Here is a 57671-nt window from a genome sequence, read left to right as displayed (position 1 = left end):
ACACTCAGCGGCACAAGCGATGCGGTTGAAGGCACGGTTATTAACTTCACGGTTATGGACGATCAAGGCAATAGACAAACCTTTACCACCACTGTGGATGCTGATGGCAACTTCTCAGTGGAAGTACCGACTGCCTTGGCAGAAGGACCATATAGCATCGAAGCAAGTATTAGCGATGTGGCAGGTAACAGCACCGATATTACCGGCAACGGCACCATTGATACCACAGCACCAAGTGTGAGTGTAGATGCGCCAGTATTAACAAACGACAGCACGCCCACAGTGACAGGCACCAGTGATGCACCTAACAGCACCATCACGGTGACGTTTACAGATGCAGCAAATGCTACTCAAAGCATTGATGTACAAACCGATGCCAATGGTAACTGGAGTGCGACACCAACAGGTACATTAGCTGAAGGTAATTACAGCGTCAGCGCCAGCATTACCGATGCGGCAGGCAACACTGGTACCGGCACTGACACTGGCGAAGTGGATATAACCGCTCCGGATCTTGAAATTATTCCATCGTTTTTATTAGGTAATTTAGTTTCTCTTTCGGGGGATTCTGATTTACCGGGAGGCTCTGTAATCACTATTACAGAGTACCTAGTTGGGGGATTAGTTGGTGCAACTTATACAGCGACAACAAATCCTGATGGTACGTGGGGGCTCGCAAACATAACAGTACCTTTACTAAACCTTGCCTATGTGACTGCCAGTGCAACGGATGCAGCTGGTAATGTAAGAACAATCAATACACTTGATTTTGATAACGTAGCACCAGAATTAACCGTTAGTGTCGATGCTTTATCTAATGATAGTACGCCAGTAATTAGCGGAACCACCGATATGGGGCAAGGCACTGTAATTAATATAACCGTGACTGATAGTGAAGGAGAAAGCCAAGCGTTTACTGCGACAGTTCAAGCCGGTGGCGACTGGTCTGTTGCTGTACCTGCAGAGCTAGCGCAAGGTCAATATACCGTTGTTGCAGAGGTTAGAGACAGTGTTGGTAACTTAACAACGCAGCAGGCTCAAGGTGAAATAGACAGTGTTGATCCTACATTAATTGTGAACGAAGTTAACGCGACAATAGATACAACACCTACAATTTCAGGCACAAGTAATGAGATAGGTGCAGATGTAAGCATTATTATTGGTGGTCAAACACTAACAGCAACTGTGGGTACTGATGGCAATTGGCAAGTAGATGTCCCCGTAGCACTTGTTGATGGTGATTATACGGCGCAAGTAAGCATTACCGATGACGCTAATAATACCAGCAGCACGACTATTGATTTAACAATTGATACCCAAGTACCTGTTATTGTACTTAATGACACAACTGTATTTAACACTAATACACCAATTATAAGTGGTACTTCAACTGAACCACAGAGTACGGTGGTCGATATAGTTATTACAGATAGCAACGGTGATATACATACTTTAACCGCAATAGTTGATGCTAGCGGCGATTGGCAAGTTACGGCGCCAAGCTTGCCTGATGGTAATTATGATGTAGAGGTAAGTATTACCGATGATGCTGGCAATCAAGGGGTGGATACAGGCTCTAGCTTTATTGATACTCAAGCACCAAGTATTACTATAAACGCATTAGGTACAATTAATGACAGCACGCCAACTATTTCAGGCACATCCAATGAACCTGAAAACACGAGTATTACAGTAACTGTGACCGATGGAGATAGTACCGAGACTTATACAACTGTTGTTGGTGCAGGTGGTGCTTGGACTGTAGATATTACAGATGCACTGACTGATGGTGAAGTTACAGTTTCTGCAAGTGTTACTGATGCCGCAGGGAATGAATCAGTTGCAAATAGTACCGCAATGTTAAATACCAATGCGCCTACAATTAATATTAATACAATTGTTGATACAAACGATCAAACACCAGCAATATCAGGCACAAGTAGTGCGGCAGATAATACAGAAATCACGGTTGTCATAACTGACGTTAATAACGTTTCACATACTGTAACTACAACTGTGGTAGGCGGGGTGTGGAGTGTTGATGCGACAGATATTCTACCTGAAGGTGAATTTACTGTTTCGGCAAGTGTAACTGAAGGAGGCTTAACGAGTAATACAACAGGTAGCGGTGTTATCGATTTAACTCCACCAGCCCTTAATATTACACCGCTTACAATTTCAAATGATACAACGCCAACAATTTCAGGCACAACTACAGCTCCACAAGGCGCCATAGTCGCTATTTTAATTACAGATAGCTTAGGTGTAGAGCAAACGGTTAATGCTACAGTTGGTGCAAATGGCACATGGTCAGTCGCTGCAAGTACAGAGTTGAGCGAGGGCACTTACACGGTTTTAGCTTCAACAACAGATACTGCAGGTAATCCTGTAAACACAAGTATTACAGGGGAAGTTGATATAACAGCACCTGTTGTGACTATTAACGATATTGTTGGAAGTACCGATCTAACTCCAAGTATTTCAGGGAGCGTGACAGGTGCCATGGTAGGTGATGCAGTTGCTGTGATATTTACCGATGCACTCGGGAATAAGCATACTGTAAATACAACAGTTCAAACGGGTGGTGTATGGTCTGTAGAGGCAACTAGCTCTCTATCACAAGGAGATTATTCAGTTGAAGTATTTGTTACTGACAGCGCGGGTAATACCGGGGACACAACAAATACAGCAACCATTGATACAATTGCTCCCGAAATTAGTATTGATCAAAGTTCATTAATACTAACTCAAGATAGCACTCCATTGATTACAGGTACGTCTAACGAGGCAAATACAAACGTTATTGTTACCTTTACTGATTCTGCTGGAGTTTCTCATCAAATTACCGTGCAAACGGATGCTAATGGAGACTGGCAAGCCGCTGCAGACAACGAATTAGCAGAAGGTGTTTACAGTGTTTCGGCAACGATTACTGATAGCGCAGGAAATACCTCTGTTGATAGTAAAACGGGTGGCGAAGTAGATACAGTAGGGCCAGAGCTTACTATTGTGCCTTCGTTCCTATTAGGTCAGTTGGTTTCTTTATCTGGCACATCTGATTTAGGAGAAGGTAAAACAGTCACTGTTAATTTAGAATTAGCAGGTGATTTGGCTAACTTAACATACGATGTAACAACTGATGCCAATGGCGATTGGGTGTTATTAGGCCTGGCAGTTAATATTATTGGCCTATCGGTTGTTGAAGCCTCTGCAACTGATGAAGCGGGTAACACCACCACTATAACTACGGCTGATGTAGATGCTTCAACGCCATTACTTAATGCGGTAGTTGACTTTACTACTGGCCAGGGAGATTTGCCGATAATTAGCGGTACGACCGACCAAGCCCCAGGCACCGAAGTGCTAGTGAGAGTGGTAGATAGCGAAAATGTAGTACAAGAGCTTACGGCTATAGTGCAGGCCGATAATACGTGGGCTGTGCAGGTTCCTCAATCATTGGCTGAAGGTACATTCAGCGTAACAGTTGACGTGTTAAGTGAAGTCGGTATTACTACCACGCAACTACTTACCGCAGTGGTGGATACAATATCGCCAACACTTGGCTTAGAGGTTATTGGCACAACATCAGACTCCACGCCAATTATCCAAGGTACCAGTGATTTAATTAATGGTGTTGTTGAAATACAACTTGATGGTGGTTCAGTTTTAACCACTACGGTTAATGCAGCTGGGTTATTTTCACTCGAGGTAGATGCACTAACTGAAGGGCAGCACGTTGCTAATGTGAGTATTACAGACGAAGCAGGTAATGTAGTAACTGATACGCTTGAATTCGTCGTTGATACGCTAGTACCAGTAGTTGGAATTTTACCACTGAGCATTAGCGATACCGATTTATTAACTATTTCAGGCACATCGGAAGAGCCTGAAGGTACAGACATTGACGTAACTGTTATTGGTAGCAATGGTGATGAAACAGTATTTGATGCTGTAGTTGGTAGTAATGGTACTTGGTCTCTAGTAACCACCAGCTTATCTGATGGTGTTTATGATGCGTATGCGAGTATTACTGATGCCGCAGGTAATACTGGGCAGTCAGCCATTGAACAAGTAACTATAGACACCATTCCACCAGCGTTAGAAATAGATGCGTTCGGAGTACTTAATACTCTAACACCAACAATTACAGGCTCTAGCGATGAGGAAGTAGGGAGTTTAATTACTGTAAATATCACTGACTCAACAGCCGCAGTACAAACAGTTACTACTACTGTTTTAGGAGATGGCACTTGGTCTGTCATTGCTTCTTTATTACCTGAAGGAGAAATTACAGTTGAGGCCATAAGTACCGATAGCGCTGGTAATACAACCACTGTAAATCAAATAGGTACTGTCAGTACAACCTTGCCAAGTTTGTTGATAAACCCAATAATTGATACAAGCGATACAACGCCTACGATTACAGGTACCACGGATGTATTAGCAGGTGATGTACAGGTAGTTATTACCGATAGTAGCGGTACAGCAACGACATATAACACCACAGCCATTGCCGGTGAATGGACTCTAATACCTACAACACCATTAGCTGAAGGCTCCTTTACTGTAAGTGCTACAGTTGAAGACTTAGGGCTTTCAAGCTCTACAAGTCTTGATGGAATAATTGATTTAACACCACCAACAGTTGAAGTTGATCAATTAACTGTAACCAATAACCCGCTACCGACTATAACAGGTATAAGTGATGCACCAGCAGGTACAAATGTGAGTGTTGTTATTACTGATGATAATAACGATTCACAAACTATTACCGCTCAAGTTGCAGGCAATGGCACATGGTCTGTAACAGCTACCAGCGCGCTTAGTGAAGGTGGTTTTAGTGCTACTGCGACAGTGAGTGATGCTGCGGGTAACTCATCAAGCGATACAATGGTGTCAAGCACAGACTACACTGCACCAATTATAGTGATAGACCCAATTACAGTAGGGCAAGATACAACGCCTACTGTTACGGGGTCAGTAACCGGAAGTTTTGCAGGTGAATTAGTAATCGTTACATTTACCGATTCTGCAGGCGCCACTCACAATGTTCAAACAAACGTTGGTGATGATGGAACCTGGAGTATTGAGGCTGAAGAGATGCTTAGTGAAGGTAATTACACTGTAGATGTAAGTATTGTTGATAGCGCAGGCAATATTGGTACGCTATCCACAAGTAGCGCAATTGACTCAGGTATTACAATTGATTCAGGATTGGTACTAACTACAGATCAAAACCCAGTTATAACAGGTACAGCCGCTCCTGGTGAGTTTGTAACGGTGACCTTTAGTGGCGCTACAGAGGCAACTGAAACAGTATTTGCTGATGCATCTGGTGAGTGGAGCGTAACAGCTAATACTACCTTAGCTGATGGGGCTTATACTGTAACAGCTGTAGCGACCGATAGTTCTGGAAACGCAACATCAAGCGGTAGTTTATCTGGATTGGTTGTTGATACTACACCACCTACAGTAAATGATTTTGAAGTTGATTATTTACTAGCTTCTATCACAGGTATAAAGCTAGCTGTTATAGGTTTTCACGGCACTACAGATGCTGAGCCTGGTACCACAGTTACTTTAGATAACTCGCTACTATTAGGTATAAGCGTTGGAAATGAAACAACGACAGTTCAAAGCGATGGAAGTTGGGCTTTTACAAGTGTGGATATAGATCTTTTAGCTTTACTAGGTAACGGTTTAAGAGATGTCAGAATTACATTTGAAGACGAAGCTGGTAATACCACAACCATTGATGGTGAAGGTACTGAAGTTGCTAGTATATCAGCAGCAGATTCAGCCTCCGGCGACACAATCCCTGAATCATTTAGTGAGGAGTCAGCATTAGGCGATACAACCCCTAATGAAGTTTCAAGCAACAACGTATTAAGCACTGAAACGATTGATTTAGGTAACTTGAGTGGTCTATCAACACCTGAGCAAACGGTGCAAGTGAGTTCGGCGGAGCCACTTAACATTAATGATGTAATCATTGATGAAGATGCAGAGCAGCTTATAGCGCTAAATACACTGGTTGAGGATGAAGGCTCTGCAATTGCTTATACTCCAGCTCAAAGTGGGGGAAGCATTGATGCAGCAGCACCTGCGGTTGATGTACAAAATCAATCGGAAGAGATGATTAAACAATTAATTGAAAGTAGTAATAATCAAACGGATATTTAATATCAATAAAGCCCTCTTAATTATTTTTTAAGGGGGCTTACATTATTAAGCAAATTGATATTATTTATAACGAAATTTAAGAACAAAGGACATTAAAAAAGCCTTATTGATTTATCAATAAGGCTTTTTTAATGTAAAATTTTGGGCTTACGCTTTTAAATTACGAACCAGTTTACTCTCGGTATTTACAGATTTACCGGCTTGGTCGTAGGTCATTGACGTTGGTGCGCCAATTAATATCTCTTTTAATTGTTTAACACTAAGTTGCGCTTGACGGGCAGCATGAGCATTAACATTATTTTGTTTTTGGCATTGTGCAAGTTGAGTTTTAACTTGGCTTATTAGCTCAGATATTTCAGGGCTTTGTGTATCGTTACTGGCAATTAGCTTACTTAGCTCTTTATCTAGAGTGCTTAGCTTAGTTAAAAAAGACATTTTTTGTTGGGCAATTTCTTTTAAACCAGCACCACGTCGTGAGGCAATAGCAGTAAGCTCATCGTTTAATAGCGTGTGTAAAGAGTCTAAACAACTTACTTGTTGGTTTAGCTTTACGCTAATTAAACTATTATGATCAGCCATACACGTTAAACTCAAAATCAGCTAAGTTTTTAGCAAGCTTTTCACTGTCCACTTGGTATTTACCTTCAGTTATTGCTTTTTTTAGCTCAGCAACTTTATCGCTGTCAAAGCCAGGCGATTGCTGTGCTTTATCTTGAAGCGTTTTTAATTGCTGCGCTTGCGGCGTTAAACTTACAGAATCACTTGCTGCTTTAGGCGAAGGGGCCTGAGCAGCTTGTGTATTTGCGTTATCTTTTTTTAAATCAACTTGTTGTTGCTTTGCATTTGTTAACGCATTAGCTTGTTGATTACTGCCATTAACTTGATTAACCATAATAATAAACCCGTATATTACCCAACTTATGCCATGTTATCGGCATATACGTAGGATACTTTAGTATAAATCTAAATTAAATATTCACCTGAACAGACTCTACACCATCTACTCGCGCATTTAAAACTTTACCTGATTTTTTGTTTTTTATTTGTATCTGTTCGCCCAAAGTACCGTCTTCTAAAGCAATACCTGTGGTTTTAATTCTAAGGCCCCTCAGGTTTGCGTAAATATTAACAGAGTCACCTTTACACACCATGCAAATTTGGTTTAGTAATACTGGCATACCACTTCTAATATTTCTTTTACTTCTACTACCTATTAGCATTGTGGGATCATCTAAGTACTGTATTCGTACAAAGTGAGTTGGTTTCATTTCAATACTTAAATGCGATTTAGTTATTACTTCACCGCGGGTTAAATTAGCAGTGGCAACAACAACAGGGGCCATTTCAACAACTCTTACATGAACGTATTGAGCCCACGTTTGCGCATCATTGCACTTGGCTTGTAAGGTTACTTGGCGGTTAAATGGTGGCTCATCGGATGTTGATAATTCAAGCTCTGTATTACAGACACGATCAGGAATGCGACTGTCTAAAGGCAGAGCACTTAATTCAGTATTAGTATTTTGTAATGTACCAATTTGCTCAGCTATGTAAGCAACGGCCATGTCTTGTAATAAATCTTTACTAAACACTTTAGCTTGCAAAGGGAATACAAAGCACAAGCTAGTAACAAAATAAAAAACACTGTATCTTCTGATTTTTTTTAACAAACTCATAATGTTTCGACTATGCTTATGGTTTCAAACAGGGTATAAATATTTTGCGTCAAAAAGTAGACGCACCCGCGATGTTATGTAGCTTTATAAATAGAAAGCAATTATCGTTCCGTATTATTTGTTTTCTTTAGGAGATTTGAATGGCAGGCATTTTAGACTCAGTAAACCAACGCACACAGTTGGTTGGGCAGAACCGCCTAGAATTACTTTTATTTAAGCTCAGAGGGCGTCAGCGTTTTGGTATTAATGTATTCAAAGTGAGAGAAGTGCTGCAATGCCCTCCACTAACAAGCATGCCAAAATCTAATCCGTATATTCGTGGTGTTGCACATATTCGTGGTCAAACCATTTCGGTTATTGATTTATCAATGGCTGTAGGTGGGCGCCCAATCGACAACATTAAAGACAGCTTTATAATCATTGCTGAATACAACCGCTCTGTGCAAGGGTTTTTAGTGGGCGGAGTTGAACGTATTGTAAATATGAATTGGGAAAAAATAATGCCACCGCCATCAGGCGCCGGACGTTATTCATATTTAACAGCAGTGACCGAAATCGAAAATGAATTAGTCGAGATTCTCGATGTAGAAAAAATTCTCAACGAAATTTGTCCAGTAAACACAGAAGTAAGTGCTGAAGTTGCACAAAGTGGCGATATTCAAAGAGATTTAGGCGAACGTATCGTATTTATTGCAGATGACTCTGCTGTTGCGCGTAATCAAGTTAAACGGGCCTTAGAGCCGCTAGGTGTTCAAACAGAGCTTGCTAAAAATGGTAAGGAAGCTTTAATTAGGCTTAAAGAAATAGCAGAGCTTGATTGTAAAAATGATATTACAGAGCGAGTAGCATTACTTATCTCAGACGTTGAAATGCCAGAAATGGACGGCTATACCTTAACAGCTGAAATAAAAGCAGATCCCAAACTTGCACCTTTGCATGTTATTTTGCATACCTCTTTGAGTGGTGTTTTCAACCAAGCGATGATTGAAAAAGTAGGGGCAGATGACTTTATTGCTAAATTTAACCCAGATGAATTAGCAACAGCGGTTAAAAAGTGGGTTCATTGTGATTAACAAAAATAGGTGCTACTAACTTGAATAATAAAGATTTGCAGCAAAGTGAATACGACCAGTTTCGTTCGTTTTTAGAGCAGCAATGCGGCATTGTTTTAGGTGAAAATAAACAGTATTTAGTTAAAAGCCGACTTGCTCCGTTAATGACTCGATTTAATGTGGGATCTTTATCGGAATTGGTTAGTAAAACTCTAGGGCCTCACGAGCGGCAATTAAGAGCCGCTGTTGTTGATGCAATGACCACCAACGAAACTTTGTGGTTTAGAGATCAATACCCATTTGAGTTGCTCCAAAACAAGCTTTTCCCTGAATTTAAAGATTTAAGAAGACCTTTAAAAATTTGGTCTGCTGCCAGTTCGTCAGGCCAAGAACCTTATTCAATAGCTATGTCGGTTGCTGAATTTAGTGCTAAGCAACCAGGTGTGCTTCGTATGGGGGCACAAATTATTGGTACCGACATATCTAATACCATGCTTGATATGTGTAAAAATGCAGAGTATGACGCGTTGGCACTTGCCAGAGGGTTATCTGCAGAGCGTCGTAAAAAGTTTTTTAAAGACAGCGGCAACGGTATGGCACAAGTAAACGATACAATAAAAAAACAAGTTAGTTTTAGGCATTTAAATCTGCTTGATTCTTACGCGTTAATGGGCAAGTTTGATATTATTTTTTGCCGAAATGTACTAATTTATTTTGCGCCTGAAATAAAAGCTAAAATTATTAACCAGTTTGCACAAGCGTTAAATCCAAACGGTTACCTATTTTTAGGCGCGTCAGAGTCCCTAACTGGCCTAAGTACTGAATTTGATATGGTTAGGTGCAACCCTGGTATTATTTACCAAAAGAAGTGATTAAGCTAACTCCCTTCCCTAAAACGGCGCACCTAGCGTCGTTTTTCTATTTAGATACATAGTCTTATAAAAATATAGCATGCTCTAATATTAATGGCTTATTTTTTGCTTTATTAATGGGTAAGTCAATTTTTTGGAGAAGGTTATGGCTATCAGTTTTGATAAAGCATTAGGTGTGCATCCGCAAGCCATGTTGATCCGTTCACAGCGAGCAGAATTAATTGCAACTAATATAGCTAACGCTGATACGCCTGGCTATAAAGCAAAAGATATTGATTTTGCCTCTGCTTTAAAAGCGGCAAGGTCAACCCAGCAAAGCGGCAATACTATGGTAAGAACTAATGATAAACACATTGGTGGAGGTACTCATAGTATGGGCAGTTCAGAATCATTTCGTTTGCCAAATCAATCAGATACTGGTGATGGTAACTCGGTTGATATACAAGTGGAACGAAACTTGTATACACAGAATGCTATGGAGTATCAGGCCAGCTTGCAGTTCTTAAGCGGCAAATTTAAAGGCCTGAATAAAGCTCTCGGTAGTCAAGGATAAAAATTATGAGTTTATATAATGTTTTCGATATTGCAGGTTCGGGTATGAGCGCACAAAACGTTCGCTTAAATACGACAGCTAGTAATATTTCTAATGCTAATACCATTAGTTCATCTCAAGACAAAACGTACCGAGCGCGCCAACCTGTATTTGCGGCTGAGCTAACAAAGGCTTCAGCATCAGTAAGTAACCAGCAGGGCTCCGCAGTTGGTGTTAAAGTTTTGGGCATTGTTGAAAGCGATGCGCCATTGCAAATTGAATATAACCCAAACCATCCAAGTGCGGATGAAAATGGCTATATCTATAAACCCAACGTTAATGTTGTAGAGGAGATGGCAAATATGATTTCTGCCTCTCGTTCTTACCAAACAAACGTGCAAGTTGCTGATGCAGCTAAGCAAATGCTAAGTAAAACACTGTTGCTAGGGCAGCGGTAACCGAGGGTAGGTTATGAGTAACGATATTAGTACATCTTCATCCTATTTAGACTCTTTGCGTTGGCAAGAATCGCAAGTAGCGACCAGCGACAATGAGAGTGATGCGTTAACGCAAGAAGACTTTTTTTCTTTGTTAACTCAGCAATTATCGTATCAGGATCCCAGTAACCCTGCGGATAACGATCAAATGATTGCTCAAATGACTAGCTTTACGATGGCGCAAGGTATCAGTGATTTGAATTCAAATTTTGATACGTTGGCTACTTCGATGACATCAAACTCAGCCCTGCAAGCTTCAACGCTTGTTGGCAAGCAGGCTTTACTAGAGTCAAATACTGTTGATTTAAATGAATCAGGTGATGCTAAAGGGTCTATCGTTGCTGAAAGTGCAGTTGAAAGCTTAACACTTAGTGTAACTGACGCTTCAGGACAGCTAGTGAGAACAATTGATATGGGTTCTCAGCCTGCGGGCGCTGTTCGCTTCGCTTGGGATGGTAATAATGAAAGCGGTGAGCGTTTACCTGAAGGGGAATACACATTATCGGCACAAGGTAGTACCAATGGCCAGTTTTCTAGCTTGCCTATTGCAACTTTCAAAAATATTGAAAGTGTAAACATTAACGGCTCAAGCGGCATCATTGTGAACACCAAAGAAGGTGCGGTTAGGTTAACCGACATTGCAGAAATCGCGTAACAAATTTAATATTTCTTGCCTGCCAGCAGGCCACAGATTAACAGGTTAGAGGTGAATTATGAGCTTCAATATTGCATTAACCGGCCTAGCTGCCGCACAAAAAGATTTAGACGTAACTGCAAATAATATTGCAAACGTAAATACAACAGGTTTTAAAGAGTCACGCGCTGAGTTTGCCGATGTTTACGCTTCATCAGTATTTAGCTCTGGTAAGACTAAAAATGGTGATGGTGTTCAAACCGCTATGGTTGCACAGCAGTTTCATCAAGGCTCACTGCAATTTACAAATAACTCACTTGATTTGGCTATCACTGGTGAAGGTTATTTCGCGATGAGTGAAGACTTAGGTTCTCAAGATTTTTCTTACACTCGTGCAGGTGCATTCAAATTAAATGAAGATAATTTTGTAGTAGATGCCAAAGGTAATTTTTTACAAGGTTTCCCTGTTGATGAAGCTACAGGTGCCACTACATCAGTAAGTTTGAGTACTTCATCACCATTACAGATACCGGATTCGTCTGGTTCTCCTCGCGCAACAAGTAAAGTGTACTCATCATTTAACTTAGATTCACGAGAAACTCAACCTACAGTAACTCCTTTTGATTCAAGTACGAGTGCTTCTTATAATAGTTCTACATCAACTACAGTTTATGACTCATTAGGTGAGCCACATGTTTTACAGCTTTTCTTTGTAAAGCAAGACCCAACGACAACACCAAATCAATGGCAAGTTTATGGAACTTTAGACGGGAAAAATTTTGGGACAGATGGAGTTGAAACAGTCGCAGGTTCACATACTCCTATAGATACTTTTGAATTTACATCAGCAGGTTTGCCTAATGTAACATCACCGGCTACAACTTTTGATGATATAGACTTATCTTCTGATGCGACTACAGGTTTGACTTCTCTTTTGACTAATGGTGCAAGTTTTCCTGATGATGTGTCAGTCAGTTGGCGTGATGAAGCGGGAACCAGTAATAAAGTTCCCACTCAGTATGCAGGTAACTTTGAAGTAAAAGCGCTTGAGCAAGACGGTGCTACTGTTGGCCGTTTAGCCGGTATTGATATTGGTACTGATGGTAAAGTAGTTGCATCTTACAGTAATGGTGACTCAACTTTTCTAGGTCAAGTCGCTATGGTTCGTTTTTCTAACTCACAAGGCTTACAGCAAGTCGGTGATACCGCTTGGAAAAAAAGTTTAACATCTGGTGATCCAATTGCAGGCGAACCAGGATCAGGTACTTTAGGATCGATCAATTCATCAGCGCTTGAGCAATCAAATACAAACCTTACTAATGAACTAGTAGACTTAATTACTGCACAGCGTAATTACCAAGCAAACTCACGTGCGCTTGAAGTTAACTCAACTATTCAGCAAAGTATTTTGCAGATTCGATAAGCTAAACCCCATTAAATATATTAGGCTGCACTTTTGCAGCCTTTTTTGTAAGTCCTCTTTGTAAGCCCTTCTAAAAACCTCTCAATGTTGCGTCAAATTTAATCTGGCACCTATTTTGCATTTATAAGTTCAGAGATTTTTTATGTGAGTCGATACTATGGACAAAATGGTCTACATTGCGGCCTCTGGCGCTAAGCAAAGCCTACAAGGGCTTGCGCTTAAAGCCAATAATTTGGCGAATGCAAATACAACAGGATTTAAAGCTGACTTTGCCCAGGCGCGTTCTATGCAAGCGTTTGGCGAAGGTTTGCCTACACGTGTATTTTCAATGCAAGAGCGTCCGGGTTCAAACATGGTATCGGGTGGCATTGTGCAAACCGGGCGAGACTTAGATATCGCAATGAGCGATAACGCATGGCTTGCTGTGCAAGATGCCTCCGGTAATGAAGCTTACACAAAAGTGGGTACGTTAAACGTTACTGCTCAAGGCATGCTTGTAACCAGTCATGGTCGTCAAGTTATTGGCGAAGGGGGACCTGTAATTTTACCCGTCCCAGTCGAAAAAATAGGGTTTAGCCAAGATGGCGCTATTCAAGTTCGACCACAAGGCGCTCCCGCTAACTTTTTAGAAGAAATCGACACGCTTAGAGTGGTAGAAGCAAATAGCTCACAGCTCGAAAAAGGTAACGACGGTTTATTTAGACCAAAAGCAAATGTAACAGTAGATACCTCTGCCAATGTAAAAGTTTTAAGTGGTTCGCTTGAAATGTCGAATGTGAATCCGGTTCACGAAATGGTCGACATGATAAGCCACCAGCGCCAATTTGAATTACAAGTGAAATTAATGAAAACAGCTGAAGAAATTGACGAGCGTCAAGATCAGTTATTACGCATAGTTTAACTTTAAAGTGAGGACACGATTATGAATCCAGCATTGTGGATCAGTAAAACTGGGCTAGACGCTCAACAAACCGATATATCGGTTATCTCAAATAATTTAGCGAATGCGAGTACCGTAGGTTACAAAAAAAGCCGCGCTATATTTGAAGATTTACTTTATCAAAATATTAATCAACCGGGTGGTCGTTCATCGCAAGATACCGAAATGCCGTCGGGCTTAATGTTAGGTGCGGGTGCTAAAGTTGTAGCTAACCAAAAAGAGTTTACGCAAGGCAACATGTTGACCACCGAAAACTCACTAGATTGGATGATTTCTGGCGAAGGTTTTTTTGAAGTACTGCAACCAGATGGCAATATTGCTTACTCACGCAATGGTCAGTTTACTACTGATGGCGATGGACGAATTGTAACATCGGGCGCAGGTTACGTTATTCAGCCAGAAATGAATGTACCTGATGACGCGCAATCAATTACGGTTTCGCAAGACGGCGAAGTATCTGTGCGTGTTGCAGGCCAAGCCGATAACGTTGTAATTGGTCAGCTGACTATTAGTGACTTTATTAATCCATCGGGTCTTGAGCCAATTGGTCAAAACCTTTATACCGAAACGGCTGTAAGTGGTGCGCCTGTACAAGGTAATCCTGGTGTTGAAGGGTTAGGTAGTATTATTCAAGGCTCACTCGAAACTTCAAACGTAAATGTGACTGAAGAGCTGGTAAATCTAATAGAAACTCAGCGTATTTACGAAATGAACTCAAAAGTAATTTCGGCCGTTGACGAAATGATGAGTTATATCAATCAACAGCTTTAATAGAGTAGGGGGGAATTATGCGTAATATTATTTTATTTGCAGCGGGCACATTATTTTTAAGTGGCTGTATGTCTACGCAAAATAGTGAGGTAGTGCAGGACGACCCTTACTACGCACCTATGTACCCCGAGCCTATTCTCGAGCCGCTGGTAGCCACAGGTTCATTGTTTAATACTCATACATCAAACGACTTATATTCTGATAAAAAAGCGCTACGTACTGGCGATATAATTACGGTTAAATTGCAAGAGTCTACTCAAGCAACAAAAGCCGCTAAAACAGAAACAGACAAAGAAACCGACGCAAGCTTAGACCCAGTGATTGGCTTAGGTGGTCTACCTGTAAATATAGGTGGCGATAGTATTCAGTTTGGTATTGGTAGTGATTCGTCGTTTACGGGCGATTCAAAATCTAACCAGTCAAACAGCTTAGTGGGCGATATTTCGGTTAATGTTATGCGCGTTTTACCTAATGGTAACTTAGTTATACGCGGCGAAAAATGGCTAACGCTTAATACTGGCGAAGAGTTTATTCGTTTAGAAGGGCTAGTACGCCCTCAAGACGTAAGCGCCGATAATACGGTTGAATCAAATCGTATCGCTAATGCACGTATTCAATACTCAGGTAAAGGGCAAACGCAAGAGGCGCAAAGTCCTGGTTGGCTTACACGTTTCTTTAGCAGTTCGCTGTTTCCATTTTAGAGGGTAACAACATGAATAGCCTTAAAGCTTTATGTTTAGTTGTGTTATTAGGTTGGCAGTTTACTGCCAGTGCTGAGCGCATAAAAGATGTGTCTATGGTTGAAGGCGTACGCTCTAACCAATTAGTCGGTTATGGCTTAGTGGTTGGTTTACCGGGCACCGGCGAGCAAAACTCATACACACAACAAAGTTTTAGAGGCATGTTGAACAGCTTTGGTATTACGCTACCTTCAACTCAAAGTCCTAAAATTAAAAATGTTGCCGCTGTTGCTGTACATGCAGAATTACCTGCATTTAGAAAGCCCGGGCAAACAATCGATATTACGGTTTCTTCTATTGGTAGTGCAGGCAGCTTACGTGGCGGTACTTTACTACAAACTTTTTTAAAGGGTGTAGACGGTAACGTGTATGCAATTGCACAAGGTAGTTTAATTGTTGGTGGCTTAGGTGCACAAGGTCTTGATGGTAGTAAGGTTGTAATTAACACCCCTACAGTTGGTCGCATACCAAATGGTGCAACAGTTGAACGCACAGTAGAAAGCCCATTTATGCAAGGCGATTACATTACCTTCAATTTAAACCGCCCAGACTTTACAACGGCAAAACGCCTAGAAAAAACAATTAATGACTTAGTTGGCCCAAATAGCGCACAAGCAATAGATTCTGTTTCTATTCGTGTTATAGCACCACGCGATGCATCCCAGCGTGTATCGTATTTATCAACACTCGAAAACTTAGAATTTAAGCCAGCTGACATGGCCGCTAAAATTATAGTTAACTCGCGCACCGGTACAATTGTCATTGGCAAAAACGTTAAGCTTCAGCCTGCGGCTATAACTCACGGTGGCTTAACAGTAACAATTGCAGAACAACAAAATGTGTCACAACCAAACCCGCTAGCAAACGGTGATACAGTTGTTACACAGCAAAGTATTATTGATGTAAACCAAGACGACTCGCGCGCCTTTGTATTTAATCCAGGTGTAAGCCTTGACGATTTAGTTCGCGCAATTAACGAAGTAGGCGCAGCGCCTGGTGACTTAATGGCTATTTTAGAAGCACTAAAAGAAGCCGGCGCAATTAACGGACAGTTAGTTGTTATATAAATAACCCAAGCCAATAAATAACGTATTACTTAAGCCCTAGATATAGGGCTTTTTATTTACAGCAACTTAAGTTTATTATTTTTATCTTCCTCGTTTTATCGGTAGTGGCTCAATTTTTGCATTTTTAACTGCATTATTCATTTTGTGTCAAAAAGCCGATGGAAACTAATCACCTCGATAAACAAAACTTTTTTGATTTAGGCAACTTAGATTCACTTCGTAAAGAAGCCTTAACGAGTGGCGATGCATCAACTGATGCTTCCAAAGCTGCGCTCAAAAAAGCGGCCGCACAATTTGAAGCTATTTTTACGCAAATGTTGCTCAAAGGAATGCGCAAAGCTAACGAAGCATTTGAAGACAAAGACAGTCCATTTAATTCAAGTGGCGTAAAGTTTTTTGAAGAAATGCACGATCAGCAACTTTCAACAGAGCTTTCATCAAATGGCTCGTTAGGCCTTGCCGATTTAATTGTTCAGCAGTTATCGCCTGAGTCTAAAAACTTTATGCCAGGCTCGGTGCTTAGAACAACCAACGATATTTTTAGCGATACGCAAGTCGGATCCGCTCTTCCTCATGAGCAAAAAAATAAGCAATCCGATCTTATCGTTAATAACACTCAAGCCGATATTGCTGAGCCTAAAGTCGATACTGCAGAGTCTAAAGCTGATAGCCCAACATTTAAAAATGCAGAAGAGTTTGTAAGTTCAGTATGGGAACACGCTAAAACTGCAGCGCAAAAAATTGGTTTAAATCCTGCGGTAATGGTTGCACAAGCGGCACTTGAAACCGGTTGGGGTAAACACATTATTAATAAAAGTGACGGTGGCAGCTCAAATAACTTATTTAATATTAAGTCAGATAAAAGCTGGGAAGGCGATAAAGCAAGTAAAGTAACGCTTGAGTTTGAACAAGGCACACCCGTTAAAAAACAAGCCAGCTTTAGAGCCTACGATTCAATTAAAGATAGCGTGAACGACTTCGTTGATTTTTTAACGCAAAACCCACGCTACAAAGAAGCATTACAAAATACAGCAAAACCAAATGACTTTTTAGATTCATTACAAAAAGCAGGTTATGCAACCGATCCAAATTATGCCAGCAAAATAAAAAAAGTGCTCAATAGCAGTCAGCTAAAAGACATTGCGGCAAACGTGATCCGCCAAGGAGTAGAGTAACATGTCGTTTAATTTATTAAACATTGCCAGTTCTGGGGTTAGAGCAAGCTCGGAGCTATTGCAAACGACAAGTAAAAATATTGCCAATGTAAATACCGTAGGCTACGTACGTGAGCGTACTGAATTTACCACTATGGTTGATAACCAAGTGGGGCGAGGCGAAACATACCGATTACTAAACGAGTTTGCTCAGTCACAGCTAAATCGTGACACCTCTAATAAATCGTTTTTCGATCAGTTTATTACTGAGGCAAATAGAGTTGATACTATTTTTTCTGAAGAGTCGAACAACCTTTCGACCGGAATTAACTCTTTATTTAATAACGTACAAGAAGCACTAAATCAGCCGTCATCTACCGTTGCCCGCTCATTAGTAATGACAGATGCGCAAAGCTTAATTGATCAAATGGATAGACTTTCGGGCATCGTGCTTGATCAAAAAAGTGTAGTGAACGAGCAGCTCGAAATATTTTCAGATGAAGCAAACTCACTAATTCAAAGTATTAGTACGCTAAATCAAAATATTGCAGCAGTTAATGGTACTAATAATGCCGCAGATGCAAGCTCTACCTATAACGAACGCGATAAAGCAATACGCGACTTATCAGAGCTAATAGACATAGAAACGCTTGATGGTCCAAATGGCGAAAAACTCGTTTTTATGGGCACAGGCGAAGCAGTGGTTATGCAAAATGGTGCATTTAACCTATTTTCGATGACAGGGGATCCTGATCCTAATTTTAAAGAATTCACGCTTGACGTTAATGGTGGCAAAGCAGTGCCGCTTGAAGTTGATGTAAGTAAGCTTAAAGGAAAAATTGGCGGCTTACTTGCTTTTAGAGATGACATATTAGTTCCTGCGCAAAACCAAATTGGTCAAATGGGCTTAGCGATAGCTGATGCATTTAACGAACAAAACAAATTGGGTATGGATGCAACAGGTCAGCTAGGGGGTAATATTTTTAATATTCCTACCGTTGGCGCTTATGCGTATCAAGCTAACACAGGTACTGCCGGTATGACTGCAACGGTAGAGCCAAGTAAGGGCAGTGAACTTCCTGCCAGTGACTTTATTATTACTTATACAGCTAATGCTAATGAAGTAAGTATTCAGCCTATAGATAACAAAGGCGATCCGTTAGGGCAGCCTTCACTTGCTGATATATCGACAGGTGTTATTGATTCATCGACTATAACCTCAGGCGAATCATTTGGTCTTCAAGTAAATGTATCTGGGGCAGGTGTTGAGGGTGATCAGTTTCAAATAAAGCTTAATTCAGATGCCGCTTCAAGTATTACACTTGCAACAGGGCGCGCAGAAGATTTAGCACTAGCATCGCCTATTCGTACTGCTAACGATTTAAATAATATAGGTACCGCTACTATTTCAGCGGGAGAAGTAACAAGTGTTACCTCCGGTGGATTTACTTCAACACCAAGCTTAACAAACGGTGAAATAACGCTTGTTAAAACAGGTAATGCTAACGAATATCAAATTACAGATAATAGCGGAACGAGTACTTTTACTATTACGCCTCCTGCAAAAGGAATGTTATCGCAAGCGGGTGCCCCATTTGATACCTACGGATTCGATTTTGATATAGAAGGTACACCAGCAACAGGCGACACCTTTACACTTGAGTTTAACGAAGGCGGCTTTGATGATAACCGTAATGGTTTAAAATTAGCTGATTTACAAAATGGTGAGTTAGTCCGTTTAAATGTAGAAACAACAGCAACGGCCGACAACCATAAAACGTTCAACCAAGCTTATTCAGGATTAGTGAGTGATATAGGTGTTATAACTGGCCAAGCAATCACAAGTGGTAGTGCGTTTAATGCATTAGCAGAGCAGTCTGAGGCATGGTACGAGTCGCTATCTGGTGTGAACCTTGATGAAGAGGCTGCAAATTTACTGCGTTTTCAGCAATCATATTCAGCATCAGCACAAGTTTTAGCAGCAGCTCAAGAAATTTTTGACACCTTATTAAATGCGGCGAGGTAATTATGCGTTTATCAAATAATTTAATGTACCAAAACAACATAAATAAAATACTCGACAACCAACAAGGTGTTGCAAATGCTCAAGAGCGAGTAACAACAGGTGAAAAGTATTTAACCACCTCAGAAGCACCAGCTGCTATTTCGCAAGCTATGCTGTATTCAAATAAAATACAAACTAATGAGCAATACACTAAAAATATCGACCAGCTTAGTAATAGATTAAATAGTGAAGAAACTATATTAGAAAGTATTAACTATGCTATACAAAAAGCACAAACATTAACAATTCAAGCAGGTAACGGAGCATTAAGTAAGTCTGATTTAAGTTCTATAGCTTCAGAATTAGAAGGGATACAAAGTAGTATACTTGACCTAATGAATACCCGTTTAGAAGATGGGAAATTTATATTTTCAGGTTACCAAGACAATACGCAACCATATCAGTTTGACTCAGTTGCAGAAGAATACACTTATAATGGCGACCAAGGTCAGCACCAAATAACTATAGCTGAAGGTGTATCAATTAAATCAAGCGATAACGGCTTTGATACGTTTGAAAAGATTGATGCGCGGTTAAACGTAAAATCTAACACGGCAAGTGTTTCAGGCTCTATTACAGCGGCAAGTGTATATGTTGACGGCCAAGCTGAGTTTGACAAGTTTCATCAAGAAAATTACAACGCAGACCCAGCAGCTTCGGCAACAGCAAATACATATAGTGTATTAGTAAGCCCAGGTGCTACAGCAACAGATCCACAAACCTACGAAATATACCGAGACGGCGCAGCACTAACCCCCGCAGTAACTGGCGAAGTTAACGATGATACAATTGAATACGCAGGTATGACGATTGAATTAGAAGGCAGTGCGCCTGGACAGCTAGATATTAGCCTTGAAAAACCAGGCAAAGAAAACGTACTTAATACATTGCAAGCACTTATTGCAGGCCTTAACGATGGCACACTTGAAGGTGATGACTTTCAACAAGTACTTGCTGATGGAGTTGTACAACTGCAGAATGCAGGTGAACAAGTTGTATTTACCCAAGCAAATTTAGGCGGGCGGCTAAATGTAGTCGATAGAATTACAGCTTCAAACTTGTCGATTGACATACAAAATAAAAGTAATCGCTCTAACTTAGTAGAAGTTGATATGGTTGAAGCAATTAGCGAATTGACCAAGCAAGAAACTGCATTGCAAGCATCGCAGGCAACTTTTGGGCGTTTATCCAACCTTTCATTGTTTGATTATTTGTAAATTCCGTTATTAGAGTTATTAGCTTACTAAAAGGTAATAACTTGCCTCCTCGCATATAAAAACAAGTGAAAGTGAGCGGCAAAAATATGTCACTTACTAATAACTCTCTTATGAAAGTATGTTAATTCAAACCCATTCTACTGCCTTTCCGAATAAATCAATTAAAAACAATTGCTTAAGTTTTTTTGTTAGTTGGCATGACTCATGCATTTAAACTAACAAAGATAAACTACAAATAGTGGTTCCTGCTTAAAGCATATAGAACCGCACCTTAACACTAGGAGATGGTAAAATGGCCTTAACAGTAAACTCAAATATTGCTTCGATAAACTCTCAAAGAAATTTAGCAAACTCGACGAATGACCTTAGTACTTCGTTTGAAAGATTATCATCAGGTTTGCGTGTAAACAGCGCAAAAGATGATGCCGCTGGTTTGCAAATTGGTTCTCGTTTAACTACTCAGGTAAATGGTTTAAATCAGGCTGCTAGAAATGCAAACGATGGTATATCAATATCACAGACTGCTGAAGGAGCTCTTGATGAAACAACAAGTATGTTGCAACGTATGCGTGTTTTATCAATTCAATCAGCTAACGGTTCTAATAGCGATGATGATAGAGCTGCGCTGCAAAAAGAGTTCGCCCAATTACAAGAAGAAATGGACAGAATAGCTGAAACAACGACATTTGGTGGAGTAAACGTTCTAAATGGTACTTATTCTGCTGAGTTTCAGGTTGGTGCAGATGCAAACCAAACCATTTCAGTTTCAATTGCTACAAGTATGGGGGCTACAGGGTTGGGAGTTATAACAGATACTATTTCGACAGCGGCCGGAGCGCAAACAGCGATTGATAGTATAGATGACGCATTAAAAATCGTTAATGATGTTAGGGCTGATTTAGGTGCCAAACAAAATCGTTTTAGTTCTACAATTCGAAATTTAAGTAATGTTGCAGAAAATGTATCGGCTTCTAGATCGCGCATTATGGATGCCGATTTTGCTGCGGAAAGTGCTAGCTTGGCTCGAAATCAAGTATTGCAACAAGCATCAAGTACTATACTTGCTCAGGCAAATCAGCAGCCTCAGATTGCATTATCATTATTACAGTAACCATTACCTTCAAATTAAAGCTAGGTTTTACCTAGCTTTGAGGCTTTAGAAAATAAAAATAAAAAATAAAGCTAAAAAACATTAAAGTAAATAAATCTAGCGCCGATAACTTAATTGAATCAGGAATCACAGAGCAAAATACGTTTAACGTTAAGCTTGATTCCCATCTAGTTAAATTATTAGGAGGCTATCATGGCTTTAAGCGTAAATACAAATGTAATGTCATTAAACTCACAGCGTAACTTATCAAATTCTACAAACGATTTATCTACGTCATTCCAGCGTTTATCTTCTGGTTTACGCGTAAACAGCTCTGCTGACGATGCAGCTGGTTTACAAATAGGTTCTCGCTTAGAGTCTCAAATGAATGGGTTAGACCAAGCGGCGCGTAATGCAAATGATGGTATTTCAATAGCTCAAACTGCTGAGGGAGCGTTAGATGAAACAACAAACATGTTACAACGCATGCGGGTATTGTCTATCCAAGCAGCAAATGGTTCGAACAGCGATGACGACCGCGCAGCTCTAAATAATGAGTTTGAACAACTTAATCTAGAAATAACACGTATTGCTGAGACAACCACGTTTGGTGGTGTAAATATACTTGACGGTGGTTACTCAGCTGATTTCCAAGTAGGCGCAGATGAAAATCAAACTATATCAGTCTCAATAGCAACTAGTATGGGTGCTACTGGGTTATCTACTGCAGCTCTAAGTATCGGTACTGTAACTGGCGCTCAAGAAGCAATTGCAAATTTAGATGATTCTTTGAAAGCTGTAAATGATGTGCGAGCTGAACTAGGTGCTAAGCAAAATCGCTTCAGTTCAACGGTACGTAACTTAACAAACGTATCTGAAAATGTTGCAGCTTCACGATCTCGTATTATGGATGCTGATTTTGCAGCAGAAAGCGCTAGTCTTGCTCGAAACCAAGTTTTACAGCAGGCATCAAGCTCTATGTTAGCGCAAGCTAACCAACAACCACAGATTGCTTTGTCTCTTTTATAAAAAAAGCTTATTTAAGAAAAGCTTTGTATACTGGAGATATCTGGTAGACAAAGCTTTTTTTTTGGGAGAAATTAAATGGAGTCAAATAGCGCTGATTTAAACAAACAGAACTTAAATATCAATTTAACTTCTGTTTTAAGTGAAGGGCGGCAACTCACTTTAAATGCCAGTGATGAAAAATTAGAACAAGAGGTTCAAGTTAGTCCTAGTGAACTTGTTTCGGTACAAAATTTGCATGAGTCAGTTTTAAAAATTGAATCACTCTCTCAACTGCAAACGAAACAGTTTGAGTTTAACATTCATGAAGAATCTAAAAAATCATTTGTTGTAGTGACAGATTCCGAAACAAATGAAATTATACGTCAAATACCAAGTGAAGAAGTGCTGGAGCTAGCAAGTAAAATTGATAAATTACAGGAAGAAATTTTTGGAACTTCGCTAGGTTTACTTTTTGACCAAGAAATTTAGGGGCTAAATTATGGCTAGTATTACATCTGCAGGGGTAGGTTCAGGTTTAGATCTTGAGTCTATAATTGAAGTAACTATTCAAGCTGAAAGCGCAGTTAAGACAAATCAACTCAATGCTCGTGAAATAAATTACACAACAGAGCTATCAGGTGTTGGAACTTTTAAAGCGGCCCTCGATACATTTAATGATGCACTTGCTAAACTTGGTGATGATGAAACGTACAATTCTAGGCTTGTATCATTCGGTAATGGTTTAGAGGAGTCAGAGCAAGCATTTGAAGTAGAAGTAGGCAGCTCTATGCAATCTGGAGACTTTTCTGTCGAAGTGTTGCAATTAGCAAAGGGCTCTAAATTACAATCTGTAGCATTAGGTGCTTCCAATAGCACTATTGGCACTGGCAATTTAACGTTTAATGCAGGTGGATCTGAATTTACAGTAAATATAGAAAGCGCAGATACCCTCGAAGATATAAGAAATAAAATAAATAAAGAAAGTGAAAACTTTGGTGTTAGTGCGAATATAGTAAATAGTGACTCTGGCGCAGTTTTAACATTTAGCTCTTCCATTTCAGGTGACGGTAATACACTTACAGTTACATCAGATGATGATTCACTTGCTGCCATAGCAACGAGTTCTCCTAGTGGCAGCTCCGGCATGATTATTCAACAACAATCACAGGATGCAAAGGCATTAATTAACGACCAGACTGTAAGTAGCTCCACTAATGAATTAAGTGATAAAATACAAGGTACTACAATAACTCTTAAATCAGTAACTACTCAACCCCAAGAGTTTAGTGTTTCTGTCGATGAAGATGTAGTAAAAGAGGGTTTGCAAGAGTTTGTTGATGCTTATAATGTTCTTAAAGGACAGTTAGATACAGTGTCAAATGCTTCATCTGGGTCTTTGGCATCAGACAGCACCGTTAGAACTGTGGAACAACAATTGCAAAGAATGTTTACTAATGATCTAGGTGGTACTACAGAGATACAGTCATTGTTAGAAATAGGTATTAACTTTAACCGTGAAGGTGAGATGGAAATATCATCATTAGGTATTGGCACATTACAAAGTGGTGAAGAGTTACTAAATAGTACGATCTCTGATAGGTATAGCTCATTACAAAGTTTTTTTAGCAGTGATGATGGTCTAGTAAATAAGGTCGATAGCTTAATTGAACTTTACACCGGTAGTGGTGGATCTTTATTAAAAAGAGAAGAAAGTCTTAATGTGTCTTTAGAAAAAGTTGAAACAGACAGAGAGACTTTGAGTGAAAGACTTATAAACCTTGAAGCATCACTACGAAGCCAGTATGCGTCTTTAGATAGCATAATTGCACAATACCAAACTTCTAGCTCTTATATATCAAGTATATTAACAAGTGTATCAAGTGATAATTAATAGGAATAATATGAACTTACGTGTAAACACCTATAAAAAAGCTCAAAAAGAACTTTCTCTTTCAGAAGCCAATCCTCATCAAGTTATTCAAATTTTGATGAGAGAGTTTTTAACTCAAGTATATCAGGCTAAAGTTTTTATTCAGCGTTCAGATATTGAGTCTAGAAATAATAGTATTAAAAAAGCAATTGGTATTATAGGTGGATTAAAAGGAGGATTAAATTTAAAGCAAGGTGGTGATATAGCTGATAACTTAAATGCTCTTTATGATTATTTAGTTATTAGATTATCAGAAGCGAATACACAAAATTCGATAGATATTTTAGATGAAATAAAGGAGCTGTTTTCGCCCATAAAAGAAGCTTGGGATGGTATTACAGAGGAAGACAAACAAAAAGGTTTTGCACTTTTAGAGCAAAGTGGTTTGTAAGTGGATAAGTCTCTCAATTATAAGGCGATGCAGCTTAGTGAGTGCCTAAAAAACTTACTTAAAGAAGAGTGCTCTATGATAAAGGCTGAAGACTATAGCGGTTTAGCAGAGGTTATCAAACAGAAAAACAACTTGTTAGCCGAATTACTTGAGCTATCCAGTAGTCTCGAACCAGAAAGTAAGGCGTTTGTCAGTAAGTTTATGGTGCAGTTCCAAGCAGAAACTCAAAAGCATTATGACTTGTTAGGTGATGAAAAAGTAAGGCTGCATATGTTACTTATCTCAATGCAAAAAAAGAAAAAACAGCTAAAAGCTTACTCAATAGTTAAGGAAGCGAGTAATTATGAATGACCTAACATTGGCTATAAATGAAAAGTTAGATGAACTTGAGCGCTATCAATCATTTTTACAGACACAGATTGAAAATAGAAAAAAATACGAGGCTAAATTAAAAGATTTTATAAGGCCTGATTTTGATTTAGAAAAAATGTTTCAATCTAATATGTTAGCTTTTGAGGCTATTTATCCTGATATTTACAATACTTTTTTAAATTATCAGCTCTCCCGCTTTGAGTTGCATATGGAAGACGGAAAAGTTAATGTTTATGACACTAAAGAAAAAATAAACCTATATAAACATGATATTTATCAAGATTCATATGTACAGTATTTAAGCTTTCAAGATAACCCAGTTGTGCTAACTAACAAGTTTTCTGTCCGCGAAAAAATCAGTGATGGATTTATTCATAGTCATTTTTTAAATGAGCTTGCTATTAATTTAAAACAGCAGAACGAGCAAAAGAAAAGTAATCGACTACCTAAGGTTTTGCCAACTTTAATGCTAATGGGAATAGGTTGCGGTTATCATATTCACTCTATCTTAAGTGACCATATAGTGAAAAAGCTCTATATTTATGAGCCTCATATTGATCTTCTTTATTTAAGCTTATTTTTAACTGATTGGTCGCACATTTTTGAGCAGCTTAACGTAAATAATACTGAATTGCATTTTAGCGTTGGTGAGTTTGATACTGAACTGGGTATTAGTAAAGAAGTGGAATCGGTGTTTCAGCGATTTGGTCGCTTTTTCTCAGGATATAGCTTTTTATATAAACATTATCATGATGACTATCTCGACCGTGTTACTAAGCAACTTTCACAGCAATTTGTTGGTAATATTTTAGGGTTTGGTTTTTATGATGATGCTATCCTCAGTATTGAAAACTTCTCAAAAAACTTTGACGTGCCTTTTCTTAGGCCTGATAGCTTAGAGAAGTTAAAAGATATACCTGTCTTCTTAATTGCTAATGGTCCATCATTAGATAAAGACATACAATGGCTGATTGAGCATCAAGATAACGCAATTATTATAAGTTGTGGCACGGCACTCAGTGCTTTGCATCAATATGGATTAAAGCCAGACTTCCATTGTGAGATGGAGCGCTGCCAAGTAACACATGATGTATTAGCTTCTTTTTACGATAAAGAGTTTTTTAGTGATATTACCCTTTTAGCTTTAAATACTGTTTTACCTTCTGTGTTTGCTATGTTTGAAAATAAAGTCCAAGGCGTAAAATGGGGGGAAGCAAGTAGCAAGCTTTTTGTTCAAGGTCTAGGGCTTCAAGTGAAACCTGCATTATTGGTGAATTGTAATCCAACAGTGAGTAATTGTGCGCTGGCTTTTTGTGAAAAAATAGGTTTTACCGATATTACCTTATTTGGTGTTGATATGGGTTATAAATCTGAGCAACATCACTCCAAAAACAGTGTGTATTATAAGGGCGACCAAGACTCTGGCTTATATAAACACAAAGCAAAATATAAACTAAAAGGTAATTTTGATCCTGATGCTTTTGTAGAAACAGATGAGATATTTAAGTACTCTCACTCTGTACTTGAAAGAACATTAGCGAAAAATTCGCATTTAAAGGTAAAAAATTGCAGTGATGGAGCCTATGTTGAAGGTGCAAAGCCAACTCAGACCGACTCATTAGTTAGTACTCCAATAGAAAATAAAGCAGCACTGGTTTCACATATAGCTGACGCGATTAAAAGCTCAGAAACTTATACTAATGATGCTTTTGCTGCGATCCACAATGATGTACCGTTGTTTTTAGATTTATGTAATTTATTTATTGAGCAACTGTCAAGCCAACCGGCTTCTATTAATGCAGTGTTAGAGGTACTAGATGAGCAACTTAGTCGGCTGTCAAGTTTTCATAACACGATGATTAGTTACTTTGATGAGATATTACGCGGCACTATTTTACATACCCATTCTATGTTGGTTAATTCGTTGTTTAGCCATGAAGAAGAAAGGCAGGCGCTAGAAAACTATCGGCATAGTGCACAGATAGTTTGCAATTACTTGGAGGCGATAAAAGAAGACTATATAGTGAAGTTTGGTTAATCTAGAGTGTAGAGGAGGAACTTCTCTATTTACTTAACGTTATGCGTTATTTTTATTGTAGTCAGTTATTTTCAAAATGTCTGATTAAAGTTTTAGGCTTAAAACCATAATCAGACTACAAAATTCATACATCTAAATAGTGCAATGTAATTTGCGAGTTAACATCGTGCCTCTACTAGTAAATACGCTCTACTAATCCATTTGAGGTAAGCACTTCAACAATAGGAATTAAACTTAACGCGCTTTCATTAATTTTCTCTGCGATATCAATTAAATCTTTTGTTCCGTCAGCGTAAGCAAGGAAGTTAGTCATTCTTCTAACATCACTATAATCTTGTTGCATATCACTTGTGCTTGGGTATAGCCCGCGTTTACCTAATTGTGGCTCACAAGGTGTAGTTACTTTATAGACCCAATTGAACTCAATCACTTTTATTGCAGTAAGTAATGCATCATATGCACCCTTTAACCCTAACGGAGTAATCAATGAAAGGTCATCTAGAGATGTATGGTACTCAGGAAATGTGCCATATTTTGAACGCATAATAGAGCATACAGGTAAATCTACCCCTGGTGAACAGAATTGCCTTTCGTCACTGCCCCTATCAAGGAAGCTGTATTTAGTGTATTTGTCTGTATGGTGCTTTAAAGTATGCATGGCAACTTTATCTGCTAGACTGTCTTCTTGGCGAGAGCTTAAATATGAATAGTCACGCTCATCACCAACACATGTAACAATAAAACCTGCGTGCAGGTGCTGTTTTAACCGAGCTAAGTGCTTATTAATATAAACAATAGAGCCGATAGTTTCAGGTAAAAACAAAATTCGATAAGTATATTCACGGTTATCCATATTTTTAATAGCTTCAGCTAAAGCTGTTGACACAACAGGTCCTGATAACTCGTTGTTAGCCATTGAAGGGTGGCATACATATGTCGATAATAAAACTTCCTTTTCACTTTTACCTGGAATAATGATTTCACCGTAATTTAAAAACCCGTCAAATAGAGACGATTTTATTACAACCTTATAATCACCTTTTGGTAATGTTTGACGTTGTTTATGCGATAAACAAAAGCCCCAATTTTCTTTATAATATGATGTTACATAGGGTATGGCATCAGGTAAAGAAGGAATACTATAAAGGTGTTTTTGTAGTTCATCTAATGGCATTACGGAATCTACTGGAACAGAATAACCCATCAGATGCAAATTACATGTCTGAAAATCACATATTCTGTTACCAGAAGGGTCGAGAATATATGCTTCTTCTATGTGCCATTCTTTTGGCACCGTCCAATCAAATGCTTGAGTACCTGAAGGTACTTGATGGACAGTTAGCTCTGGTATAATTGTTTTTATATAACTTAACGTTTCTCTTACCCCATTACCTGTGAGGCTTCTATTGATAGGGAACAGTGCTCTAGCACGTTCATACATTAACTCGCCAATATTCAACATAATTTGCTTTCTTTCTCAATTATTCTTGTTGATGAGCTCAAAGGACATAGGTGTGCCTGCTTTTATGTTTTCTACAGATTGGCATCCTATTATTTGATTGAGATATTTAGGCTGTAGCCCATAACCAGGCCTGATACTTTTTACGTTTTCAGGGGTGAATTTTTCACCTTCTGCTATGTCTTTTACCGCATAAAGTGAGCGCCTAAAAACCATATTTCCTTCTTCACTTTTTTTCCGTTGATAATTTACTTTTCCTACTGCTTGCCAGGCTATTTTACTGTCTGCGCATAGTTGAGTTAACTCAGGTTCTTCGAGTGAAAAACTGTCATCAGGGCCACCTCCATTTCTGTCTAATGTCACATGTTTTTCAATTATACAAGCGCCTAAGGCCACTGATGTAATTGCAGTTGTATTGTCTATAGTATGATCTGAAAGTCCAGTCAAAATACCAAAGTGCTTAGCCATATCAGGGATGGTAGCTAAGTTATAATCTTCAGCGGAAGCAGGATAGCCGCTTACGCAATGCAGTACAACCAATTCTCTACATCCTGCATTTTTTGCTGCTTCTACGGCTTCTTGTATTTCTTTTTTATTGGCCATACCTGTAGAAATAATCATTGGCTTGCCGGTTTTAGCAACGTATTCGATGAGGGGTAAATCAATGGCTTCAAATGAGGCTATTTTATAAGCGGGTGCACCGAGTTTTTCCAGCATGTCGACTGCTGTAAAGTCAAATGGCGAGCTAAAAATTGTGATGCCGAGTTCTTTGGCTTTTTCAAATAACGGTTTATGCCATTCCCAAGGCATATGTGCTTCGGTGTATAAATCGTATAGAGTGCGACCGTCCCATAAGCCACCTTTAATTTTAAATTCTGGCTTGTCACAATCTATAGTCAGTGTATCTTGCGTGTAAGTTTGAATTTTTATCGCATCAGCACCGCTACGCTTGGCCATTTCTAAAATTTGTAACGCTCTTTTCATATCACCGTTATGATTTGCAGATAACTCAGCGATAATATAGGGAGGGAACTGAGGGCCAATTTTTCTGCCTTCTATTGTAACGTATTTATTCATCTGAACATTTCTCTATTTTAACCTTATATTTACAGCCACGTATATTAAAAAAAGCTGGGAATCGATTTGGATCGCACACTCTTAGGAGATCAAACTGTGATTCAAGAGATTTTGAGATATCAAGCTCGCTGTCTTTTGCTGTGCGTTTTGGTAAATAATTGGCTGCACTATTATTTTGTGGTTTTGGTGTAACAGAATCAAGGTTTTTACATGCCCAAGAAATTAATTGAAGCTCGGCATCAAATAGTTTTTGATTAATCTCGTCATATAGTTCAGTACCATTTAATTTAATTTTTGTTTTTTTCCATACCAGGCCCGTATCGACCTTATCCTCAGCTTCTAGTAAAGATAGAGTAATATTATTTTCTCCGTTTAGGACTGACCAAACATGTGGGCTCCATCCTCTATTTTTAGGTAGGTCGCTTGCGTGTAATACTAAGCTGTGCTGAAACATGTTTCTGTGCGCTTTTGTGACTATTTCAGAGCAAGAAACTAAAAAAAGCAGATTCCCTCTATTGTTTATTTCAGCTAGACGCGTATGCAAGTTAATTGCATGGTAATGCTCGTTTTCTGCTTTCCACTTTTGAAGCCATCTAAATACAGGGTGATTTTCATCTGAGCAGATTAATGTAACTTTTAGCATGTTTGCAAGGCCTCTTTTATTGTTTGTGTAACCCTTTTTACGCCCATACCATCACATAGCGCAAAGTTTAGATTGCTGTAATATTGCCAATGCGTAACTAGGTGATCAATGCTGGCTAAGAGCTGATTGCCAATATCTTCTATGTTAATGATTTTAATAGCGCCAGCATTGACTAAGGCGTTGGCAATGTCATTTTGATTATCGGCTATGGGTACTAAAATTGATGGAATACCTAAGCAAGCTCGCTCCCAAGATGTAGAACCAGGGGCGCCTATCACAAGGCTGAATTGGCCCATGAAAATTGCCATATTATCAACAAACTCAATATGTTTAACCCAAGTAGAGTGATTTTTAGCAAACTCTTTTATAGCTGGATAATTGGGCGCTCGCTGACTTAGAAGTACTGTGGTCGGGCGTGGTTGTTGTACAGTTGCTAATGTTTGTAGCACTTTTAATGTGGCATTAGGCTTATCAACTCCTCCCATCGTTAGTAATATATTATGGGCGTTCGGATTAGAGTGTTGCAGTTGTCTCTGCTTTATAAACTCTGGATTTAATAATGCGTATTCAGTTCCTGTAAGCGCTTTACAAGGAAATGTTTTCTCATAATTACTAGGTTGCCTGTTAAGTGTTTGATCAACGATGATATGAGCGCGGTGCTCTCTCACAAGATCATCGATTACCGTTAGTATACAGTTCAATTTACTTTTAATGGTTTCATGCCAGATTATGCCTATTCCATAATGGTCAACAATAACTAAATCTGCATACTTTACTCTATTTATAAAATCAAGACTGTCTTGCTCTTCACTAACTTGCAACCAAGCAGCATAATCGCTTGAATGATTGGGAATGGACCACTCGTAGGGCTTTTGTAGTGCGATTAATTCAAAACCTCGCCTACTAATTAAAGTATTTAAGTCTGCTTTTTGTGCTCGTGTTGCAAATAATACATCATACCCTATATGCTTTAACTCTTGAGCAAGTACTAGACAACGCATAACGTGTCCACTTCCTATGTGTATTGAAGCATCCACACGAAACACTACTCTCATTTTAGCACCTTAAATAGTGCTTCTGCTAGTTCCCAGTCTTCTTGGGTATCTATATCTTGTACGTATTTTCTGGGTAGTAAAACAGCTTTAGACCTCGATGAAAAAAAAGATTTGCGATTTATGAATGCCTCAGAAGTTCCCCAATAAAACTGCCCCGCATCGTGATATGCTTCAATTAGATCTTGTGAGCGATGATTTAAATACTCTGGCTGAAACATTTCAATGGTGCCTTGTGTTGTTATTTTTATTGCTCTTTGAATAGGAAAAGCAAAGCTCGTTGCACTAAATACGTAATCAAATTCTTCAGATTTAATTAAAGTAAAACCTTCCTGCAAGTATTGAGGGCTGATGAACGGTGCTGTTGCATAAAGACAGCAAACAAACTTTACGCAAAGCTGCTGTTTCTCACACCAATCAATTGCATGCTTCATCACATCTAGAGTAGTTGCAAAGTCATCAGATAAATTATCAGGCCTTAAAAAAGGTACTTCTGCGCCTAATTTTCTTGAAATATCTGCAATCTCAGAGTCATCAGTTGATACAATAACTCTATCGAAGCAGCCACTTTGAATAGCAGCTTCAATTGAGTAAGCAATTATTGGCTTGCCATGGAAAGTTTTGATGTTTTTCCGAGGAATTCGTTTGCTCCCTCCTCGGGCTGGTAATATTGCAATATTCATTTTTCTGCCAGATAATATTTTTAGGTTATGAATAATCAGTAAAATTATAGAGTGTAATACTAGATTTTATGGATGGTGGAAAGAGTATCCGCCCTAATACCTAATCTTAACGTTTCTAGTGAGATCACATCATCGTATAATATATTTCCCATGTTAACATCTGGGCCATATTGTTTAATCAAAAAAACTTGATGCGCTTTTTTAGGGGCTTCAAATATAAGCTTATCTATATCAACACCAGACTCCATGACTTCTTCGACTAAACCCATCCGTATTTCGCCATCACCACGGTACAAGCCAGCAGTTCCACTTTCTCGACCTTCGAGAATAATGCCTTGTGCCCCTGCATTTAATTCACTTTTGATCTGTCCGACCCATTTCGATGGTGAAACGATCACTTTATCGTCTTTACTGCCTACTTCTGAAAGCACAGTAAATTCTTTAGCAAAGCGACTGATGATTTCATTCTTTTCATTTTGAGGGATGGTAATAGTCCCATCAGATATTTCGATTAAAGTGAGTTCGTTTGATTTTAAGAATTCGATATATTCATCTATTTTTTTTGTTAGGTAGCAATATTCAAATAATGTGCCCCCTAAGCATGGCTCTATATCAAATGATTTTATTAAGTCTATTTTTGCTTTTAAATTTGGGGTAACTAAAGACGTACCCCAACCCAATTTTATAACATCTATAAAATCAGAACTGGTCTCTAATTGCATTTGGAGCTGTTTGAGACCTAAGCCTCTATCTAAAATATTAGTGCGTCCTATTTTGCGGGGTTTCCCTAAACGCTGTTCTATAAGAGCCATTTGTATTAATCCTTATTTTATTAGTGTCGTTAAACTAAGCATGAATTATGCCTAAATTACTATGTTAGTTTAGTTTAGTTTAATTCATAATAGATTTAATTAAATTATTTTTAGTATCATAATACTTAAAATCTCAGCAGGGGCTTAAAGTGATTAATTGCAAAGCATTAGAAAGTGATATTTTAGTGATCGGTGCAGGTATCGCAGGTTGCTGTGCTGCTCTTGAAGCTGGCTTAGCTGGGAAAAAAGTCACTTTAATCTCTAAAATACCGCCCTTACATGCACACTCTGTTAGCGCTCGAGGAGGCATAAATGTCTCAATTAATGAGTCTGATGCTGCTGCACACATCAAGGATACTCTCGAAGCGGGTGATGGTATAGGCAATAAAGATGCTATAAAAATGATGTGTGAAAATGCCCCCACACACCTTTTATGGCTTGAAAAACTAGGTGTACATTTTTCTAAAAATGATAGCGGCACTTATCAAAATAAAGCATTTGGTGGTTCAAAAATAGCGCGAGCTTGTTTTAGCAAAGACCGTACTGGTTTAGCTATTATGATTACCCTAATAAAGCAGATTAAGAAAAACCCCAATATTACTTTGCTTGATCAAATGATGGCTGTTAAATTATTACGCTATGAGCGACAGATTCTTGGCGCTCAAGTATTCCACTTAAGAGATACGCGTTGCTACAAGTTCCTTGCTAATGCAGTCATTCTAGCAACGGGGGGCGGTCTTAATGTTTATCAGCAGAATACCAATGCAGTTTCAACAACTGGTGATGGTTTAGCGCTTGCAATTGAAGTCGGTGCTGCGCTGCGGGATATGGAGTTTGTACAATTCCACCCACTAGGATTAAGAAAAACAGGGATTCAAATCCCTGAACCGGTCTTGGCTGCAGGAGGACGAATCTTAGATGCCAGTGGTGCGCGTTTGCTAGAACGCTTTTATCCCGATAAGTTAGAGTTGGCGGGGCGAGATAAAGTATCAATTGCAATTGCTAAAGAGTTGATTAAAAACCCACAAAATGAACTTTTCTTAGATTTAAGCAATGTACCAAAAGATAAAGAGTATGCGATTAAAGAAGCTGAGAAAATCGCAGAAACATTTCTCAATGTAGATATTAAACAGCATAAAGTCAGTATCGCACCCTCAGCACATTACTTGATGGGAGGCGTAAGTAGTGACATAGAATGCCACGCACTTGATCATCAGTATGGTATTGTTAATGGCTTATACGTGGCAGGAGAAGCGGCTTGTAATGGGGTTCACGGCGCAAATAGGATGGGTGGTAACTCATTATTAGAAGTTGTGGTGTTTGGACGAAAAGCGGGACGAAATGCGGCAAAGTATTCTGCGAACAAACCTGTTATAAGCGAAAAAACGACTCTGCTTGACATACCTTTTGGTAAAAATAATCTAGATATTGGGGAAATTACTCAGCGGCTTAAAAGCTCAATGTCAAAAAATGCAGCCGTTATACGTTGTGCAAAAAGCTTAGACGACCAGATAGCGATTATTGAGCAATTAAAAATGATGCTGTGTGAGTATAAAATTAATGATTCGAGCCTGCGCTACAATCCGCAAATTAAGCAGTATTTTGAACTGAAAAGCTTGCTCACTATTTCATCCGCCATATGTTATGCCGCCAAACAGCGCCAGGAATCTAGGGGAGCTCATTATCGTACTGATTTTGAGAATTCAAGGGATTATGCGGGGGTCAATAGTGTTGTATATAAAAACGATAATGGGCTTTTACAAAGTGGTTTAGTGAAGGAGAAACTCGGTGAAGAATGAAATAAAACTTAAAATTTATCGTGTAAATACAGAGCTTAGCCATTCCTCACATTGGAATGAATTTACCCTAGAATACGATGCAGAGTCTGTATTGCTGGACTTATTATTAAAGATATTTAACGAGCAAGATAATACGCTAGCCTTTGACAAAAATTGTCGGATCGGTTTATGCAGTAGTTGCCGTGTTAAAGTTAATGAGAAAATTATATTGGCATGCAGCGAAAATGTAGCTCAGTTTGTTGCTGAGCTAGGTGATGTTATTGAGGTATCTCCTTATAATACGTTAAAAGCAGTGCGAGATTTAGTGGTCGATCCTCAGTTTGAAAGCTGTACAAGAATAAAGGTAACGTTATGAGTAATGGGTTTTTAGGTGCAAATTCCCGCTTTAAGCAAGGACCAGATAAGCGATTAGTCGATAGTGCGTTTAGCTATGAACTAGAATGCAGTAAATATATGATGCAAGGGCTTAGTTTCGCAGATTTAAGCCATGTAATGACGTTGCATCACAGCGGAGTATTATCAGATGACAATACAAAGTTATTGTTAAAAGGTTTACTTGAAGTCCATGCTCAAGGGGAGCAAGCCATTGCGTTAGATCCAGAAGTAGGTGATAGCTATAATAATCGTGACCGCTATCTTCAGAAACAACTAGGGAAGGTAAGTGGTTACATACATATCGGCCGAGCACGAAGAGAAGCAAGCACAATTGCGTGGCAATTGGTGTGTAAAGAGAAGCTAATTGAGCTGCATAAATACGTTATTCAATTAGGAAACGTATTTAATAATGTAATCGGCGAACATTTAGATACTTATATGGCCGACTTTACTTATCTGCAACACGCTCAGCCAACAACTCTTGGACATTACTTGCAAGGCTTTCAAATGCCGTTAATGCGGGATTTAGACCGAATTGAGCGAGCTATAAATAGGGTAAACCAATCCCCGGCATGCTCAGGCAGCGTTAATGGATCGCAAATCCCAATGAATAGGCATTTTATTGCTGATTTACTCGAATTTGAAGGCGTTATGACTCATACACGTGATGCTATGTGGGCACCAGACATTTGTTTAGACATAATGCTAGGGTTGTCTTCAATTATGACCAGCTTAAATCGCATTAGTGAGGAATTTATTATTTGGAATAGTGCTGAATTTTCTTATTTAGAACTTGCCGATGGTTTCACCCGCACAAGCGTCATAATGCCGCAAAAGAAGAACCCTTATGGATTAGCATTTATTCGAGGTCAGGCTCGATCATTTAATGGCGTGATGAGTGCGGTTCTATCGACTAATCAAACAATAAGTGGTCAGCCTGATAATCGATTATATGCATATGGTGAAATTCCAAGATCAATTGATTATGCTATTCAGTGTGTCGATCTATTTGCTGGAATATTAGAGACTGCTACCTTTAATAAAAAACGGCTAGCGGAAGCCGCTAATGACCCCTTTATTGTAGCAACTGACCTATGTGATATGTTGGTTAAGCACTCTGATATCGATAATCGCAGTGCTCATAAGGTGGTAGGGCGTGCCGTAAGAAACGCGTATGAATCGGGGGATTATGGATTCTCGATTGAGTCTATTAAACAAGCCGCCAGTCAATTAGAGATTGAACTTCCCGCTATTCCTGTTGATGTATTTGAAGCCAATTTCGATATCGCTTCACTTATGTCCTTACGTGAAGGGCTCGGGAGTGCGAATCCTGAACAAGTAAAAATGACTATTAAACAAAATGAACAGTCCTTAGAGCATGCTGAAAGTGTTCAACAAAAGTATCAAATAGGTGGTTTTGAAAAGCGCGTACTCACTAAAACTGAAGACTATCTGAAGAGGTTAGAGGGCGAAAAATGAAGAAAAGTATCTATTCTCTTATAGCTAAAAATAAACGCGTAAAAGCGGCGGTCATTTTTGGTGAACAAACGCTTAGTTATACTGAATTACACCGTCAAATATCTTACTTTTCAAGTTATTTACTTGAGCAAAAGCTTGTTGCTGGGCAACGTGTTGCCGTGGCTAACTTTACACCTTTAGAGCTGCTTATAGCCTATTATGGTGCTGCGAAATGTGGCATAAGTGTTGTCCCTATCCCTTTCTCAGATGAACAGCGTCAGCGTGGAGCACTTGAAACGAGTGAAGCTGTACTATTTTTAGATAGCTTTGTGAATGAGCAAACTCAAGTTGAAAGCGATGTGGTAGCTGAAGAGGCGATGGTTATATTTACCTCCGGGACCACGTCTACAAAATTAAAGGGTGTACGTTTAGCGAATCAAGGCATTAATGATATCTGTCAGTTTATGAATCATGAAATGCAGGTTGATGAGCAGATAATTGAGTTAGTCTTTGCTTCAATAGATCATGCCTTTGGATTTGGTCGTTGTCATAGTGTGTTGATGGCTGGTGGCACGGTCGTTTTACCAACTTACTTGAGCAGCCCACTTTCGATTGTGTCTCTCGTAAAGCAGCATCATTGTAATGCATTATCGACAGCCCCTTCATTGTTAGCTGCTTTATTACAAGTGGCAAGTGATGAACTACTAGTCATAAACCAGCAGCTTAAGTGGTTACAAACAGGCGCTATGCGTTTTGATGGTTTCTTTAGAAGCCAGCTTTGTGGCATGCTACCTAACACGCGTATATTTCTTCATTATGGTTTAAGTGAAGCTATGCGGGTTACGTTTTTTGAATTAAACAAACATTTAGATAAAGCAATGACCGAAGGGCCTGCATCTGCGTGTTCTGAAATTAAAATTATTAATGAGCAGGGGCAGGCTTTACCCTCGTTTGAAAGTGGTAAAATTGCTATAAAAGGCAGCAATCTGTGTTTAGGATATTTAGATAATGCTTTATGGGAACAGCAATTAAGTGACGGGTGGTTTATTACCTCAGATATAGGGTATTTAGATGAGCAGGGGTTCTTAGTTTTTGCAGGTAGAAGTGATGATGTAATAAACTATAATGGTGTATTGGTTCACCCTGATGAGATAGAATCAAAACTCGTCGAACTTATTTCTGACAATGCTTTTAGTGTATTTGGAATGAAAGATCCAAAGAAAATGAAAGATAGTATTATTGTTTTGTGTATCGAAGGAGAGACCAGTATAACAATTAAAGAAGTAAACCAATTTCTCGGCAAGACAGACACAAACTTTAGACCCAGTCAAATTATTAAAGTGGCTGAGTTGCCTCGAACTCGTTCAGGTAAAGTAAGCAGAGCATTATTGAAAAAAAGTATAAGTGAATAATATGAATATGAAGCAAGTTGTAACTAAATTAATTAATAAACAAAACCCATCAGTTGAACTTAATACTAATGAGGACTATCAATCAAGTTTTGCTGAGTTAGGCCTTGATTCAATTGATGTGATGACCATAGTGTTAATGATTAAAAAGGAATTGGGCATTAATATAAGTGATGATGCATTAGCGCAGTTAGACTCTATCGAAGCACTGATACAATATTTAGAAAAGTAACCGCACCACAATATCAAGGCCTATACTAAGCTCACTTTTGATAAGGCCTTAATGAAGGTGGGTGTTCAAGCCAGCAATAAATATCTTCACACATTAAAAGCGTTGTTGCTTTGTAAAAGCTTTGCATATCAAACCCCCATAGCATGCCATTTGCTAAGGTCATTGAATTTAGCGAAAATGACTTTTCGAAATGCTCAAATATTTTAGTGTTTTTATCTCGTTTTATACCGGCACCTTGATACGTTACTAGGTGATAAAAGGGTTCCACTTTTATCACACCTTCTCTTTCTATTGGGTGTAAAAACTCTTTGCTGTATCGGTACGGAACATTCATATCCGATTCGCATTGATGGACAAGGCTAACAATTTGTTTGGGGTGAATCCCAATAGAAATAAATAACGTGTTAAGTTCGAGCATCCTCGCAAAAGGAGTGTGTTGGCCATAGCTATGATTCGATGTGTTTTGACAAATATACTCGGCATATTTTCCGATGGCGGCCCTTGAAGAAAAAGGGTGCATCTGCCTAATACAGCCAGCTTTAGTGCGAACATATTCACTAAACGCTCCGGTTTCTGAACGTGTTTTTTCTAAGCTGAAAGGTTTGTCAGTATTACAGAGTGAAAAACTATGAGTGGGTACTATAAGGGTGCCTTCTTCAGTGATAATGTCGAAGATTGCTTTAAAGTGCATGCCCAGCAGTTCTGTTTTGCTTATTTCGAGTGAAATTCCGAGTATAGTTAAATCACCGGTAATATAAACACACATGCCTTTTTTTAAGCCTACATTCTTATAGGCTTCAACGAGTGAGTGGTAAGAATAATTCATTTAAATTAGCTCAACCTTTTCATGGTACATCATTCATTTATTTTTTCAGCGAAAGGGTGAGCGCAGTTAACATATCTATAATGTAATGCTGTTCTTTCTCAGTCAGAGCCGGGTGAAGAGGCAGTGTGATTGCACTCTCGTAGTAAGCCATCGCGTTCGGGAAATCCTGCGCTTTAAATCCAAGGTTTTTATAAAAAGGCTGTATATGTATAGGAATATAATGCAGGTGCGCAACAATACCGCTGTATCTCATGCTACTTATGATTTCTTTTTGTTTTTTACAAAGCCCCCCCTCTAATCGGATAATATAAAGGTGATAGCTAGAATAACTATCGGCAGACTGTTGTAAGTGTTTTACATTGGAATTTACAAGAGATGAATTGTACGTTTTTGCTATTTTATTTCGTGTTTCTACGAAGCTATCTAGCTGACTCAGCTGACTTAGCCCGAGAGCAGCTTGCATGTCAGTCATTCTATAATTAAAACCAAGCTCTAACTGTTGATAATACCAAGGACCATGACTTGGCTCAGTCATTTCTTCAGGATGATTAGTAATGCCATGACTGCGTAAGCGCTTCATTCTTTTATCAAGCTCTGCACTGTTCGTTACAGCCATGCCACCTTCAGCTGAAGTGATGATTTTGACGGGATGAAAGCTAAAAACGGTTATATCTGAGTATTCACAGCTACCAATTGGCTTGTCTTTATATTTGGCGCCGATAGCATGAGAGGCATCTTCTATTACTTTGAAATTGTACCGTTTGGCAAGCTTCGCAATGATCTGCATATCACATGATTGCCCTGCTAAATGGATTGGGATCACAGCCTTGGGGAGTCGATTGTTTTGTTTGGCAATTGCTAGTTTTTCTTGAAGGGCTGCAACAGACATATTGCCTGTTTCAAGCTCAATATCAACAAAGTCTACTTCTGCTCCACAATAAAGTGCGCAATTACTGGACGCGACAAATGAGATTGGCGAGGTCCATACAATATCACCTTCACCAACACCTAAAGCAAGACAAGCAATATGCAAGGCTGAAGTGGCACTGTTAGCCGCACAAGCATAGTGAGCACCACAATACTCAGCAATTGCATTTTCAAATGCCGGTACAGCAGGACCTTGTGTTAACCAATCAGATTTTAATACATCAATTACGGCATTAATGTCATCTTGTGAAATATTTTGCCTACCGTAGGGAATTATTTTGTTTGCCATAATAAACTTTATAAAAGCGCTTGGACATTGAAGTGTTTAATTTCTTCAATGCTCATATAGTCCGAGTTATCTAGTGAGTTATATTCAAAACCCTGAGCAACTTTTTTACCCTTTTCACCCAATGCATTTACTGTAAAGTCATTACTGCGGCTACTAAATCTAATTCCTGGAGCGATGACATAGTGGTCTTGATATTCATATGTTTCGAAGCATAAATCTTGTGGGCACATCACTTCATGCAGTTTTTCACCCGGACGAATGCCTATTACCTTAATGGGTAAATCAGGGGCCATTGCTTTTGCTAAGTCAGTGATGCGAATCGATGGAATCTTTGGCACAAAAATTTCGCCACCAAGCATACGCTCGAAATTGGTCAATACAAAGTCGACACCTTGCTGAAGGTTGATCCAAAAACGTGTCATCTCTTCATGAGTAATTGGAATATGGTCGCGACCTTCATCAATAAACTTTTGAAAAATGGGCACTACAGAGCCTCGCGAACAAACCACATTGCCGTAACGCACAACTGAAAATGTGGTGCGGTTGCCGCCAGCAATATTATTAGCGGCTACAAAAAGCTTATCTGACGCCAATTTAGTGGCGCCATATAAGTTAATAGGGTTGGCCGCTTTGTCAGTTGAAAGCGCAATGACTTTTTCAACATTGTTGTCCAGTGCTGCATCAATCACGTTTTCAGCACCATTTATATTAGTTTTGATACATTCCATTGGATTGTATTCAGCCGCAGGGACTTGCTTTAAAGCAGCTGCATGAATTACATAGTTGACCCCACGCATTGCACGGCGTAAACGGTCTTTATCGCGTACATCACCGATAAAATAGCGCATACATGGTTGATCAAAGTCTTGCTGCATTTCAAATTGTTTCAGCTCATCACGAGAGAAAATAATTATTTTTTTTGGTTTGTATCGTTCAAGTAACGTTTTTACGTATTTTTTACCGAATGATCCGGTACCACCGGTAATTAAAATTGTTTTGTTATCGAACATAATGTTACCCAAGTTATTTATCATTGGCGTAGTTATAGTAAAAATTAAATACGCAAAAAGTGAAATTTAATACACTGCTCAGTACTTTACCTATTAACAGAGTAGGTTTGCAAGCACGATGCCAAGTTAATTTAGTTTAAACATGGTACAAAGTACAAAATTTGGCAAATTAAGCTATAATTCAACCATTCAGTGTGTCGGAGCCTGTTATGAAAATTCAATCACCAGCTGCTAATTTTTTTAATAATACGCAGCAAACAGGAAATAATTTTTAGAGCAACTTGCTACGGGTAAAAAAGTAAACTCAGCGGCTGATGATGCCGCAGCTTTGCAAATCATCGATCGATTAACATCGTAACAAGATGGTTATGGGCAAGCTGTTCGCAATGCTTACGACGGTATCTCTTATTCGCAAGTGACTGAGTCAAGTTTATCTGGGGTTAATGATGCTGTGTCACGCATTTGCGAACTGTCAACTCAAGTAGGTAACGGGACCCTTAACGATATACCGAGCTGCATTACAAGAAGAAGTGGGGCAGTTACAAAGTCAAATCACTGAGACGTTTGAAAATGCTGCTTTTGGCGGTAAACCATTGTTTGACGGTCAGTCAGTGTCGTTTCAAGTGGGGCCTGATGCCAATACAACACAAAAAACTACACCTTCCGACGGTAGCTTTGCTGCTGTGATTGCAACGATTGATATTTCAACTCAAGCAGGTATACAAGCTGCCATTGATATTAGTGATCAAGCGAGCGACGAAATTAATGCTCAGCGTGTTGAACTTGGAGCTTTTCAAAATACCTTAGCGAGCACTATTAAAGGGCTAGGTACACAGTTGGAAAATATTGCTGCAAGTAAAAGTCGAATTCAAGATACCAATTATGCGCAAGCAATTTCACAACAAGTCTCAAACGATATTTTGACGAATGCATCTATTGCTCTTCGTGGACAAGCTAATCAATCTGCTGAGTCTATTTTGAGTTTATTCTAAATTAATAATTAAGTATTAAGTATTATTAAGTTAACCAATCCGTCTGTTTTTTGGCGTTTATGTCAAAAAACTGCCGGTATCACTTGCATCCATGCTGAACTGGCTTACAATTTAACTAATTATACAAATTAGTGAAAGTACGGCTCGCTAAATATGATCTTGATTTTAGATAATAATAACAACCGCGCAATAGGATTAAATGCTTCACTTGGCTTTATTGGTGAAGCTGTACAACTATTAAGCGAAGACTGCTTTGAACAAGAATGCAAAAAATATCAGCAGCAAGAATGCATGATTATTTTAGGAGCGTTGCAATCACTGGACCACGAAAGCTTAATTAAACGCTATCCAACATTACCGTTTTTATTAATTGGCGAAACGCTAAAACCACTATTAAGTATCGCTAATGTGGTGGGGCTTATTTGCGAGCCATTTAATCACGAAGTGACAACGCAGTTACTTCACGATTGCCAGCAGTATCAGCGCATGTTGCCAAATGAGCATAGGCATTCTAAACCACATAAAATTTTTGATGGACTTGTTGGTGAAACAGAGGCCGTAAAAGATGTTCGCTTTTTAATTGAACAAGTGGCAAAAACCGATGCTAATGTTTTAATTTTAGGCGAATCAGGCACTGGTAAAGAAGTGGTTGCCCGTAATGTACACCTGCTTTCAAAGCGCATTAATGGACCGTTTGTACCTGTAAACTGTGGTGCTATTCCTGCAGAGCTGCTCGAAAGTGAACTATTTGGCCACGAAAAAGGCGCGTTTACTGGTGCTATATCGGCTCGTAAAGGGCGCTTTGAACTAGCTCAAGGTGGGACGCTATTTTTAGATGAAATAGGCGATATGCCACTGCAAATGCAAGTTAAGTTGCTGCGAGTATTGCAAGAACGCAGCTATGAACGTGTTGGTGGTACAAAGGCAATCCAAGCTGATGTACGCGTTATTGCTGCCACGCATCGTAATCTTGAAACAATGATTGAAGAGGGTAGTTTTAGGGAAGATTTATATTACCGTTTAAATGTATTCCCTATCGAAAACCCATCGCTGAGTGAACGAGCTGATGATATTCCGCTGCTTTTAAAAGAGTTAATGCGCCGTGTTAACGACCAGACTGGTTCTACCGCTAAGTTTACAGAGCGCGCAGTTGAGAGCTTAAAAGAACATGCTTGGCCTGGTAATATTCGTGAGCTTGCTAATTTGGTGGAGCGTATGGTTATTATGTTCCCTGACAAAGTGGTCGATATTCCTGATTTACCTAACAAATATCGTTACATTGAAGTTGAAGCCTACGAGCCAGAATACCCTGAAGAGTTAATGGAAAAAGACGCCTTTAACGACATATTTAGTACAGGCTTTAGTGATTACGAAAGTGAGCCAGACGCTGAGTTTAGCCAAACGGGTAGTGGGCTATTACCTGATGATGGTATTGAACTTAAAGATTATTTAGCCGAGCTCGAAATTAGCTTAATAACCCAAGCGTTAGAGCGCTATGATTACGTTGTAGCTCGCGCTGCAGAGATATTAGGGGTTCGCAGAACAACACTCGTTGAGAAAATGAAAAAGTATAATCTTTCACGAGATTAGAAGTACGAAAATGGTGAAATACTTTTCGTTATTTATTATTCATTTGTGATCAATCACTTTACGGGCTTTGCCCGTCACGCAAGCAAGCTTGGCGTCTACAAGATAAACACAAACTTAAACCTTGGCGGTGGACGCTGAGCTTGCTCGCGTGAAAAGCGAAGCTTTTAATCACTTAAATAAAACGTTATTTCACAAAGAGAAAAACGAAGGTAAATGAGAAACCATAGTCAACTTACGCTTTACTTCTCTAAAGCGCAGCGTCTCTTAACCTCTTTGTGAACTAATCACTTTTATGGTTATAAATCACTTACTCACTAAAAGTCTTAATAATTTCTTCTTTCCTAAAACAATCATTACTGTGATCGTTAACCATACCGCAGGCCTGCATATGCGCATATACCGTTGTTGGGCCTAAAAACTTAAAACCCCGTTTTTTTAAATCTTTAGCAAATGCAGTTGATGCCTCTGTAATTGCTGGGTAGTCCTCAGCGTTATTTAAATTACTTATAATCGGTTTATTATCGACAAACTGCCATTGGTAGTTACTAAAACTTCCAAATTCTTTTTGTATTTCTATAAAGCACTTTGCGTTGTTAACAGTTGCCGCAATTTTTAATCGGTTGCGCACAATACCCTCATCAAGCATTAGTCTCTCAACGTCATCTTGTGTGAATTGTGCCACTTTATCTACATCAAAATTAGCAAATGCTTTTTTGTAACCGCTTCGCTTTTTTAAAATTGTGTACCAGCTTAAGCCGGCTTGCGCTGATTCAAGAGTGATAAATTCAAACAGCTTTGTATCATCATAAAGAGGGACGCCCCATTCTTCATCATGGTAAATAACGTAGTCGGGTTTAGTGGTGTCGAGCCACGGGCAACGGCACTTTTTTTGCTCACTCATTATTATTCCTTTTTGTGTGCGTCATTTTTATGTCGCTCAAATTATTGATGTAACTTAATGATAAGTATGTAAATAAATTTTGGTATAAATCGTGCATTTAGACATGTATCTACATCAATTCGAGATTTGATTATGGCCCTTGCTAGCGTGCTAAAACCACAGTTTTTTTCTGCAAATCAGTATAACCCATGTTTACTTCAAGAGGAGTACATTGGTGAATTAAGCGATCTGCGCAAGCAAGCAAGTTGGCTTTCGCACTTGGTTGATACCATGCCAGCAGGTGTGGTTGTACTTGATGGCAAAGGGTTGATTGCAAAAGCGAATCAAATAGCTATTGATATGCTTGGCGAGCCACTTGAAGGCGAACGCTGGTTTAATGTTATTCAGCGCTCTTTTAGGCCACATCAAGATGATGGCCATGAAGTGTCTTTAAAGGACGGGCGCCTAATAAAGCTTGATATTACCGCTTTAGCACCAGAGCCTGGGCAACTTATTTTAATGACGGATTTAACCGAAACCCGTCGCTTACAAAAACGTGTTGCACATATGCAGCGATTAAGCGCGCTGGGCAAAATGGTTGCATCATTAGCGCACCAAGTACGCACACCGCTCTCAGCCGCTATGCTGTACGCTGCTAATTTAGGGTCAAAGCGCTTACCTGAAGCATCTCGTGATAATTTTCAAACAAAGTTAATGTCGCGTTTAAAAGATTTAGAAACTCAAGTAAACGACATGCTGTTATTTGCTAAAAGTGGCGATCAGCAAGTTGTTGAGCAAGTTTCAATGCAGCAGCTTTTAACAGAAGTTAAAGCAGGTGCCGATGCGATGGTCGCACTTAATGAAAGTGAACTGGATGTAAGCTTACCAGAGCCAGATATACAAATAGTTGGTAATAAAACGGCATTGGCCAGTGCTATTCAAAATCTAGTGCACAATAGTATTCAAGTTATTGGCAGCGGCGCAAAAGTAAAAATTAGCGCACAAAGAGATTTAAAAGATTTAGATATGGTTCGTATTAGTGTGAGCGACAATGGCCCAGGTGTTGATTTAAGCCAAAGCGATAAAATTTTTGAACCATTTTTTACTACAAAAAGTCAGGGCACAGGTTTAGGGCTTGCTGTAGTGAGTTCGGTGGCTAGTGCGCACCAAGGCCGTGTTGATGTGACTAATAATACGCAGGGTGGTGCCTGCTTTAGCTTGTTACTGCCTATTAAGGCAACATCTAAATTAGAGGGGTCATTATGAGTAACACTATTTTAGTTGTCGAAGATGACGCAGGGCTTCGTGAAGCCTTAATAGATACCCTTGAAATGTCGGGTATTGAATGTGTTGCAGCGAGCAGTGCTGAGCAAGCAATGTTACTGCTTAAAAAGGATCAATTTTCGCTTGTTGTAAGCGACGTGCAAATGGGCGCAATGAGTGGACTGGATTTACTACGCAGTATTAAATTAAACCACCCTGATTTACCTGTATTGATGATGACGGCGTATGCCACAATTGACGATGCGGTAGAGGCCATGCGCCTAGGTGCAATTGACTACATGGCAAAACCATTTGCACCTGAAGTGCTGTTAAATATGGTGAGCCGTTATTTGCCTGAAAAAGCAAAAGAAACCGACGGCCCCATTGTTGCTGATCCAACTAGTATTCAATTATTGGAGCTTGCAAGTAAAGTAGCACGCTCTGATGCAAGTGTAATGGTACTTGGCCCAAGTGGTTCAGGTAAGGAAGTACTTGCGCGTTATATTCATGATAAGTCGAGCCGATGTAATGAGCCATTTGTAGCGATTAACTGCGCGGCTATTCCTGAAAATATGCTCGAAGCCACGTTATTTGGTTACGAAAAAGGGGCTTTTACGGGGGCGATTCAAGCATGTCCGGGTAAGTTTGAGCAAGCACAAGGCGGTACTATTTTACTTGATGAAATTACTGAAATGGATTTAGGGCTTCAAGCTAAACTTTTACGCGTACTGCAAGAGCGTGAAGTTGAGCGTTTAGGGGGGCGTAAAACAATTCAGCTCGATGTACGTATTTTGGCAACCAGTAATCGTGATTTAAAAGAAGCTGTGTCTGAGAATCAGTTTAGAGAAGATTTATATTACAGGCTTAATGTTTTTCCACTTATGTGGCGACCATTGTGCCAACGCCCTGGCGATATTATTGTATTGGCTAAGCATTTAATTGAGCGCCATATAAGTAAAAGCAAAGAGCCTATGGCGTATTTAGATAAAGCTGCTGAGCAAAAGTTACTGGCTCACGCGTGGCCTGGTAATGTGCGCGAGCTTGATAATGTTATACAGCGTGCACTTATACTGCGCACGGGTAATACAATAAACGAGCATGCTATTTTTATCGAAAACTTAGTATCTAATAACTTTGTTATGGAGCCTTCATTGGCACCAGCGCTAACAGTATCGCCAACAGAATTAGCTCACGCAGATAAAGGTGTTGATAAAAGCACGTTAAGCTCTGCATATTATGATGAAAAATCGCATGCTGAGGATGAGCCTAATCAAGGTTTGCTAGCGGCAGATACCGGTAGCTATAAAGATGAGCTTAAAGACAAAGAGCATCGTATTATTTTAGAAACCCTTGCACGTTGCCAAGGTAAGCGTAAAGACGTTGCTGAAACGTTGGGTATAAGCCCACGAACTTTACGTTATAAACTAGCGCAAATGCGCGATTTAGGTATTTCACTTCCTGCATAACCTCCTATAAACCCTAAGTTTGCGCTGCGAGCTTAGGGTTGTCAAAACTCTGACTCACACAAATTAAAGTTAACCTACTGTATTTTAATGATTAATTATTTGGCATGCTTTGTGCTTTATTACTTATAAGAGTTCACTGCGTGTCAGAGATAAATTATGAAAATTCAAAACAGTGCTGTATTTCAAGAAATGCAATCAATGGCTTTAGAAGCCGGCCGTAATAATCAAACTAATAAACTGCCAACTCAGGTGCAGTCTACTTCTACAGCACAATTTGGCGACATGCTAAGTGATGCAATAAATTCAGTGCACGGGTTACAACAAGATGCCGCGCAAAAAGTAACAGCAGTTGAGATGGGGGATCGAAGTGTATCCCTTGCTGAGGCGATGATTGCTTCTCAAAAATCATCAGTTGCTTTTGAGGCTACAGTACAGGTTCGTAATAAACTTGTTGAAGCTTATAAAGAAATCATGAACATGCCTGTTTAATTAGGTAGTGGAGAATTATTGTGGCGCAATCTAACCAATCTACAGACCTAGCACTTGCTGGTGGCGGTATTGACCAAAGTGGTGGTGGTGATGATCAACAAGAACAAAAGTCAGGCTACTTAAGTGCTTTAAATGGTGTTGATGTATTGCGCCAAGTAACATTGGTTATAGCATTGGCTATTTGTTTAGCTATCGCGATTTTTATTATTATTTGGGCTCGTCAGCCAGATATGCGCCCGTTAGGCAAAATGCAAACAGAAGAGCTTATTCAAACATTAGACTTTTTAGATGCGCAAAAAATTGAATATCAACTTGATGGCAATGTTGTATCGGTTGATGAAAGCGAATACCAAAACATTAAATTGCTAATGACCCGCGAAGGGTTAGAGCAAGGCCCTGCATCTGGCTCCGACATAATTATGCAAGATATGGGCTTTGGTGTAAGCCAACGCTTAGAGCGCGAACGCCTTAAACATGGCCGCGAGCAACAACTTGCCCGCACCATTGAAGAGCTAAATAACATTACTCGCGCCAAAGTATTGTTAGCCATCCCTAAAGAAAACGTATTTGCCCGCAGAGAGAAAAAACCATCCGCTACTGTTGTATTAACACTTAAGCGTGGCCGCTCACTTGACCGTGAAGAAGTAGACTCTGTTGTTGATATGATTGCTTCAGCAGTACAAGGCTTAGAGCCTGCACGTGTTACAGTTACTGACCAAAATGGTCGATTATTAAATTCAGGTTCGCAAAGCTCATTAGCAGCACGCTCTCGTAAAGAATACGATTTAGAACGTAAGCGCGAACAAGAGTATCTTGAAAAAATAGACAGTATTTTAATACCGGTTGTTGGGCTTGCAAACTATACAGCTCAAGTTGATTTGAGCATGGACTTTAGCTCAGTTGAGGAAACTCAAAAGCGTTATAACCCAGACCTACCAGCGGTTAGAAGCGAAACCACATTTGAAGAAAATAACATTGGTGGTTTAGCTGTTGGTATTCCTGGTGCGCTTACAAATCAACCACCGCTAAACTCAAACATCCCTGAAGTTGCAGGACAAGGCGGCGCAGGCACAGCTACGTCACCAACACGTAGCCACAAAGAAGCAACACGTAATTATGAACTCGATACAACAATTTCTCACAAGCGCCAGCAAAGTGGTGTAATACGCAGAATAAGTGTGTCAGTTGCTGTTGACTATGTCCCTAAAGTGGGAGAAAACGGCGAAACAACTATGGCCCCGCGCTCGGTAGAGGCATTGTCAAATATTCGTCGCTTACTACAAGGTGGTGTAGGTTTTGATATGCAACGTGGTGATGCACTTGAAGTAGTAACAGTGCCGTTTGTACGTGAAGCAACAAATTTAGCAATAGAAGTGCCACTGTGGGAACAAGACTGGTTTATGAAAATAGCCCGCCTTGTACTAGGGGCCTTAGTTATCATTGTATTGATAATGGCAGTAGTAAAACCAATGCTTAAGCGCTTAATTTACCCAGACGATACACTAGAAGAATACGACGAAGATGCATTAAGTTCAGGCGTAGATATTGGCGACAATACACTTGATATGCTAAATAAAGACTTTGATTCTGCTTCGGTTGGTTTCTCAAGTGATGGTACACTGCAGTTACCGGATTTACATGGCGACGAAGATTTACTCAAAGCAATTCGTGCCCTTGTAGCTAACGAACCAGAACTATCATCACAAGTAGTGAAAGCGTGGTTAACAGAAGATGACTGATCAAGAACAAAAACAACTCCCGCCAGCCTTTGATGTTGATAAGCTAGATGGGGTAGATAAAGCCGCTATATTACTTTTGAGTTTATCAGAAGAAGATGCCGCGCAAATCCTTAAACACTTAGAGCCTAAACAGGTGCAAAAAGTGGGTATGGCGATGGCTGGGCTACAGGATTTATCTCAAGCTAAAATTAGCGCTGTACATAACTTGTTTATAGAGCAAATTCAAAGCTTTAGTACCATTGGTTTTCAGTCAGAAGACTTTATTAAAAAAGCGCTTACAGCAGCACTTGGTGAAGACAAAGCCGCTAGCCTTATTGACCAAATTGTTATGGGCTCAGGTGCTAAAGGCTTGGATTCATTAAAATGGATGGACTCTAAGCAGGTAGCAAACATTATTCGTAATGAGCATCCGCAAATTCAAACCATTGTATTATCGTATTTAGAGCCTGAACAGTCAGCTGAGATTATTGCTCAGTTCCCTGAAAAAGTGCGTTTAGATTTAACAATGCGTATTGCAAACCTTGAAGAAGTTCAGCCAGCAGCACTGCAAGAGCTAAACGAAATTATGGAAAAACAATTTGCCGGCCAAGCAGGTGCGCAAGCCGCTAAAATGGGCGGCTTAAAAGCAGCTGCAGATATTATGAACTACCTAGATACCAATGTAGAAGGGCAGTTGATGGACTCTATTCGTGAGCATGACGAAGAGATGTCGCAGCAAATTCAAGACTTAATGTTTGTGTTTGAAAACTTAATGGATGTTGAAGACCGTGGTATTCAAGCAATCCTGCGAGAAGTACAACAAGACGTATTAATGAAAGCAATTAAAGGTACAGACGATGCCCTTAAAGATAAAATACTGGGCAATATGTCTAAGCGTGCAGCCGAAATGCTTGCTGATGATTTAGAAGCTATGGCACCTGTTCGTATAAGTGAAGTAGAAGCGGCGCAAAAAGAGATTTTATCAACAGCGCGTCGTTTATCTGACTCAGGTGAAATTCAGCTGGGCGGCGGCGGTGGCGAGGAGTTCTTGTAAACCATGAGCAAACTCAAAGGGCGCACACTTCGGGCTGATGAAGCAGATGAATTATTAAAAAACTGGGCTATTCCAGATGTAGCACCAGATGAGAGCAGCTTTGGCAATCGCTCTACGGCTTACGGCACACCGCTTAGTGATCTGTATAAAAAAGAATTAGCTGAAGAAATGCCAATTGATGAGCCACAAGAACCAGAATTGCCTGCGCTTACTATGGTTGAGCTTGAACGCATTAGGCAAGACGCCTACGAAGAAGGCCTTAAGCAAGGTCATGAGCAAGGCTACATAGACGGTTTTGAAAAAGGCGTTGGCGAAGGCAAAGAGGCAGGCTACAAAGAAGGCTTAGAACAAGGTAAAACCAAAGGCCTTGATGACGTAAAACCATTAATTGAAGAGCAGTTAACAAGTTTAAAAACTATTTTAGAGGGACTTACTGCACCGCTAGATAAAGTAGATGAACAAGCCGAAAGGCAATTAGTACAACTTGCTAGCATGTTAGCGGAAGCTGTTATTTATCAAGAAGTAAAAACATCGCCAGATGTGATTTTACATACGTTAAAGCAAAGTATAGATTCTCTTAATGCCGAGCAAGAAAAAGTACGAATTCATTTAAACCCCGAAGATTTAGAGCTCATAAAAGAGAGTTACGGCGAACAAACCATTATTGATAATAACTGGCAATTAATGGCAGAGCCCACTCTTGAGCGCGGTGGCTGTGAAGTTAAAACAGCGCAATCATCACTCGATATGACCCTTAAAACACGTGTCAAAGAAACGTTGGATAGTTTTTTGCATAATAGTGGTATCTAACTATTTTATTGGCGTGTTATGTCAACTCAACGTGCACCTTTAAGCGAACGCTTATCTCAATATCAACAACATATTAAAACCCCAGCGCCTGCTGTGGCAGGTATTTTAACGCGTGTTGTTGGCCTTACCCTTGAGGCTAGAGGTTTACGTGCTCCCGTTGGTAGCCAATGTAAAATAGAAACTATGAACGGCTTTGTAGACGCCGAAATAGTCGGTTTTAACGATCAAACTCTGTATTTAATGCCTAATGATCATATCTCTGGTGTACTTCCTGGTGCGCGTGTAATTCCTCAAGTTAATAACTTAGGTTTACCTGTAGGGATGAGTTTACTAGGGCGCGTGGTTGATGGCTTAGGGCGACCGCTAGATGGCCTTGGTAAAATTAATGCTGAGCATCATTTAAAGTTTGCACAAAATACTATAAACCCGCTTTCAAGAAGACCAATCACTAAGCCTATGGATGTAGGTGTGCGTGCTATTAACTCGGTTATTACAGTAGGGCAAGGCCAGCGCATGGGCTTGTTTGCAGGCTCTGGTGTGGGTAAATCAGTACTTCTCGGTATGATGACCCGAGGTAGCGAAGCCGATGTAATTGTTGTTGGCTTAGTGGGGGAACGTGGTCGCGAAGTAAAAGAATTTATTGAAGAAATACTCGGTGTAGAGGGGCGCAAACGTTCAGTTGTTGTCGCAGCGCCCGCTGATTCATCACCACTTATGCGTTTAAAAGGCTGTGAGAGCGCCGTAACTATTGCAGAGTATTTTAGAGATCAGGGTTTAAACGTATTATTGTTACTCGATTCGGTAACGCGTTATGCAATGGCGCAACGTGAAATTGCACTTGCTGTTGGCGAGCCGCCAGCTACAAAGGGTTATCCGCCTTCGGTGTTTGCTAAATTACCTGCGCTGGTGGAGCGTGCTGGTAATGGCGGTGAAGGGCAAGGTTCAATTACCGCCTTTTTTACGGTGTTGAGTGAAGGCGATGATATGCAAGACCCTATTGCTGATGCAGCGCGAGCTATATTAGATGGCCACATTGTACTATCGCGTGATTTAGCTGACAGTGGGCACTATCCCGCTATAGATATTGAAAAGTCGATTTCGCGTGTTATGCCTCAAGTCGTTTCTGAACCACACATGCAACAAGCCCGTGTACTTAAGCAAGTTTATTCAATGTATCAACAAAACAAAGATATGATTACTTTAGGTGCTTATCAAAAAGGGACCGATCAAATGCTCGACCAAGCCATAAATATGATGCCAAGAGTAAATGCATTTTTACAACAAGGTATGCGAGATGTCATTAGTTACGATGATGGTCTGCAAGGTCTTGCTCAGTTACTAGGACAAGCATAATGGCTAAAAATAAACTCGATTTATTGCTCAAAATTGAAAATGATAAAGAAGAAAATTTGCGCATGAGTTACTTACAAGCCAATCAAAATTTGCAAGCAAATCAACAAAAGCTGCAAGGTTTAAATAACTTTAGACTTGAATATTCTCAACAGTTACACCTAAAAGGTAAGTCGGGTTTATCTAGTGCAGGGTTTGGTCAGTACCATGCTTTTATAGCTAAAATTGAAGAGGCAATTCGCCAACAAGCAAGTACAGTAAATACAGCTAAGCAAGTTGTTACTCAACGTAAAACGCTATGGCTTAAGCAGCAAATTAAAGCTAAAGCAGTTGCCAAATTAATCGAGAATCAAAAACTCAAAGCAAATGCGTTAATGGCTAAAAACGAGCAGAAAATGTTAGATGAGTTTTCAGCTAATCAGTTTTTTCAACGTCGGAAAGCTTTGTAATTCAGGCACGTTAATTGCTTTGTTACTTAGTGGTATTTAACTTTTGGCGGTATGCGGTGGCATATTGCCGTAATGGTATTAGGTGATTTATGGCGATGAATAACATTTCGTTTTTAGTTTCTTCTGAAAAAGATTCACTGTTAGCTTTTAAAGACAATAGCTTAGCTAATGGCGAAGGAAATTTAGGCGAGGAATTTTTAAGCCAGCTAAACGAAGCACATAACTCTATGGGGCCTTTGCTTAAGGGCAATAAAAATCCCGATGCCGAAAACTCGATTGCCATACCTAAGCATAAACAGCCAGAAGAAAATGAAAATCTGAGCGTAAAGCTAGATGAAATAACAACAGACGAAGTTACTTTTGTATCTGTTGAGATGCTTGATCAAATTAATTCAGCACAAGCAATGAGCACCTCGATTAATAAGCCGTTCGATGCAACTAAAAGTATAGAATCAGAAAATGCAGAGTTAGAAACCACCTCAGTAATTTTATCTGCTAATACAAGTGATGAAGTAACGACTGAAGAAGCGAATACAGCGAGTGTGGTGCAAAATCCAATTGCCACTAATGTAGACTCTAAAACGGCTAAATTAATTGATTCAAAAAGCGATAACTTAAGCTCACTACCTTTGAACTCTTTACCATTAAATGAAGGCAAACATCGGAAAAGTGGTGTTGCTGAAGCTATTGAAGGGCCATTAAATTTTATCAATAAAAAGTCCGATGACAGCCCTGGCTCTACATTAGAAAAACCTGAATTTGCATCAATGGGTTCTAAAGAGCAGCTAGGACAAAATAAGTCTGCTGATAAAAATAATATAGTTTTGCCAACACCCACCAACAAAGCGGGTGTTACTCAGTCTCCTTTAGCACCAACTGAAGCTGATAATAATACTGCAATAGATACGTTAATGACTAAAGATGCGAGCTTAATTAAAGCTAATAGCGTTATTGCTAGTTTAACGCCTGAGCAGCGCTCACAACTTAACGCGCAAGTTAAGGTATTAGAGAACGCTGATTCAACAAATAGCGCAACTAGTAACACTTCAAATCTTAAGCAAATGCTTGCACAATTTATTACTGATAACGAAAAAGCGCAAAGCACGGTAACAAAACACTCTTTTAGCGCAGAAATAAATTCACTTAATACAACTGAAAAACAAAGTTTATTAACGCAATTAAACGCATATATTAAAACAGAGCAGCCTAAAGGCGAGCAGTTGTCAGTGCTTAAGCAAACAGTTAATGAGTTAAAAGCTTCTATTGAAATTGGGCTTGCTGATACCGCTAAATCAGACTCAAAAACGTTTGTGGCCTCAGAGACTCCTAATACAGTATATGATCCACAAAAGTTAAGCTTAAAGGCATCTACAAACGAAGGCGCGGATATCAATAAAGCCGTAGCAACCTCTGCTAAGCGTGATGATTTATTAAAATCATTTGAAGAGTTACAAAAAGATGGGCTTAGAAAAATAACGGCAGAACAAACTCCTGCACGCGTAGTACAAGTATTTACGCAAATTACAGCCGCTTTAAATACTCAGCAAACGAGCACATTAAGCCAATACGACTCATTAAGTTACGAGCAGAGCTTACTTGATACCCAAATAATACAAACTCAACAATTACAAAGTACATCACAAGTTAAGCAAGTAAGTATTGATCCAGGTGTAATGCAGGCAATTAATATTGTTAAAAGTGATGCAGCTAAATTACTGCAAGAGCGCGTTAGCTCAATGTTGAGCATTAATAATAAAGAAGCAGAAATTCGCCTCGATCCTCCAGAAATGGGCAGCATGCAAATACGTATTCGTAGTGATGCAGAACAAGCACATATAAACTTTGTTGTACAAAACCAGCAAGCCAAAGAAGCGCTTGAGCAATCAATGCCGCGCTTACGTGAAATGTTAGCGCAACAAGGGCTAGAGCTTGGTGAAAGCACTATTTCTTATGGGCAATCAGGTGGTGAAACAGCTGAGCAAAGTGAGAGTGGAGCCCAAGGTAATTTGGCTAATAATAAGTCAGTTAATGATGAAAATGACGAGCAAGCAAATAACACTGCACAAAGTTCTCGACAACAAACTTCATCATCAATAGATTACTATGCCTAAGTACTGCTATTATAATAGTTAAAACAAGCAAGTACCTTTGCGATTAAAGGAATCATGATGGCTGAAGAAGCAAGTTTAGAAATCGAAGAAACCGGTAAAAGTAAAAAGAAACTAATAATAATCATAGTAGCTGTACTACTTATTGCAGGTGGTGCTGCGGGTTACTTTTTTATGTCAGGTTCGGATGCGCCAGTTGAAACCTTAGATGAAGAGACTGCGATGTCGACTGATGCTGCTCCTGCAGCTTCTGGTTCATCAGCAGAAGTTGGTAGTGCTTTATATGTTGCTATGCCACGCCCATTTGTATTTAACGTGCCTGGCTCAAGTCGCGATAGAATTGTACAAATTAAAGTACAATTATTAGTACGTGGCGAAGTAAATGAAGAAACAGCCAAAAAACATATTCCACTAATAGAAGGGACGCTATTAAGCGTGTTTTCTACTACAACAGCTGATGAATTAAGTACGAGCTCTGGTAAAGAAACACTTCGTTTTTCTGCACTTGAAAAGGTACAAAAAGCCTTAATGGATGTTGAAGGCAGTAAAGTAATTGAGCGGGTATTGTTTACCGGCTTTGTGATGCAATAAGGGGTTAGCGTGAGCGATTTATTATCCCAAGACGAAATTGATGCGCTATTACATGGCGTTGATGACGTTGAAGAGGAAGATATACACGAAGGTGAAGATGGCGGGGGAAGTACGCTTCAGTACGATTTTTCTTCGCAAGATCGGATCGTACGTGGTCGTATGCCGACGCTGGAAATTGTTAACGAACGCTTTGCTCGTCATATGCGAATTAGCCTATTTAATATGATGCGTCGCACCGCAGAGGTGTCTATTAACGGCGTGCAAATGATTAAGTTTGGCGAGTATATTCATACTTTATTTGTTCCAACCAGTTTAAATATGGTCCGTTTTAGGCCTTTAAAAGGCACTGGCCTGATTACCATGGAAGCACGACTTGTGTTTATTTTGGTAGATAACTTTTTTGGTGGTGACGGGCGTTATCATGCAAAAATAGAGGGCCGAGAATTTACCCCAACAGAGCGCCGGATTGTACAAATGCTCCTTAAAATAATCTTTGAAGACTACAAAGAAGCATGGGCACCGGTTATGGATGTATCGTTTGAATATCTCGATTCAGAAGTAAACCCAGCTATGGCGAATATTGTAAGTCCAACAGAGGTTGTGGTTATTAGCTCTTTTCATATTGAGCTTGATGGCGGTGGCGGCGATTTTCATATTGCACTTCCGTATTCGATGCTTGAGCCAATCCGAGAGCTTTTAGATGCGGGTGTTCAATCTGATACAGAGGATACCGACTTACGTTGGAGCAAAGCACTTCGCGATGAAATAATGGATGTTGAGGTTGATATGTCGACTCAGTTACTTGAAGTTGATTTGACCTTAAAGCAAATTATGGAATTAAAAGCAGGTGATATTATTCCGGTTGAAATGCCTGAGCATATAACCGTATTTGTTGAGGAACTCCCTACATTTAGAGCCAAGATGGGTCGCTCTCGCGATAATGTTGCGCTTCAAATTAGTGAAAAAATTAAACGACCTGATTCAGTTAAATCTGAGCTGCATGTATTTACCAAAGGCGGCAAGAAAATTGACTCAGATGCAGAATTAGCAGAACTAGAAGATGATTTACACCTCTCTGACGGTGTAGACTTAGACTGGTAATTGATTAAAAGGTTAAAAGTATGAGCGATGATCAAGACACAATGGATGAATGGGCAGCAGCATTAGCAGAAGCCGAAGGTCCAGATGATAGTGGCGAAGCACATGTT

The 57671-nt window shown here is 39.5% G+C and carries 52 protein-coding genes and 1 pseudogene (2 of these 53 cut by a window edge); 40 read left to right on the top strand and 13 right to left on the bottom strand.

Annotated elements, in window-relative coordinates; all coding sequences use genetic code 11:
- Positions 1–6183, top strand: the 3' portion of a protein-coding gene (locus tag I6E69_RS05005) for an Ig-like domain-containing protein (protein WP_197120768.1). The gene continues 123 nt to the left of window position 1, outside the view; the window shows 6183 of its 6306 coding nt (coding positions 124–6306); its start codon lies off the left edge, out of view; its stop codon occupies positions 6181–6183.
- 147 nt (positions 6184–6330) lie between these two features.
- Here I6E69_RS05005 and flgN read toward each other — a convergent pair whose 3' ends face one another.
- The 3 genes from flgN to flgA all read right to left on the bottom strand — a co-directional run bounded on the left by flgN (position 6331) and on the right by flgA (position 7859).
- Positions 6331–6762: a flagellar protein FlgN gene (flgN, locus tag I6E69_RS05000; protein ID WP_039484691.1), complete on the bottom strand. Its 432-nt coding sequence runs from the start codon at positions 6760–6762 to the stop codon at positions 6331–6333.
- On the bottom strand, positions 6755–7075 hold the full coding sequence (flgM, locus tag I6E69_RS04995) for a flagellar biosynthesis anti-sigma factor FlgM (RefSeq protein ID WP_002959436.1): 321 nt from the start codon (positions 7073–7075) through the stop codon (positions 6755–6757). The genes flgN and flgM overlap by 8 nt, the downstream gene beginning before the upstream one ends.
- Positions 7076–7151: 76 nt before the next feature.
- Entirely contained in the window at positions 7152–7859 is a 708-nt protein-coding gene (gene flgA, locus I6E69_RS04990; RefSeq protein ID WP_197120767.1) for a flagellar basal body P-ring formation chaperone FlgA, read from the bottom strand.
- A 140-nt stretch (positions 7860–7999) separates the two neighbouring features.
- On the opposite strand from flgA, the gene I6E69_RS04985 reads away from it, so the two are divergent.
- The 20 genes from I6E69_RS04985 to I6E69_RS04890 all read left to right on the top strand — a co-directional run bounded on the left by I6E69_RS04985 (position 8000) and on the right by I6E69_RS04890 (position 27652).
- A complete protein-coding gene (locus I6E69_RS04985; RefSeq protein ID WP_002959434.1) occupies positions 8000–8932 on the top strand; it encodes a chemotaxis protein CheV in 933 nt (310 codons plus the stop codon).
- Between the two features lie 20 nt (positions 8933–8952).
- The gene (locus I6E69_RS04980) at positions 8953–9783 is read left to right on the top strand and encodes a protein-glutamate O-methyltransferase CheR (protein WP_039484688.1); all 831 of its coding nucleotides are present in this window, start codon (positions 8953–8955) and stop codon (positions 9781–9783) included.
- Between the two features lie 145 nt (positions 9784–9928).
- On the top strand, positions 9929–10336 hold the full coding sequence (gene flgB, locus I6E69_RS04975) for a flagellar basal body rod protein FlgB (RefSeq protein ID WP_002959431.1): 408 nt from the start codon (positions 9929–9931) through the stop codon (positions 10334–10336).
- Between the two features lie 5 nt (positions 10337–10341).
- On the top strand, positions 10342–10773 hold the full coding sequence (flgC, locus tag I6E69_RS04970) for a flagellar basal body rod protein FlgC (protein WP_002959429.1): 432 nt from the start codon (positions 10342–10344) through the stop codon (positions 10771–10773).
- 13 nt (positions 10774–10786) lie between these two features.
- Positions 10787–11467, top strand: a complete 681-nt coding sequence (locus I6E69_RS04965) for a flagellar hook assembly protein FlgD (protein ID WP_039484684.1) — start codon at positions 10787–10789, stop codon at positions 11465–11467.
- Positions 11468–11525: 58 nt separating this feature from the next.
- Positions 11526–12869 carry a flagellar hook protein FlgE gene (flgE, locus tag I6E69_RS04960; protein WP_138488697.1) on the top strand — a complete coding sequence of 448 codons (1344 nt, stop codon included), beginning with the start codon at positions 11526–11528 and terminating at the stop codon, positions 12867–12869.
- A 157-nt stretch (positions 12870–13026) separates the two neighbouring features.
- Positions 13027–13770, top strand: a complete 744-nt coding sequence (locus tag I6E69_RS04955; protein WP_007581863.1) for a flagellar basal body rod protein FlgF — start codon at positions 13027–13029, stop codon at positions 13768–13770.
- A gap of 21 nt (positions 13771–13791) precedes the next feature.
- Positions 13792–14580, top strand: a complete 789-nt coding sequence (gene flgG, locus I6E69_RS04950; protein WP_002959420.1) for a flagellar basal-body rod protein FlgG — start codon at positions 13792–13794, stop codon at positions 14578–14580.
- A 17-nt stretch (positions 14581–14597) separates the two neighbouring features.
- A complete protein-coding gene (flgH, locus tag I6E69_RS04945) occupies positions 14598–15281 on the top strand; it encodes a flagellar basal body L-ring protein FlgH (protein ID WP_002959418.1) in 684 nt (227 codons plus the stop codon).
- Between the two features lie 11 nt (positions 15282–15292).
- Positions 15293–16387: a flagellar basal body P-ring protein FlgI gene (locus tag I6E69_RS04940; protein ID WP_024592771.1), complete on the top strand. Its 1095-nt coding sequence runs from the start codon at positions 15293–15295 to the stop codon at positions 16385–16387.
- 158 nt (positions 16388–16545) lie between these two features.
- Entirely contained in the window at positions 16546–17562 is a 1017-nt protein-coding gene (gene flgJ / locus I6E69_RS04935; protein WP_197120766.1) for a flagellar assembly peptidoglycan hydrolase FlgJ, read from the top strand.
- Position 17563: 1 nt separating this feature from the next.
- On the top strand, positions 17564–19567 hold the full coding sequence (flgK, locus tag I6E69_RS04930) for a flagellar hook-associated protein FlgK (protein ID WP_197120765.1): 2004 nt from the start codon (positions 17564–17566) through the stop codon (positions 19565–19567).
- 2 nt (positions 19568–19569) lie between these two features.
- The gene (flgL, locus tag I6E69_RS04925) at positions 19570–20823 is read left to right on the top strand and encodes a flagellar hook-associated protein FlgL (protein WP_197120764.1); all 1254 of its coding nucleotides are present in this window, start codon (positions 19570–19572) and stop codon (positions 20821–20823) included.
- A gap of 292 nt (positions 20824–21115) precedes the next feature.
- On the top strand, positions 21116–21934 hold the full coding sequence (locus I6E69_RS04920) for a flagellin (protein ID WP_197120763.1): 819 nt from the start codon (positions 21116–21118) through the stop codon (positions 21932–21934).
- Between the two features lie 192 nt (positions 21935–22126).
- Complete coding sequence (locus I6E69_RS04915; protein WP_197120762.1) at positions 22127–22942, top strand: flagellin; 816 nt, start codon at positions 22127–22129, stop codon at positions 22940–22942.
- A 75-nt stretch (positions 22943–23017) separates the two neighbouring features.
- Positions 23018–23410: a flagellar protein FlaG gene (locus I6E69_RS04910; protein WP_197120761.1), complete on the top strand. Its 393-nt coding sequence runs from the start codon at positions 23018–23020 to the stop codon at positions 23408–23410.
- 10 nt (positions 23411–23420) lie between these two features.
- Positions 23421–24812, top strand: a complete 1392-nt coding sequence (gene fliD, locus I6E69_RS04905; protein ID WP_197120760.1) for a flagellar filament capping protein FliD — start codon at positions 23421–23423, stop codon at positions 24810–24812.
- Positions 24813–24822: 10 nt separating this feature from the next.
- Positions 24823–25242 carry a flagellar export chaperone FliS gene (fliS, locus tag I6E69_RS04900; protein ID WP_024589955.1) on the top strand — a complete coding sequence of 140 codons (420 nt, stop codon included), beginning with the start codon at positions 24823–24825 and terminating at the stop codon, positions 25240–25242.
- 75 nt (positions 25243–25317) lie between these two features.
- A complete protein-coding gene (locus I6E69_RS04895) occupies positions 25318–25593 on the top strand; it encodes a hypothetical protein (RefSeq protein WP_155945816.1) in 276 nt (91 codons plus the stop codon).
- Positions 25586–27652, top strand: a complete 2067-nt coding sequence (locus I6E69_RS04890; protein WP_197120759.1) for a 6-hydroxymethylpterin diphosphokinase MptE-like protein — start codon at positions 25586–25588, stop codon at positions 27650–27652. Before I6E69_RS04895 ends, I6E69_RS04890 begins: the two co-directional genes overlap by 8 nt.
- A gap of 175 nt (positions 27653–27827) precedes the next feature.
- Here I6E69_RS04890 and I6E69_RS04885 read toward each other — a convergent pair whose 3' ends face one another.
- The 6 genes from I6E69_RS04885 to I6E69_RS04860 are packed head-to-tail and all read right to left on the bottom strand — an operon-like array spanning position 27828 to position 33378.
- Positions 27828–29114, bottom strand: a complete 1287-nt coding sequence (locus I6E69_RS04885; protein ID WP_197120758.1) for a DUF4910 domain-containing protein — start codon at positions 29112–29114, stop codon at positions 27828–27830.
- A gap of 15 nt (positions 29115–29129) precedes the next feature.
- Entirely contained in the window at positions 29130–30188 is a 1059-nt protein-coding gene (gene pseI, locus I6E69_RS04880) for a pseudaminic acid synthase (RefSeq protein WP_197120757.1), read from the bottom strand.
- Complete coding sequence (locus tag I6E69_RS04875; protein ID WP_197120756.1) at positions 30181–30831, bottom strand: formyltransferase family protein; 651 nt, start codon at positions 30829–30831, stop codon at positions 30181–30183. Before I6E69_RS04875 ends, pseI begins: the two co-directional genes overlap by 8 nt.
- A complete protein-coding gene (gene pseG / locus I6E69_RS04870) occupies positions 30825–31886 on the bottom strand; it encodes a UDP-2,4-diacetamido-2,4,6-trideoxy-beta-L-altropyranose hydrolase (RefSeq protein WP_197120755.1) in 1062 nt (353 codons plus the stop codon). The genes I6E69_RS04875 and pseG overlap by 7 nt, the downstream gene beginning before the upstream one ends.
- Positions 31883–32566 carry a pseudaminic acid cytidylyltransferase gene (pseF, locus tag I6E69_RS04865; protein WP_197120754.1) on the bottom strand — a complete coding sequence of 228 codons (684 nt, stop codon included), beginning with the start codon at positions 32564–32566 and terminating at the stop codon, positions 31883–31885. Before pseF ends, pseG begins: the two co-directional genes overlap by 4 nt.
- 59 nt (positions 32567–32625) lie before the next feature.
- A complete protein-coding gene (locus tag I6E69_RS04860) occupies positions 32626–33378 on the bottom strand; it encodes a phosphosulfolactate synthase (RefSeq protein WP_197120753.1) in 753 nt (250 codons plus the stop codon).
- A gap of 149 nt (positions 33379–33527) precedes the next feature.
- Between I6E69_RS04860 and I6E69_RS20605 the strand changes: the two genes are divergently transcribed.
- Genes I6E69_RS20605 through I6E69_RS04835 form a run of 5 tightly spaced genes read left to right on the top strand, consistent with a single transcriptional unit; the run spans position 33528 to position 38651 of the window.
- Entirely contained in the window at positions 33528–35177 is a 1650-nt protein-coding gene (locus tag I6E69_RS20605) for an L-aspartate oxidase (RefSeq protein ID WP_197120752.1), read from the top strand.
- Positions 35167–35532 carry a 2Fe-2S iron-sulfur cluster-binding protein gene (locus tag I6E69_RS04850; protein ID WP_197120751.1) on the top strand — a complete coding sequence of 122 codons (366 nt, stop codon included), beginning with the start codon at positions 35167–35169 and terminating at the stop codon, positions 35530–35532. The genes I6E69_RS20605 and I6E69_RS04850 overlap by 11 nt, the downstream gene beginning before the upstream one ends.
- Positions 35529–37031 carry an argininosuccinate lyase gene (gene argH, locus I6E69_RS04845; RefSeq protein ID WP_197120750.1) on the top strand — a complete coding sequence of 501 codons (1503 nt, stop codon included), beginning with the start codon at positions 35529–35531 and terminating at the stop codon, positions 37029–37031. The genes I6E69_RS04850 and argH overlap by 4 nt, the downstream gene beginning before the upstream one ends.
- Complete coding sequence (locus tag I6E69_RS04840; protein WP_197120749.1) at positions 37028–38422, top strand: class I adenylate-forming enzyme family protein; 1395 nt, start codon at positions 37028–37030, stop codon at positions 38420–38422. Before argH ends, I6E69_RS04840 begins: the two co-directional genes overlap by 4 nt.
- A 1-nt stretch (position 38423) precedes the next feature.
- Complete coding sequence (locus I6E69_RS04835; protein WP_197120748.1) at positions 38424–38651, top strand: acyl carrier protein; 228 nt, start codon at positions 38424–38426, stop codon at positions 38649–38651.
- Positions 38652–38682: 31 nt separating this feature from the next.
- Here the strand turns inward: I6E69_RS04835 and I6E69_RS04830 are convergent, their stop codons facing one another.
- Genes I6E69_RS04830 through pseB form a run of 3 tightly spaced genes read right to left on the bottom strand, consistent with a single transcriptional unit; the run spans position 38683 to position 41703 of the window.
- Positions 38683–39477, bottom strand: coding sequence for an AAC(3) family N-acetyltransferase (locus I6E69_RS04830; RefSeq protein WP_197120747.1), 795 nt, complete (start codon positions 39475–39477; stop codon positions 38683–38685).
- Between the two features lie 37 nt (positions 39478–39514).
- Positions 39515–40681 carry a UDP-4-amino-4,6-dideoxy-N-acetyl-beta-L-altrosamine transaminase gene (gene pseC, locus I6E69_RS04825; RefSeq protein ID WP_197120772.1) on the bottom strand — a complete coding sequence of 389 codons (1167 nt, stop codon included), beginning with the start codon at positions 40679–40681 and terminating at the stop codon, positions 39515–39517.
- Positions 40682–40701: 20 nt separating this feature from the next.
- Complete coding sequence (gene pseB / locus I6E69_RS04820; protein ID WP_197120746.1) at positions 40702–41703, bottom strand: UDP-N-acetylglucosamine 4,6-dehydratase (inverting); 1002 nt, start codon at positions 41701–41703, stop codon at positions 40702–40704.
- 209 nt (positions 41704–41912) lie between these two features.
- Here pseB and I6E69_RS04815 point away from each other — a divergent pair.
- Both I6E69_RS04815 and I6E69_RS04810 read left to right on the top strand, forming a co-directional pair.
- Positions 41913–42695, top strand: a pseudogene (locus I6E69_RS04815) (flagellin).
- 153 nt (positions 42696–42848) lie between these two features.
- A complete protein-coding gene (locus tag I6E69_RS04810; RefSeq protein WP_197120745.1) occupies positions 42849–44285 on the top strand; it encodes a sigma-54-dependent Fis family transcriptional regulator in 1437 nt (478 codons plus the stop codon).
- Between the two features lie 307 nt (positions 44286–44592).
- On the opposite strand, the gene I6E69_RS04805 is transcribed toward I6E69_RS04810, so the two are convergent.
- Positions 44593–45186: a DNA-3-methyladenine glycosylase I gene (locus I6E69_RS04805; RefSeq protein ID WP_182721181.1), complete on the bottom strand. Its 594-nt coding sequence runs from the start codon at positions 45184–45186 to the stop codon at positions 44593–44595.
- Positions 45187–45318: 132 nt separating this feature from the next.
- On the opposite strand from I6E69_RS04805, the gene I6E69_RS04800 reads away from it, so the two are divergent.
- From I6E69_RS04800 to fliN, 12 genes are all read left to right on the top strand, one after another.
- The gene (locus I6E69_RS04800) at positions 45319–46431 is read left to right on the top strand and encodes a PAS domain-containing sensor histidine kinase (protein WP_002959347.1); all 1113 of its coding nucleotides are present in this window, start codon (positions 45319–45321) and stop codon (positions 46429–46431) included.
- Positions 46428–47894 (top strand): sigma-54 dependent transcriptional regulator, encoded by a 1467-nt coding sequence (locus tag I6E69_RS04795; RefSeq protein WP_197120744.1) that lies wholly within the window; start codon positions 46428–46430, stop codon positions 47892–47894. Before I6E69_RS04800 ends, I6E69_RS04795 begins: the two co-directional genes overlap by 4 nt.
- A 156-nt stretch (positions 47895–48050) precedes the next feature.
- Positions 48051–48383 carry a flagellar hook-basal body complex protein FliE gene (gene fliE, locus I6E69_RS04790; RefSeq protein ID WP_039484631.1) on the top strand — a complete coding sequence of 111 codons (333 nt, stop codon included), beginning with the start codon at positions 48051–48053 and terminating at the stop codon, positions 48381–48383.
- Between the two features lie 20 nt (positions 48384–48403).
- Complete coding sequence (gene fliF / locus I6E69_RS04785; RefSeq protein ID WP_182721180.1) at positions 48404–50122, top strand: flagellar basal-body MS-ring/collar protein FliF; 1719 nt, start codon at positions 48404–48406, stop codon at positions 50120–50122.
- Positions 50115–51155, top strand: coding sequence for a flagellar motor switch protein FliG (gene fliG / locus I6E69_RS04780; RefSeq protein ID WP_007581881.1), 1041 nt, complete (start codon positions 50115–50117; stop codon positions 51153–51155). Before fliF ends, fliG begins: the two co-directional genes overlap by 8 nt.
- A gap of 3 nt (positions 51156–51158) precedes the next feature.
- Positions 51159–51965: a flagellar assembly protein FliH gene (gene fliH / locus I6E69_RS04775; protein WP_149602294.1), complete on the top strand. Its 807-nt coding sequence runs from the start codon at positions 51159–51161 to the stop codon at positions 51963–51965.
- Positions 51966–51983: 18 nt separating this feature from the next.
- Positions 51984–53318, top strand: a complete 1335-nt coding sequence (fliI, locus tag I6E69_RS04770) for a flagellar protein export ATPase FliI (protein ID WP_002959338.1) — start codon at positions 51984–51986, stop codon at positions 53316–53318.
- Positions 53318–53764 (top strand): flagellar export protein FliJ, encoded by a 447-nt coding sequence (gene fliJ / locus I6E69_RS04765; RefSeq protein WP_002959337.1) that lies wholly within the window; start codon positions 53318–53320, stop codon positions 53762–53764. Before fliI ends, fliJ begins: the two co-directional genes overlap by 1 nt.
- An 89-nt stretch (positions 53765–53853) precedes the next feature.
- Positions 53854–55875, top strand: a complete 2022-nt coding sequence (locus I6E69_RS04760) for a flagellar hook-length control protein FliK (RefSeq protein WP_197120743.1) — start codon at positions 53854–53856, stop codon at positions 55873–55875.
- A gap of 57 nt (positions 55876–55932) precedes the next feature.
- Entirely contained in the window at positions 55933–56463 is a 531-nt protein-coding gene (gene fliL, locus I6E69_RS04755) for a flagellar basal body-associated protein FliL (protein WP_002959335.1), read from the top strand.
- 9 nt (positions 56464–56472) lie between these two features.
- On the top strand, positions 56473–57564 hold the full coding sequence (gene fliM / locus I6E69_RS04750; protein WP_002959334.1) for a flagellar motor switch protein FliM: 1092 nt from the start codon (positions 56473–56475) through the stop codon (positions 57562–57564).
- A gap of 20 nt (positions 57565–57584) precedes the next feature.
- Positions 57585–57671: the start of a flagellar motor switch protein FliN gene (fliN, locus tag I6E69_RS04745; RefSeq protein WP_002959332.1), read on the top strand. Its footprint extends 312 nt past the window's final position; 87 of the gene's 399 nt are visible here — the first part of the coding sequence; it begins with the start codon at positions 57585–57587; the stop codon falls past the right edge of the window.

Source organism: Pseudoalteromonas sp. NZS100, assembly GCF_015864815.1.
GTDB lineage: Bacteria > Pseudomonadota > Gammaproteobacteria > Enterobacterales > Alteromonadaceae > Pseudoalteromonas > Pseudoalteromonas distincta.
Note: the sequence above shows the minus strand (reverse complement) of the source record. Positions and strands in the feature narration are given on the sequence as shown.

Coding starts and splice junctions, on each gene's coding strand:
- flgL (WP_197120764.1), top strand. CDS start 19,570: ATGCGTTTATCAAATAATTTAATGTACCAAAACAACATAAATAAAATA.
- fliD (WP_197120760.1), top strand. CDS start 23,421: ATGGCTAGTATTACATCTGCAGGGGTAGGTTCAGGTTTAGATCTTGAG.
- fliI (WP_002959338.1), top strand. CDS start 51,984: ATGTCAACTCAACGTGCACCTTTAAGCGAACGCTTATCTCAATATCAA.
- I6E69_RS04915 (WP_197120762.1), top strand. CDS start 22,127: ATGGCTTTAAGCGTAAATACAAATGTAATGTCATTAAACTCACAGCGT.
- I6E69_RS04920 (WP_197120763.1), top strand. CDS start 21,116: ATGGCCTTAACAGTAAACTCAAATATTGCTTCGATAAACTCTCAAAGA.
- fliG (WP_007581881.1), top strand. CDS start 50,115: ATGACTGATCAAGAACAAAAACAACTCCCGCCAGCCTTTGATGTTGAT.
- flgJ (WP_197120766.1), top strand. CDS start 16,546: ATGGAAACTAATCACCTCGATAAACAAAACTTTTTTGATTTAGGCAAC.
- argH (WP_197120750.1), top strand. CDS start 35,529: ATGAGTAATGGGTTTTTAGGTGCAAATTCCCGCTTTAAGCAAGGACCA.
- I6E69_RS04940 (WP_024592771.1), top strand. CDS start 15,293: ATGAATAGCCTTAAAGCTTTATGTTTAGTTGTGTTATTAGGTTGGCAG.
- flgE (WP_138488697.1), top strand. CDS start 11,526: ATGAGCTTCAATATTGCATTAACCGGCCTAGCTGCCGCACAAAAAGAT.
- I6E69_RS04955 (WP_007581863.1), top strand. CDS start 13,027: ATGGACAAAATGGTCTACATTGCGGCCTCTGGCGCTAAGCAAAGCCTA.
- flgM (WP_002959436.1), bottom strand. CDS start 7,075: ATGGTTAATCAAGTTAATGGCAGTAATCAACAAGCTAATGCGTTAACA.
- I6E69_RS04805 (WP_182721181.1), bottom strand. CDS start 45,186: ATGAGTGAGCAAAAAAAGTGCCGTTGCCCGTGGCTCGACACCACTAAA.
- I6E69_RS04840 (WP_197120749.1), top strand. CDS start 37,028: ATGAAGAAAAGTATCTATTCTCTTATAGCTAAAAATAAACGCGTAAAA.
- I6E69_RS04895 (WP_155945816.1), top strand. CDS start 25,318: ATGATAAAGGCTGAAGACTATAGCGGTTTAGCAGAGGTTATCAAACAG.
- fliS (WP_024589955.1), top strand. CDS start 24,823: ATGAACTTACGTGTAAACACCTATAAAAAAGCTCAAAAAGAACTTTCT.
- I6E69_RS04800 (WP_002959347.1), top strand. CDS start 45,319: ATGGCCCTTGCTAGCGTGCTAAAACCACAGTTTTTTTCTGCAAATCAG.
- pseB (WP_197120746.1), bottom strand. CDS start 41,703: ATGTTCGATAACAAAACAATTTTAATTACCGGTGGTACCGGATCATTC.
- fliE (WP_039484631.1), top strand. CDS start 48,051: ATGAAAATTCAAAACAGTGCTGTATTTCAAGAAATGCAATCAATGGCT.
- flgH (WP_002959418.1), top strand. CDS start 14,598: ATGCGTAATATTATTTTATTTGCAGCGGGCACATTATTTTTAAGTGGC.
- I6E69_RS04810 (WP_197120745.1), top strand. CDS start 42,849: ATGATCTTGATTTTAGATAATAATAACAACCGCGCAATAGGATTAAAT.
- flgA (WP_197120767.1), bottom strand. CDS start 7,859: ATGAGTTTGTTAAAAAAAATCAGAAGATACAGTGTTTTTTATTTTGTT.
- pseF (WP_197120754.1), bottom strand. CDS start 32,566: ATGAATATTGCAATATTACCAGCCCGAGGAGGGAGCAAACGAATTCCT.
- I6E69_RS04910 (WP_197120761.1), top strand. CDS start 23,018: ATGGAGTCAAATAGCGCTGATTTAAACAAACAGAACTTAAATATCAAT.
- I6E69_RS04890 (WP_197120759.1), top strand. CDS start 25,586: ATGAATGACCTAACATTGGCTATAAATGAAAAGTTAGATGAACTTGAG.
- I6E69_RS04835 (WP_197120748.1), top strand. CDS start 38,424: ATGAATATGAAGCAAGTTGTAACTAAATTAATTAATAAACAAAACCCA.
- I6E69_RS04795 (WP_197120744.1), top strand. CDS start 46,428: ATGAGTAACACTATTTTAGTTGTCGAAGATGACGCAGGGCTTCGTGAA.
- fliH (WP_149602294.1), top strand. CDS start 51,159: ATGAGCAAACTCAAAGGGCGCACACTTCGGGCTGATGAAGCAGATGAA.
- I6E69_RS04875 (WP_197120756.1), bottom strand. CDS start 30,831: ATGCTAAAAGTTACATTAATCTGCTCAGATGAAAATCACCCTGTATTT.
- I6E69_RS04885 (WP_197120758.1), bottom strand. CDS start 29,114: ATGTTGAATATTGGCGAGTTAATGTATGAACGTGCTAGAGCACTGTTC.
- flgC (WP_002959429.1), top strand. CDS start 10,342: ATGAGTTTATATAATGTTTTCGATATTGCAGGTTCGGGTATGAGCGCA.
- fliL (WP_002959335.1), top strand. CDS start 55,933: ATGGCTGAAGAAGCAAGTTTAGAAATCGAAGAAACCGGTAAAAGTAAA.
- flgK (WP_197120765.1), top strand. CDS start 17,564: ATGTCGTTTAATTTATTAAACATTGCCAGTTCTGGGGTTAGAGCAAGC.
- flgB (WP_002959431.1), top strand. CDS start 9,929: ATGGCTATCAGTTTTGATAAAGCATTAGGTGTGCATCCGCAAGCCATG.
- pseG (WP_197120755.1), bottom strand. CDS start 31,886: ATGAGAGTAGTGTTTCGTGTGGATGCTTCAATACACATAGGAAGTGGA.
- fliJ (WP_002959337.1), top strand. CDS start 53,318: ATGGCTAAAAATAAACTCGATTTATTGCTCAAAATTGAAAATGATAAA.
- pseI (WP_197120757.1), bottom strand. CDS start 30,188: ATGAATAAATACGTTACAATAGAAGGCAGAAAAATTGGCCCTCAGTTC.
- flgN (WP_039484691.1), bottom strand. CDS start 6,762: ATGGCTGATCATAATAGTTTAATTAGCGTAAAGCTAAACCAACAAGTA.
- I6E69_RS04985 (WP_002959434.1), top strand. CDS start 8,000: ATGGCAGGCATTTTAGACTCAGTAAACCAACGCACACAGTTGGTTGGG.
- flgG (WP_002959420.1), top strand. CDS start 13,792: ATGAATCCAGCATTGTGGATCAGTAAAACTGGGCTAGACGCTCAACAA.
- I6E69_RS04860 (WP_197120753.1), bottom strand. CDS start 33,378: ATGGCTCTTATAGAACAGCGTTTAGGGAAACCCCGCAAAATAGGACGC.
- I6E69_RS04965 (WP_039484684.1), top strand. CDS start 10,787: ATGAGTAACGATATTAGTACATCTTCATCCTATTTAGACTCTTTGCGT.
- I6E69_RS04830 (WP_197120747.1), bottom strand. CDS start 39,477: ATGAATTATTCTTACCACTCACTCGTTGAAGCCTATAAGAATGTAGGC.
- I6E69_RS04760 (WP_197120743.1), top strand. CDS start 53,854: ATGGCGATGAATAACATTTCGTTTTTAGTTTCTTCTGAAAAAGATTCA.